This window comes from Paraburkholderia elongata, from assembly GCF_013177735.1.
GTDB classification, from domain to species: domain Bacteria; phylum Pseudomonadota; class Gammaproteobacteria; order Burkholderiales; family Burkholderiaceae; genus Paraburkholderia; species Paraburkholderia elongata.
Genome location: NZ_WOEZ01000276.1, coordinates 1 through 56,648 on the forward strand (window position 1 = coordinate 1; position 56,648 = coordinate 56,648).

A 56,648-nucleotide genomic window follows, 5' to 3' on the forward strand; every position below is an offset into this window, starting at 1 on the left:
CACAACGCCACGTTCCTGATTCCATTACCACGTTGCGTATCCTGCTTGGACTACGGCTCATGCAACGATGGCACTCTTCCTGTACGGCAATAGAGCGCGCAACTAATTATGTGACACAGTAAGACTATGGTGTCGTCGACTATTTGCTTTCGAAACGCACCGATCTGTATGTGGAAGCAGACTACACACGTCTGACTGGTGCGGAAGTAGGTGATCCTGATACACCGTCCGGAGCGTTGGGACCGCACCACTCAAGCGTAACCGACATTGGAGTGGGCCTACGCACCAAATTCTGACTCGATCGTGAGCAGCGCTGCGCCCGACCCCATATGTATGCGTTTCGTGACATTGTCCGTGACGGCCGGACGCGTAAGGCGACGCCGCATGTGGCGAGAAACGCGCGCGGGATATCTCCGCGCGCGTACTAAATATCATCTCCGATCCACATGGTGCCATTGACGACACGCATGCGTTGCGTGTCAAGCAGGCGAAAGCTCTCGAAAAAGACTTCCGCCATCAGCGGAAGCCTCCCGGGACCTCGTTGATTGATCAGAGTGAGTGTCGAATGCCCACCATTACACCAGTCTGATCTACACCCGCCACTGGTAAAGAAGAGGTTCCCTCAGGACGGCGCCAACGCGCGCGCCACTCAAACCAGCTAACCTGGAGCTTGCCATTATGCCGACCATCGCGAGTTCGGAACCCGCGTCGAAGAGCCTTTTCGGTCGCGTTCGCTTGGGCTATCTGCTCGCCGAATCCTCGAGGCTGGACGAATGGAGGAAATTCGCCGCAGAGGGTCTCGGACTGCATGTAGATATCCCCCAACCGCGCGTCCTCGCATGCCGCATAGATGCGCATCAACGGCGTCTGATCGTTCGTGAAGGCGCCGCAGAGGATGTGATCGCAATCGGCTGGCAACTGGACGATGAGGCCGCCCTACGGCTTGCGCTCGCGCGGCTGGCCACCCGCGGCATCAGCGTGCAGGAAGGCAGCACGGAAGAGGCGGCCTTGCGCGGAGTGAGCAGATTCTGGTTCTTCGCCGGTCCCAAGAAGCTGCGCACCGAACTTTTCACGGATGCGGTGCTCTGCGATTTGCCGTTGCAGATGAAAGCAAGCGGGTTCGTGACCGGCGCGCATGTCGCCATTACGACTCGCCAGCCGGGAGTCTTGCAGGCATTCTGGAAAAAGGTGTTCGACGCGCGGCTCTCTGACGAAATCGAGGACAAGAACGACCGCCTGAATCTCGACTTCGCGTTCCTACGCTTGAACGAGCGTCACCATTCGCTCGCGACCGCATCGACACGTGGCGTCCGCTGGAACCCGTTGCGCACCCAGATCCACCACATGAATCTTCAGTGCGCCTCGCCGGACGACGTGACCCAGGCCTATTTCCGGTGTCGCGCGATGGGTTATCCGATCGCCAACGCCATCGGCCAGCAGCACCCTAACGACCGCGAGCTTTCCTTCTACGTCGAAACACCGTCCGGGTTCGAATTCAAATTGGGCTGGAACCCGACCGTGGTGGACGAGCACACGTGGCGCACCGCGAAATAAGAGACCGGCGACGCCGGTCTCGTGGTGCATACGCGCCCAACGCAATCGCGTGGAAATCTCTCATGCCATAGGCGCGCAAGCTAGCTGAAGCGATGTGTGCAAGTCGCACATGCAATGAAAAAGCGTGACGGTCGACCTGCGCACCTCAAAAGCTTGCGGAAGTATCAGGGATGCACATAGTGGGTCGTTCTGGAGTCGGCGGGTATATGCGCCAACTGCCGTCTTCGTGACGAAAGAAAAACATCGCAACCTGCACTCCAGCCCTGAATGTATCGATGCATACATAGCATTCGCGTCTGGATCGCCTGTTTCTGAACTTTGTGACCCGAACCGGCTTCGCCGGGTCCGGCACGAGCCAGTGCGCGACCATCGCGCGCAGTGACTTGTCTTCACTAGTCGTCGACTTCTCCGCCTTACTATTTGGCGCCGTAGCCCAATTGCGGCAGGGAGTAAAGCACCTTCCTGCACTTCGAGCCAAGCTCCCTAACCCTCCACCGGCATTACCCGGCTTCAGCGGTACTACGAGCCTCTCCGTCATCCCAAGGCGCCCGGCCTAGAGACATTCTCGAAGAATCTCCAACATCTCCTGGCCGGATGCAATCGGTCGGCAATTGGTCGCCGCATTACGATCCTCGAACGCATATGCTGCAATGACCGGCAGTTGTGCCTCCGTCACGCCGAGCTCCGAAAGTCGGGTAGGTAGAGCGAGCTTGCCAACCAACCGTGCAACGGAAGTTTCAGCTCTCTCGTCGGCGTGGCCATCGAGCGCCTCGGAGATTTCGCGCTTGGCCGAGATGCACCAGTCGTGATTCCAACGGAGGACCGGTGCAAGCGTCACGCAGGATGTCAGGCCGTGTGCCACACCGCATATTGCGCCAAGCGCATGGCCTAAGGCGTGGCTGGCGCCCACTGGCGCGCCGTGTGCTGGGCCGGCCATCGACATCCAGCAGCCCAGTTGCGCCTCCGCCAAATCGGATCGCGCAGGCTGCCTTCCCGCCTCATAAGCAGAAGCTATTGCCGGCAGGGCGCGAGCGAATAACCTCAGGGCTTGACGGGCAAGCGGAGCAGCATAGCCGGATGCCGAACCCGCACAAAGCGTTTCGGCCGCATGGTCTATCGCCTTGACGCCCGATCCCAGTAGTATCGAGCGCGGCGCGTCGAGCAACGCCCGCGGATCGTAAATAATGCTTCGCGGTATCGCGTATTCGTGGCCGATTACGTCCTTGTGCAAGGTGACATCGTTCGTCATCCCGCCAATTGGAGATAGTTCGGCGGCGGACAGAGTAGTCGGAATCGCGATGATGCGTGGTCCCGGCTCGCCTTCACCAGAATTGACGCGCGTAGGCTGGGAGCGCAGTTCGGATAAGCGGTCAGGCGATTTGATGTCGCGCCATAGAGCCATCGAGACCGCTTTTGCGGTATCGATTACCGAGCCTCCGCCAATGGCCACAATGGCGTCGGGTTGAAGGTCGCCCAGTGTTGCAATCGCGTCAATGACACAATGAGCCGGCGAATGCGGCTGGCATTCGCCGAATATCACGAACGGTACGGGTACTGCAGCCAGCAGCGAGACCAGATAACTCGAAGTTTTGAACGATGCGCTCGTCAGTACGAGCACCGGAGCCAGCCGCTCCTCCTCGAGGATCGCGGGAAGGACTTCTCGTGCATCGACGTTTTGGATGACGCGCGCGATTCGATTCGCATAGTGCTTCAATTCACCCGCCCCGTCTCGCTGAGCCATCACGACACTGGAAGCATGAGGCCTGCATCGAAGCGATAGCTTCGTCCGTTGTGCATGGCGTTACGCACAATCTCTTCCGCGAATAAAGCGAATTCCGACGCCTTGCCCATGCGCTTGGGAAAGAGCGAAGCCGAAACGATGCCTTCCTTCACCTCCGGCGGCGCCTGTTCGTACATCGGTGTGTCGAAAGCGCCAGGCGCCACGGTTACTACCCGAATGCCATGCTCGGCGAGTTCGCGCATCAGCGGTAGCGTCATGCCTACTATCGCCGCCTTCGACGCGCTGTAGGCGACTTGGCCCACCTGCCCCTCATATGCAGCGCCGGAGGCGAGATTAATAATCACGCCACGCTCTCCGTCTGCATTTGGTTCGTTGCGCGTCATGGCTAGTGCAGCCGAACGCGAGAGATGGACGGTGCCGTACAGATTGACCTTCACCACCTGATCGAAGCGATCCATTGGAATCGGCCCCTTCCGGCTAATCAGTTTAGCCGGTCCACCGATGGCGGCGGCTGCGACCGCGACATCAATGCGGCCGAAGCGCTCGATACCGGCGTCGATACTTGCCTGCACCGCATCTGCGTCGGCGACATCACATTCGACGGCGAGGTAGCCCTCGCCGAGTTCCTCGGCTATCGCCGCACCGCGTGCCGCGTCGCGATCAAGCGCGACAACGCCGCGCACCCCGATTGAAAGGAAGTGGCGCGCGGTCGCCTCCCCCAATCCAGAAGCGCCCCCACTGATTACCACGACTTTACCTTTGATATCCAATTCTCTTCTCCTTACGTGATAGAAACCAGAACGTTGCGCACCGCGTTCGGTCCATATTTGCGACTACGAATTGTCTCAACTAGCGTTAAGCATTTGGCGTAAAGCCGGTTTTCGAATCTTACCGGTAGCGGTCTTTGGCAGCTCCTGGACGATATGCCATCTGCGCGGAACTTTATAGCGGGCAAGGCGCGCCTCACACCATCTCTCGAGATCGGCTGTCACGAAGCTGCTCGACGCGGAAAGCACCACGAATCCGACCGGCACTTCGCCCCATTTCGGATCCCGCCCACCTACGACCGCCGCCTCGACTACGTCCTCGCAAGCGCAAAGGACATCTTCGATTTCCTTGGAATAGATGTTTTCGCCTCCGCTGACAATCATGTCCTTCTTCCGATCGACGAGAGTCAGAAAGCGGTCTTCGTCAAAATAACCGAGATCGCCGGTATAGATCCAACCGTCGCGGATTGTCTCCGCGGTCTGCTCGGGATTATTGAAATAGCCGGTCATGCCAGCCTCTTTGTCGACAATCACCTCCCCAACAACTCCCGATGGACATTCGATGCCAGTCTCGTCGACCACGCGAACCTCCATGTGCGGCAATTCTCGCCCGACCGTTCCCAGCTTGCTGTTGTGTTCGTCGGCGGGAAGTACGGTATTGAGTGTAGTTTCGGTCTGACCGTAGCACTGCAGGAAGCCGACGTTCGGCCAGAGCGTCTGCGACGCCTTCACCAATTCGACAGGCATAGGCGCTGCTCCGTACCACGCGCTTTTCAAGCTCGATGGCGTGCCGGAGGTCGGTGTCCGATCCAGCAGCATCGCGTACTGCGCAGGCACCCCGAAAAAAGTAGTCGCATGGTAACGCTCGATCAGTTCGAACACTTGATCCGGCTCGAAGCGGGCAGTGAGTACAATCGATGCTCCAACATAGAGGTGCGGATGGGAAACGACATAAAGTCCGCCGCCATGAAATAGCGGCACGGTGACTACGACCCTGTCGCTATGACGCACCCCAGTGGCCAGCGCCGTCGAGGCAGCACATTCGATGAGGGCGCGATGAGGAAGCATCGCACCTTTTGGCGTCCCTGTAGTGCCGCTCGTGTACAAAATGGCCGCCGTGGCCCGTTCGTCAAATGATGCCGGCAACGGCCGAAGTGGCTCGGCACCACCACGAAGCAAATCAGAATTGATCCGCGCGAGCAGAACACCGCCGATCCGCTCCGCGACCTCGCTCGCCTGCGCTTCAAATGCGGGCGTATAGAACAGGATGCGGGGAGAACTGTCCCGCATCATTTGCTCAATCTCAGCGACAACACAACGATAGTTGAGCGGAACAATCACCGCGCCAATTTTTAGGATCCCAAAATACAGCGGGAAAAATTCCAGGCAGTTTTCGGCTAGCACAGCAACCCGGTCACCCGGGGCAACGCTAGCTTCAAGCAACTGCCAACCGATGCCGTTCGAATAAACGTCGAGTTCGGCAAAGCTTATCGCCTGCCCTTCGAAAATCAGGGCCGTCTCCGATCCGAACCGGCGCGCGTTGAGACGCGCAATGTCGCCAAGAAAACGCATTTTATAGCTGGCTCCCAAAGTCCTGGAAGCGGTAGCCGTCGAGAAAAGTCCGCGCGATGACGGTCTTCTGAATTGACGGTGTACCCTCCTCGATCATGTTGATCCGACAGTCGCGATAATGCCTTTCGATGTCGCGCTGTGTCGTGTAGCCAATCCCACCGTGGACTAGCAACGCACGGTCAGTTACCCGATTCACGGCTTCCGCGCCAAACTGCTTGCACATCGCCGCTTCCGCTGGAATGCGCTCACCCCGGTCAAGCTTGGCAATCGCGTCGGCGAGCATTGAGCGCAACGCGAAAATATCCGTCGCCATCTCGGCGAGATAGGACCGCACTGTTTCCCGCGTTGATATAGATTTGCCGAAGGTAACCCTTTCCGTGGCGTAGTCAAGTGACAGTTCAAGTACGCGTTCAGCAGTACCGAGCGAGGTCGATGCAATGAAGACTCGGCTCTCTTCGAGTGCCTCAAGCGCGTGGGCGAGCCCTTTTCCCTCGACACCGCCAAGAAGGTTCTCCGCCGGCACCTGCGCATCATCGAGGTTGAGCCTGCCATGTTCAGCACCCTTGCAGCCCATCAGCCCGCCTACCGGATCCCAAGTGAAGCCAGGGGCCTCCTTCGGCAACATCAACACGCTAATCCCGTCTGCGCCTCGGCTCCGGTCGGTGTAGCAGACCAACATTAGATAGTCCGCGATGTCGCAGTTACTGATCAAGTGTTTCCGTCCACTGACGAAATAGACGTCACCCTCGCGACGCGCCGTAGTCGTGATGTCGACGCCGGTACCATTGTCCGGCTCGGTTAATGCGAACGCTAGCTGGATTTCCCCCTTGGCAACGCCTGGATAAATGCGTGCTTTCTGTTCGTCGGTTGCGAACTCGAGTAGCTTGCTGGCGGAAACATGCGCGTGAAGATAGCCGCGCAGCCCCGCATACATTTTTGATAGCTCTATCAGAACTGGAACGTATTGCCCGACCGAGAGCCCGAGCCCCCCGTAGCTTTCTGGCACCAAACAACCGTACAGGCCCAGCGCGGCTAGCTTGGGGATCACTTCGTCATGAGGAATATGCCCTTCGCGCTCGATCTGATCAACGTACTGGCTAAGGTCGTTCCAAATCAGATCTTTTACCTTAGGAAACCACTCGCGGTAGGTCGCGTCATCCATAAATTACTCCGTTCATGCGGCTATTCCGCGATAAGGATATGAATATTGCAAGCCCGGGCGTCGGCTTCCTTGCTGCCGCCCATCATTTGCGCCAGCGCGACGCGCGCACCCTCGACCTGTCGACCGGTAGCTTCCCCTCGAAGCTGCCAAGTAAGCTCTGCTATCTGACCTAGCCCTGACGCGCCGATTGGATGTCCCTTGGCCAGCAAGCCACCGCTGGCATTCACCGGGATCCGCCCACCGATTGCGGTCGCCCCCTCATCTATCAAGCGTCCACCCTCGCCACGCGCACAAAGACCAAGACCTTCGTAGTGGACGATTTCGCAAATTGAGAAAGCGTCGTGCACCTCGACGAGCGACAAATCACCGGGACCGACACCAGCCTGCTCATACGCTTTCGCGACGGCTTTCTCCTCGATCTCCCAATGGGAAAAGTCACGCTGATTGTCATAGAGGCCGGTTGCTAGCACCGAACCAGCAACACGAACCCGCGGCTTGCCAAGACGGCGAACTACGGCCTCCGAGCACAGAATCGCCGCAGCGGCGCCATCGCTGTTCGGGCAACAAGAGAACAAGGTGATAGGGTCCGCGATCATAGGCGATGCAAGGACCTCTTCGACTGTCAGCGGTTTCTTGAATTCCGCGTAGGGGTTGAGGCAGCCGTTGTCATGGTTCTTCACCGAGACCTTGGCCTGCTGCTCGAGTGTCGTGCCATACGCCTCCATGTGCTTTTGCGCGACCATGGCAAAGTAGCCGGGGAAAAGATCGCCAAGCCGGACCTCCATTTCTGCCGCACCAACCTTGAGGGGCGTGCCCTTCGGCATAACCGCCTTGTCAACTCCGAAGACAACGACTGCATCATATTGGCCACTTGCCACACCTTGCCAGCCGAGATGAAGCGCTGTCGACCCAGACGCACACGCGTTCTCTACGTTGACGATGGGCAGCCCCCCCATGCCCACTTCCCATAGAACGTGCTGACCGACGCCAGTCTCCTCCTGTAGCATCGCGCCGAGCGCATTGCCGCAGTAGCCTGCCTCGATCTCACGCCGGTCGATCCCTGCGTCGACTAGAGCCTTCGCAACAGCCTCGCCCCCGAGGCTGCGCAAATTTCGGTCAAGATGCTTACCAAAGGTCGTCGAACCAACGCCCGCTACATAGACCGGCCTCATGCTGTTGCTCCCTTCAAGCTGGCAAACTTGTAAGCGACAAGCTCCCGTCCGGCAGCGTCACGACAGAGGTTTTCGGCCACCAATCGCACCGGCGTTCCGGGAGTCAGCCCTCCGGCGTCTGCCTGGGCGAAGAGGCCGAACACGCGTAGCGGCACATCGTTGAGATCGACGTAGCCATAGGCATATGGCGCTTTCAGCCCGACCGGAGAGGGAACTCGAACCACTGTACTTGCGTAAACTGTGCCACCGCCCTCGATCACCGTCACCTCGATCTCATGTCCCGGGCCACAATGAACACATACCGTGCGCCGAGGAAACGAAAGTGCACCGCACGACGTGCAGCGACCTGCGCGGAGGCGCGCTCCTCCTTCCGCAGTAGATTCGAATATGTCTGGCATGAATGGCACGGTTTCCACCGGTTCCGTCTGGACGCCGCTATGATTGGATGCAGTCAAGTCCACCTCCTTTCCTCGACCTTGTCGGTCGAGGCAAACCATGGGACGGCTTCTGCCGTCATGAATGAGGACGCGAGATGGCGGCGAATTGAGACTGACCGCGCAGTCACCGACTCCGCGACCTAGGCCGCCGGAACGCCGCTAGAGAATGGACAACCGCCGTCACGCCGGCCCTGCAAGTTTCTCCAATCGCATCTCCACCTCTCCCGACATCCTGTTCCTCGTCACTGATGTCTTGTTGTCAAGATTACTAACCGACCGTTAAGTTGTCAAGACCGACCACCGCCTCCAGTCACGTTAATATTTGGATCCTGGTAGTGTCGGTACGACGGATCGTCGCGATCAAGCTTGCGCATCAATGCGGGCGAATTCAGCGGTCCAAATCGAGGCCGGACTGGCTCGGATAGGCCTCTGCAACGCTTGCGATCGCGTCGTTGCGGGCCTGCAGCAATGGTTCGGCCCGTCGGACCCGGCAATGGAAGAAGCGCCGCACGACGTGCCGCTGTTCCGGGAGTTCGCCGGACTGGACAACTGGACGGTGCGGCTGCCCGACGAGAGCACCATCCTGCGGTGCCGTCTCTATTGGAGAGGCACAAGCCGGCCGCGCAGATCCTCGCGCTGGTCAACGATATCCTGCGCGACAAAGGGTTGATGCTGCGCGCCGGCACGGTGGTGGATGCGACGCTGATCAGCACCCCGAATTCAATCAAGAATGCCTCGGGCGAACTCGGAGATGCATCAGAACAAGAAAGGCAACCAGTGGTACTTCGGCATGAAAGCGCACGTCGGCGTGGATGCCCAATCCGGGCGGGTGCACACGGTGCGGGGCATGTCGGCCAACGTCAGCACCGTGGTCGAAGCCAACAGCCTACTGCATGGAGAGGAAACCGACGCGTTTGGCGATTCGGGCTAACGCTGCTGGGCGTCCGCCGGCCAGCTTCGCTCTGGGCTGATAGATTGGGATCGTGGCGCATTCAACCCCCTATCTGCCGAGTCTGATCCCACGCCGAAGCCTGGCGTCGCATTATCGGCGCTTCGCTCCGCGCCGCGATCGTGCTCGACCTCTTGATACGTTCATCTTCGCATACCTGAACATATCGTCGCATCTTCAGCATGCCGTGCCCGACATCGATTTTCGCATCGGGTTTGTTCGGCCGCTCTGTACAAACATGCTTCGAAACTAGCAACCAGTTGGATGTCAGTCGGCGTAACAAAATCGGTCGTCGCGCCGAGGCCGTCGCCAACAACCATCGAGCCACCGCTCTCGGCTATGCCTCGGCCAAATGGCGACGACACCGCGTCATGCGATGCCCGACGCCTTTAACGTTTCACTCATTTGTACTCGACGAGCACTTCACGATATGGTGTCGTTCCGACGTTTCTCGCCCTATGGGTCGCAGGGACGCGCGCGCCTTTTCCGTTTTCGGAAAGCACTTCAATATAACCATTATCTAGCTTGAACGAATAGAATGCCCCCGTCGGCACGTCGAAAGTCCCCAGATCATTCCCATCTTCATCAAAAACCTGCAGAAGAGCGCCTTCGATCGCATACCACATGTATTCGTGCTCGTGCGTGTGAAGCGACGAATATTCGCCCGGGGCCAAACTGCAGTTCCAGACAACGACCTTGTCGTTCTCGAAAACCTTCTCGGTTCCAATACCAGCCATGAGACTCTCCTAGAAAAGTAGTGTGATAATCAAGCACCCCGCAACAAGCTGCGGGGTATGAACGGCGCTTCTCCAAGCAGCCGGTCCCCGACCGGCCTACGCCGCAAGCGGCGGGGAATGCGACCCGTAGAGATTTAAAAATGATCGAGGTCAATCGACGGGCCACCCGGGTGCCAGGAAGCGCCTCCAGTTCGCCACGTTGTACCCGTATGATGAATATCCGCCATCGAGCGGGCTTTGTAGACATAGTTGTCGCGTCACTTCATTCGCACTCTCCTTTGACCCTTGGGTCTTTCACTATTGAGGCTGCTTTAATTCGGCCGGGGATGTGCGCTCCGGATTGAGCCAGACTTCATCCTTCAATTCCCAATTGCGAGTCGAGCGGGACCAACGCCGCGGGTTGCGCGCCCTGGCCTGCGCGAACTGATCTCACGCCCAAGCCTTGCGTAACATCGGCGCTCTGCCCAGCGTTGCGATCGTCCTCGACCTCCCGACACCTTCACCTTCGCAAACGAAACATACATCGCATCTTCAGCATGCCACGCCCGACATCGATTTGCGCATCGGGTTTGTTCGACCGCTCTGTACAAAACCTGCTTCGAAACTAGCAACCAGTTGTCTGTTTGATGGCGCGCACGCCTTGCTGCAGCCCAAAAACACACCGGTGAGATTGACCGCGATCTCCCGGTTCCATTGATCCAACGTAAGTTCCTGAAAGTCGATGGGCGCGCCGATGCCGGCGATATTGCAGGCGATGTCGAACTTGCCGAAGGCCACCAGGGTATGCGGTATCGCTGATTCCCAGCCTGTTTCGTCGGCAACATCGAGTGCTCCCGCGATTGCGCGCCCCTTGAACCTCAATCTTGGCGACGGTCTCCTCGGCGCCTGCACGATCAATGTCAAGCGCAATGACAGTCGCACCTTCTGCCGCGAAAAGTTGCACCGTTGCTCTGCCGATGGCTGATGCAGCGCCCATAATCAGCGCCACCTTGTTGTTCAGCGTGTTTATTTGTCATCCGAGTATTCCGAGTGCGGTCCCCGGCGTTCACCTTCTCGGGATACACCGGGGAATTGCTTTGAAGTTCATTCAGTCGCTGTCACGCGAGGAAGGATGGCGAACATACGTCACAGAATAAGGGCCGACTGCACGAGATCCGCATACCGCTGGTGGCGCTCCCAGCTATAGGAGTCTTCCATCAACCCGGCCGACAGGAACACGTAGGTCAGCTCGCGTTCCGGATCGACCCAGAAGCAGTTCGAGCCGGAACCGATCCCGCCGAAAGTACCCGGCGAGGCGAGCTGCCCGAAGGCGTGCGGGAAGACACCCTCTCCGCGCAAGAAGAAACCGAGCCCGAGGTTGGCCGGAATTTCCGGCCAACCTCGCATGCCGCGCGCATAATCCCACAGACCGTTCGGCAGCGTACCCGTTGCGTTGGTGGTCGCGAAGCGGAGAATGGCCGGACTCAAGACCCGCGCACCGCCGAGTTCGCCGCCACGTCGGCATGCCTCGGCAAAACGATAGTAGTCCATCGCCGTGGAGAGTCCGCCACCTGCAGGCAGCTCGAAGGTTTCCGTCATCACGGCACCGAGCCCTTCGAGCTGCTCGGGTTGAAAGGCGCCGAGCCTCCGATCGACCATCACGACTGGCACGCGCCGCACCGCAAGATCGGCGCGAGCGCCAAGGTTCGTGTCGGTCATGTCCAGGGGTTTCAGAAGATCGTCAACCATGATCTGCGTGTAAGACCGCTTGCCGCCATCTAGCCTGCGCACGATTTCGGCGAGCACGCTGTGCCCGACGACCGCCGAATAGCTGACGGCAGTGCCAGGCACTGCCTGTGGCACCAAGCTGCATGCGAAGGTGGTAACAGCGCGGATGTCACCGAGCTGCTCGGGCGACAGTGGCGGCACGTCAAACGGCAGACCCGCCTTGTGCAAGAGCAGGTCGGCAATCGTCGTGTGTTCCTTGCCCTTGACGCCGTATTCCGGAATCACCTCGCGCACCTGCGTGGTGAAGGCAATATCGCCGCGGTCGATACGTTGCAAGACGAGCGCATTGGTGAGCTGTTTCAGGATCGAAAAGGTGAAGAAGACGGAGTCGAGCCGCATCGGCTTGTCCGCGCTTCGATCGGCATAGCCCAACGCTTCGTGCAGCACGATCTCACCGCGCCGCGCTACCAGCACCACGGCGCCGTCGAATTTTTTAGCCGCGATGTCGGTCTTGATGGCGTCCGGCAGGCGGGAAAGGTGTTCAGCGTCAAAGCCAAGAGAAGTGGCGGCCATGGTCATGATCTTGTCCTATGACTGGGTATCAAAAGCGGCAGAAGAAGCTATGCAACGACCAAAGGCGGCGACTGTTGCAACTTTCAAACCATTATGCGACGATTCCTTCACATTTGACTATTCGCATTTGGAGAAGCCGGATGGGCGTCCGCCGAATCGACACAACCCCACGTAAAATGCCGCGTCAAGAGCGCGCGAAGATGACGGTCGAGGCGATCATCGCCGCGACTGCTCAGGTTTTGATCGAGCATGGATATGAAAGGGCTACCACCGCTCGTGTGGCGGAGCGTGCTGGCATCAGCGTCGGTTCGCTTTACCAGTATTTCCCGAGCAAGGAAGCGCTCGTTGCGACGCTGATCGAGCATCATGCGGACCAAATGATCGGAACTATGCGGCGAGCGCTCGAAGATCCCGGTCACGCCACGCTAGCGGATGGACTCGGAGCGATCATCAAAGCAGCCACGGCGGCGCACCGCATCAAACCCGCGCTGCAAAAGGTTCTGCATGAAGAGATCCCTAGAATTGGCGGGCTCGCAGAGGCAACGAACGTTCACCGTAAAATCACGGCAGCAATAGAGCGCTTTCTGCATGCCCACGTCAATGAGATTGCCGTGGATTGCAAACTGAGCGTGCTGGCCATCATCATTGAAACAGTTCTCGAGTCGCTCATTCACAAAGCGGTGATCGACCAGAATGAGCTCCTTGCCGATGGCCTGATCGAGCGGGAGACGTTTCGGCTGATCATGAGCTATCTAACGGCAGCGACATCGTCAAAGTAAATAGAGAACGCAATACTCCCCGTTTGGCGTAGAAAAAAATCGATCGTCGGGGGATCTGTGGGTGAATTGAGGCGCGGTTAGGAGAGCGATACAAAGTGGGCGCTGGAAGGTATGGCCCTGAATTTTGATAAGCTTGCTCGATCATGGACGAAGAACCGGGCGTCGGGATTTATCGGCTCCACGTATGGCTTCGCCAGATCAGTCCGATGATCTGGCGACGGCTTCTGGTGCGCAGCGACAGCACGATCACCGATCTGCACTACATCCTGCGGATCGCCTTTGGCTGGAGCGATGAGCATCTGAACCGTTTTCATATCCATGGCCAGGACTACGGCGTCTACCATGACGGTGGAATCGGCTTCTCAACCGATCCAGTACACGTCCAGTTGCGCGATTTCCGCTTTCGTGTCAACGAACGGTTTCTCTACGAATACGATTTGAACGATGGATCGGAACACCAGGTGCGCGTTGAGGCGCGGCTGGGGCTGGAGGAGAAACGCATCTTTCGGTGCTGCATTGGTGGCAAGCGCCGAGCGCCGCCAGAGGACTGCGGCGGCCCGCATGCCTTCATGACGCGCCGTGAGGAAGTCCCGCTGGCAGTCGATGACTGGCGAACTGTGGCTAACCCGGCACTATGCCTAAACGCTTTATGTCCTGCAGAGCACAAGCGCTTACCTTGCTCCACCCCCTTGAGCAGATAACCTTGAACGCCTAGGGATGGTGTTCAAAACTCAGTCAACGTGGAATGTTCAGGACTGAGGTTGCCTGGCACAATGAGCGCATGAAACAGACCGACCTGAATCTTGACCTGACGAACCAGCGCACGCGCAAGCGCGCGCTCCTGGATGAGATGGAGCGCGTGGTGCCATGGAACGAATTCGTGGCGCTGATAGAACCGCACGCGCCGACCAAGGCGACGGGTCGCCGGCCATTTCCGATTGAAGCAATGTTGCGCATCCACTTCCTGCAACAATGGTTTGGCCTGAGCGATGTCGCGATGGAAGAGACGCTGTACGACGTACCGCTGTATCGCGAATTTGCCGAGCTGGGTGGCATGAGCCGATTGCCGGATCGGGTCAGTATCCTGCGCTTTCGGCATCTGCTGGAACAACACCGGTTGGCCGAGCAATTTCTGGTGACCGTCAACGCCCAGTTCAGTGCGAAGGGCTACATGCTCAAGGAAGGGACGGCGGTTGATGCCACACTGATTGCCGCGCCGAGTTCAACCAAGAACAAGGGCGGTGAGCGCGATCCCGAAATGCATCAGACCAAGATGGGAAATGAATGGCACTTTGGCATGAAGTGTCATATCGGCGTGGACGCCGACTCGGGTCTCGTGCACACGGTAGTGGGGACGGCTGCCAACGTCAACGATGTGACGCAAGCGCATGCGCTCGTGCATGGTGACGAACGCGAGGTGTTTGGCGATGCGGGTTACCAAGGCGTGCAAAAGCGCGAGGAAATGCAAGACGTCAAGGTCAACTGGCACATCGCCATGCGTCCAGGTAAGTGTCGTGCCTTGAACAAGGACACACCGCTGGGCCAACTGCCTGACGAACGCGAAAGGCTGAAGGCACGTATTCGCGCCAAGGTGGAGCATCCGTTTCGCGTTATCAAGCGCCAGTTCGGCCATCTCAAGGTGCGTTATCGTGGATTGGCGAAGAACATGCAGCAATTGCAAACGCTGTTCGCCTTGAGCAATCTTTGGATGGTACGCCGCCGAATTCTGCAGGAATTCGTGGTATGAGTGCGTCCGGATTCGGCTCAGACGAGCCGAAGCACAGACCGCGCGACTCCATCTATGCTGAATAGAACACGGAATTCGCACGTTTCGTCTCATTGATTTCACTTGGCGATACTTACGTTGTCAGGTCGGTGTCGCCGAGCGTGTTTTGAACACTATCCCTAAGGGTGAACGATGTTTTCGATGAACTGTGCAAGGACACGAGTGGAATGTGGCGATTTGCGCACCGCCAGATCCGTTGCGAACTGGCCGTAAGCTTAAAAAATTGATCCAGTCGGCAAGAGCTCTAACCAACGTCTGCCATCAGGCAAGCCCCTTCGATGCCGAATACCGCGCAGGCTTCGTCCTTTTCGGGGTGATCACCGCTCACTCCGACTGCACCCATCACGCGGCCTTCGCTATCGCGAATCAGCACGCCCCCCGCGACGGGCACGATACGTCCTTGCGAGATACCGCGCCAAGTAAGTGGCCCTGTTCGTCATGGACCAGGACACCGCCACGAACCGGGACGATCCGCCCGCCGGGGATGCAATTCAATGCTGCGTAGAATGCTGGTGCTGCTGCAGCGCGCTCCGCCAATGTGCGGCCACCCGCTCCCATGCCCGGTGCGCCCCATGCTTTTGCCTCGGCAATTTGCGGACGAAGAATGCTGCTATGGTCCTCACGTTTAAGTGCGACGAGATGGCCGCCCGCGTCAAGCACCGCGAGCGCAAGGGGCTTACAGCCAACGACCATGCCTTCTCGAGTACGGCGTCCACAATTCCGGAAGCTTGAGCCAATGATAAGGTTTGCATAGGCGTGTCTCGTAACGAAGAGTCATGAAGCAGGCGCATATATCGTTATGCGCCTGAACGCAATTGCTCAAGCTGGTCTTCCGGCCTCATTTCCTCCTCGGCGAACTGATCCGACTCAACAACCGGCGGTTCGATGGGCGGCAATCCGACCAGAAACAGTTCCATTGTCGACGTCGTCTCGATTTCGAGTTTTTCCCCCGGATATACCTGCAACGCGGTCAAGGGAGTCAGCGGATTAGCGTCTACGGTCCCTTCACCAGACAGGACAACAAACAAACGCTGTGAAGACTCGTCCACCGAAGACCAACTGGCCTCACCGCGCAGGCGTATCATCTCAATCCACACACCGCGTTCCGCAAAGCTCCCCATGAATTTGTGATCGACACCAGGCAATCCTTTCAACGTCAGCCAGTTGAAATGCTTGGGATCCGCCACAATCACTTTCCTGTAGCGCGGATGAGGATACTTCAGCTTGACCCCGAAAGCTTGCTGCCATATGGCATTGAGCCCCCACTCGCGTTTGCCGTCAGAGCGGACGTAAAAGGGGCCGTCAAATCGCCCGCTCTTTTCGAGTTCCTTCCATGCTTGACGCCGCTGCTCGATACTCATGAACCCGTACGTCGACGATCCGCCGAACTGCAACGTGAGCAAGAGACGACCCGCCGGGGTCTGCTCGGTAATCGGGTCCTCCTGCGGCCCATACGCCAAGCCTTCGGGAAAGTAGCCGATCTGCCCTTCCTCAAGAGTCAGGCCCGGCTGGACGTGATACGCCCCCTTCAATGGAAGACGAATCTGTTCGAAATTGTGGCGATGTCGAGGCATATGAAAGTCGGCATCCTGCCTCGCGAGGATATACATGAAATTTTCGGGTGAGGTCGGGTCATCCCCCTTTAGCATGTGTTGAAAGGCAATGGCGCCGGTCGGATGGTCTTTCTTCCAGTTGCTAGGGTCGAATGGAACGATTTTCATCTTGAGCTCCTCTCAGGGTGTATGTTGTCTCGCGTTTAGATTGCCTGTCCCTGATCAGACTCGAGCGAACAGCCAAAATGGTCCACTGCGAGCATCGCGAGCGCGCTGCCGCGTGAAATAAATCCGGCGATAGTGAACAGGGGGCCGGCACTGCTGCCCACCACCAGATCCGCTGCGAACTGGCCGTGAGCTTCCAGGATTGATCTCGCCGGCAAGATCTTTAGCCAACATCTGCCCTCAGGCATGCCCCTTCGATGCCGTATACCGCGCAGGCTTCGTCCTTTTCGGGGTGATCGCCGCTCACTCCGACTGCACCTATTACGCGGCCTTCGCTATCACGAATCAGCACGCCCCCCGCGACGGGCGCGATACGTCCTTGCGAGATGTCCGTCAGCGCGGCGAAGAAGGCAGGCGCTGCACTCGCGCGCTGCGCAAGCGCGCGTCCGCCCGCGCCCATGCCGAGTACACCCCAGGCCTTTGCCTGCGCAATCTGCGGCCGCAGGATACCGCTGTCGTCCTCCCGCTTGAACGCGACGAGATGGCCACCGGCGTCGAGCACCGCGACAGTCATGGGTGCGCAATCCGTTTGCCGCGCCTTGTGAAGTGCCGCGTCGACAATTGCCGCGGCTTGTTCGAGTGACAGTGTGTGCATGTTGCGTTTTCCTTGAGTCGAATGATTGATCAGTGAGGGGGAGTCGTACGTGTAAGCGAACCGGGATCCCCGGGCGACGGACCTCGGGCGCGACTCGCCACGCGACCGCCTTCGTTGTGACCGGCCTCCCTGCTGACGAACCTGCCCAGTATCAGCACGGCAACCGCCGCGCCGGCGGATGTCGCGCCCGCCACCAGAAACAGCGTTCCCGCCGTAACACCCGTGCCGAGCAGAACGCCGCCCAGCACAGGTCCGACGATCGCGCCGATCCAGCCTATACCCATCGCCCAGCCGATGCCCGTTGCCCGAAGAAACGTGTCGTAGTACACCGCGCAGAGTGCGACGGTACACATCTGCGCGCCAAGGCTGAATGCACCCGCGACGAAAGTCATGACGTAGAGCAGTTCCGGCGACCAGCCGACGAAGCCGATAGCCATGATCGCCAATGCGCCTGCGAGATATGCTGCGCTGATCACGCTCGGTGCGCCGAAACGATCGGAAAGACGACCCAGCGCGACACAGCCTGTCACAGCGCCGAGATTGAGCATGGATACGGCAAGCACGGCCTGTTCGATATTGAGGCCATTGCCGCGAGCCACGACGGGAATCCAGTTGATCAGGAAATAGGTCAGAAGCAGACTAAGAAAGAATGCGATCCAGAGGAGCAATGTGGTCGCCGCGCGTCCGTTCCTGAACAGGCTCGACACTTGCGAATGCAACGCGTGAGAGTGCGAGCCGATCTGGCCGTTCCATTGCGCATGCGCATTGAGACGACGCAAGATGCGTGCGATCGCTTCTTGATTGTCACGCAGTGCGAGATACCTCACCGATTCGGGCGCCACGGCGAGGAAGAGCGGCAGAATGAGTAGGGGCAGCGCTCCACCAGCGTAGAACACGGATTTCCAACCGAACGCTGGAATCAGCGCGGCGGATGCGACGCCCCCAACTACTGCCCCCAGAGGAAAGCCGCAGAACATCATGCCGACCAGCGTGCTCCTCAGACGCCTTGGCGCATATTCCGACGTGAGCGAGACGAACGCCGGCAACGCGCCGCCGAGTCCAACGCCCGTAACGAGCCTTAGCGCGGTGAGTTCCCCGATCGATTGCGCAAACGGTGTCGACAACGATGCGATCGCAAACAATAGCACCGAGCCTGACATGGTTGTCTTTCTGCCGAAGCGATCCCCCGCGGCGCCGAGTACGAGCGCCCCGACAAGGCCACCTAGAAGGCCGGCGCCGAACACGCGCCCGAATGTTGCTGGCGCCACGTGCCACGTTCCGATAATCTGCGGTGCGACGAAAGCAATCGCCTGGGTGTCGAATCCATCGATCATCGCGATCAGCCCGCAGAGCAGAAATATGACGATCTGCAGGCCTTTGACGCCACCCTGATCGATGATGGCTTCGAGATCGAGTTCGTGCGTTGCATCCATAGGAGTCTCCGTCATTGCATTGATCCGTTTGCTAGAAGCGGCAGCAAAGATTGGCAAAAACCTTGTACCCCTTCAGGATCGTTGCCTTATTGGGTCCGGTTGGTCCACCTGACGCGCTGGCGGTGATGTCCTTGGTTGCCCACAGGTTGACGGTAGCGCGCCCAAAGTCGTAGCCGACCAGGCCGCCAATCGCGAAAAGGTTGTATCGATTCACGTTTATGGCGTTGTGGTAGAACGCGCTCGACTTATCATTGCTGACCTGCCCAATGCGGTGCATGCTCGGATGGCGCGCCAGATCTTCGGCCGTTGGCGCGTGCTTTTGCTGCACCTCGACATTCAGCTTCTTTAACTGATCGACGTGGAGTCAAGCACAGCACGGTACGCCTCCTGAACGCGTGGACTCTTCATCATCAGAGTCCCTTCACCCATCGCGTAGGCCAGATCGCCTGCGCCGAAGACGATGATCTTCACCTCTTCGAGAGCGCAAATTTCATCGATGTCCCTGACCGCATCGGGGTGTTCGATCATCGGCACGAGCGCGATTTCCGCGTTGTTCCAGGCGGTGTATTGGTCGAAGTTCCTGAATGCGTAGCGTGCGGCACGCGTCGCGGGGCAGATTCCGCGCTCGCCCATCGGCGGGAAAAAAGCGCACTTCGCGGCCAGCCGGACGTCGGCGGCCGAGCGGATCATCGGCAGAAAGATACCTTCCGCACCTGCCTCCAACGCACGCCTGATCGCAGTTTCGTCCGCGTGATCGGGCACCCGGATGTAAGGCGCAAGACCGGCCTGCTGTGCGGCCCGTACGCTGCTTTCCATCGCGCAGACGTCGTTGCCCGAGTGTTCGCAGTCGATCATCACAAAATCGAATCCCGTCATCCCCATGACCTCGATCAATGCCGGATGACCGGTAAAGCACTGCATCCCCAGTGGAATTTCGTCCCGCTCCAGCATTTCCAGCAGTCGATTTCTCTTGAACATCAAGCCTCCTTTTCTGGGCGTAGTCTCAGCCGCTCACATTTCGCAACTTTGACGACAACAAGTCACCAGGTGACTATAGCACCAGAAACAGAGAAAAGTTTGGGACGGTCGGGTTAACGATAGGAAGCGCGTGCGCCAGAAGGGCAGCCGACGAGCGGGTACCGGGAAGTAAAAACCGCTCTGCCGTCGGAGCCGTCACATGCCCCGTGCAAGGGGGTCCCGTGAATTTGATGCCAAGCGGGAGTGCGCAGCGACACGTATGCAATTGAGCATCGATCGCGCACGAAACTCGCTTACGCCGTGCCCCGGTCGTCATGGCGGGGCGCTTTTCAACAGCCTGCCAGGCTAGGCCAGCCCGGCCGCCACCATGGCGAACAGGGCGCTCGTGCTGAATGCGCTTTCAATGGCGCGAACATCGTGACCGAGGATCGCGCGCGCCAGCGCCATGGATCCTCCTCGTCTTTTTCGCTCGCGGCGAGGATGATTCGCTCGGCCTGCAGGTCCCGCGCCGAGATGCGCCGTTTCGAAGCGAGCGGATGGTCGTCTGCCAGCGCGAGGACGAGCGGCCAGCGCCCCACACGATCTGCGCGGAATCGCGAATCAGAAGGCAGGAAATCGCTCGGACCATAGGTGACGTCGCTGCCGCCACCGATGTTCATGTACGTGTAGCCAATGCCCGTAGTCAACGCAGGCGTGAACGCGTTACTTGCCACCCACGTGATATGCGTCGATCTGCGTGGAGTTCAGCGCTCTGCGCGCCAGCCATAAGGCCTCAACCATCCCATATGATCATGCGCGCCATGCCGATGTGTGCCTCCCTCGGGATGAAGCCTTCGGAAGAGATTGGCAAGATGATCCGCTGCGTTCACGACCATCCCGAAGCGCTACAGTGGTGCATGTTCTCGCACGGCACCCACGAGCCCCATGTCAGTGAATCACCGAGCCAGCACCTTCTGGGCAAACTGGACCAGCTACGCATGCTTCTGGTCGGCAGTACGTATCCGCTTGCAGCGAGACCTAACATTCTGGGCTACCGGGGAGCGAATGTCAGGAAAGCAACCTGTAGCAGCCTCACTAACGGGGACACCTAAATGTCAGCAAAGGCCGACGACCTGCCGATCACTGTGCGAAGTGACAGACGGTTTATCGAGAAGATCGAAAGGCCGCTCCGGGTCGAAGCCGCCGTCCATCGATTGAATCCAGTTTCAGCGGTCTCATTGATCCCGTCGGCCCGGGTTCGCGCTACGACACTGGGCCAGGATGCTTACGGCATTTACCGCACCACGCAATCCACGGCAGTGCCCTTCGCACCGGCACCCGTCGTCGGCACGTTCTTACTGATCGAGAGCGGCATCGTTACCGGCACGCCCTGTGCCGGCGGCACCACTACCGGCGGGCTCGACGGGTTGGCTACAAAGCCGAACTGGCCAGTCTGAAATACCTGTTGGCCGCCCGGATTGCTGACCACTACGGCGCCCTGCGCCACGTCGACATGCAGACCGTTCTGCGGCGCGCTCCCGCTCAGCGTCGGTACACTGCCGCAATCGCACTGGCAGAACAGCGCACCGAAGTTGGTGCCATTTACGCCGATGGTGCCCGTCGGCGTCTCAAAGCTGACGGCATCATGGTTGCGCTTTCCGATCAGGCCGGTTACCGAGCGCAGGCCGCCGTTGACCAGACGGATGGCGACATTGTCCTTCTCCGGGTGATCCACGTCGTACACGTAGCTTTTGACGACGACCTGCGAAGACGGGCGCACTACCATCTCGCCGTGTGCCGCCGATCGCCGTCAGGCAGTGACCGGCCAGTTGCGGGCATTCGATTAGGTCTGGTCCCTTCGGGGGCGGGTCCGATCAGCATTCTTGCCTTAGTTGTGCGGTCTTACTAGAGTGAATCAGGTTCCCGATCCCGCAGGGAGAAGACCATGCAATTGAGAACGTCTGCGGCGCTATGCGGCGTGCTTCTCGCTTCGACGATCGCACTTGCGCAAGAGAAGCATGTCGTTGCGTTCGAAGCGCCAGCGAGCGGCAACAAGTACACGCAGCAGTACATCCTCGAGGTCGGCGACGTGCCTGAACACAAGCTGCGGCTGTTCGAGTTAGTGCGCAGTTACGGCGGCAAAGACCAGACAATTGAGGGCATCGTCCTCAAGGAGGCTGTTATCCGTGGCACCAGCGACCAGACTGACTCGAATGGGCTCGGCCGCAGCTATGTGGAATACAGGATGGAGAACGGCGACAAGATTTTTGCACGCGGATTCTTCCTCACGCACAAGTTGCCAGGCAGCGACCGCTCGAAGAACCTCACGGAGTTGGATATCACGGGTGGCACTGGTAAATTCCGCAGCATTCGCGGCATCGTACGCGCCGAAACAGTTTCCGACAACAAGGCCTTCAACCAGAACCGGACCGAGTTCGAATACTGGTTCGAGAAGTAGCGGCATGGTTTGCTCCAAGACCGCGAGCGCCTTGGCGAATCCGATGTCCGCTTCGGGTCCAGGCTGTGTCAAAACGGAAAAGTACTCGGTTTACGGGTGTCGTTTTACCCTTCCCAAGGTGCCGCCAAGCCGATATGGCACGATCTGAAGGGTCGATTTATTCGACTGTTACTTTTAGCTGCGTTCTCACACGGCCTGAGTCGCGTGCTGCCGGTCGACAGCTGGTCGTTGCTGCGTCGTCAGTGGTGCCTCCCGGCTGGTTCCCGTTTGGCGTCAGCGGCGGCAAGGTGGATTCGGACGCCGCAATTGCATGGCTAGGAGGCTGGCCGGATAGCGAGCAGCACATCCGGTGCCGGACGCATTGCCTGATCGTTGACGTATGCGACCGAGACACTGACTAGGCTTAAACGTCTTTGGTGTCGAATACAAGAAGCTCGACACCGGCCTGTGCAAAATTGGCTAGATCGCTCGCGGTCGTTCGGCCTTCGGGTGAATTGAGTGCCTGTTGCAGAGCATCCATCGAATCAAAGCTCAGGATCGCTGCGAGGTGATACGGAGAGTCGCCTCGCGGGGTCGCTACCGGCCCGGCACTAACTTCATAGCGCTGAAGCCCAGGTATCGTTTTGGCAAGAGGCACATGATTCGAGAAGTAGTGTGCGTCAAATGCGTCCGGGTTTGACGGCGTCTTGTAAAGTGCGATGAGCTTTGCCATGGTCATGTCTCCTTGAGCACCCGGTCGAAATCTGTGCACGACAGAATGAGCGCGTCGCGCTCCAAACCGCCGACGGCCCGGATCATGCCGGCCTGATATGGGTTCGGGCGGACAACCGTCTTACCTTGTTGATGTTTCCGCTTGAATTCTATGCTGGCTGTGAACTCGCATCGAAACCTGTCACGAGTCTTCGCATGTTTGCCAGACGGACATTCAAACGGCGGCTCCGCACTGGACAGCAGACCTTCGTGTGCTCGACACGTACACCCTCCACTTCATCTGGAACCTGAACACTATCGCGTGGGTGACTCGGGCGTAGGGCGCGGCGAAGGCGCGAGCAGTCGATACGAAGACGGTTGATACGTTTGCAGACGTGCCCGTTCAGTCGTGAGCCCCTTCTTCAATTATCTTCGGGTCAATGAATCCCATGGTTTGATTGGCATCCTGGATGTGGACTGCTGCCACGACGGCGTCTTGTGGCACGTAGCATCTGGTGTCTCCGCGGGTGATCTCGATCATCGCCCCGTCAGTGTCAACAGCGTCGCAAAGCGTCATGCACCAATCCTTGTTCCGGTGGTGCTCGTGGAAGATGACCGGTGAGACATCACCCCAATGCTTTCCATTCAAGATGACGAGCCAACGCATTTTTGATCCCCTTTGTGATTTTCAGGAAATCTTGGCATGACGCAGTATCCCACCCATTTCGGCGAGTGCCTGCGCCGCTTATCCGGGCCTGCTGCCGTGATTGTCGACGGTATCACGAAGGCGTTCAACGTCCGAAACCTGGATGTGGCCGACGACGCGCGAATTGTGTTCGGCGTACGGTTGCATCGTCGATGATGACACGCCGCCGCGGCGATGCCCCTTCGGCGTATCACGTGACGGGCTGTGGATGCGCGAGATGGATGTCAGAGGTCACCCTCGTCAATCTCGACAACGAATGGTTCGGCGCGCTTCCTTCAAGAAATTCAACGTCAGACGGGAATTCGTCGTGGAGCACGAATTTGACCCATTCGGACTCGCGAGACATGGCGATCTCCTCAAGAACATTTCGGAAATCCTGGGGCCGCGGCAAGGGCCTGGGATGACGGTCAATCCCGCATATCACCGAGCGTGCGGGCTCACACGGTCCGACGTGTCAGTGAATTCGCGCGAGGGTACGAAGCAGGGAATCTCCGTCCTGCGTAACCCGAGGAAGCACGGCACCACCCGCAAGTTGCTCCATGTCAAGCAGTTGACGTTCGAGCAACGTGTCAAGTTCGTCCCGGTCGGCAATCTGTTCGACGCAGTCCTTGACGAGCATCAATGTCGCAAATTCATGGGGGCTGAGCATACCTGTCTCCTGAGAGTTCGAGTAGGTGCTGTACATGGAATGCGCCGGCTACCGGCTTGCGTGCCGTGCCCGCCAGGCTATAGGGCTCGCTTGCGGCGACGCATTACCCGTGGCGCGTTTGGCTGCGATATGCAGCGGGGAGTTGATGGTAGAAGGAGGTTCAGGAGTACGGCAATTCGGGGTGTCCCGCATATTAGACATATTGGCCGTAGCGCACTTCCAAAGATGCGGCACCGATTAAGCGCTTGCTTCATCGTCGCGTCTCCCTTGTGAAGGGAACCGGTGAGCGAGTGGACGCTTGCCGTTTAGGGTTGTTCGACGCCTGCCATCGTCAACAGAAGTGTGAGTGCGCCACTGCGCGTTGCTGGCAGGCGTCGAACAACCCTAAACGACTACGAAAATTCGTCATCGGACCGGGATCGGCCAGAGACCGCGGTTTGCGAGTGGCAGCTTTCAGGTTGCCGAACTATTGATGGACGCTGTCTTATTCCTATGATAAATACCGGTACGAGGCGATACCGCGCTTCGCATATTCTTCAAAGGATAAAGTCATGACCAAGATGATTTTTGTGAATTTGCCTGTCGCAAACCTCGCTGCATCGAGGCGCTTCTACGAGGCACTGGGCTTCACGAACAACGCACTATTCAGCGACGACACGTCTGCCTGCATGGTGTGGAGCGAGTCGATAAACGTCATGCTGATGACCCATGCCAAGTGGGGCACGTTCACGACTCGCTCCATTCCGCCCAGCACCTCAAGCGAGGTGATGCTCGCTGTCTCCTGCGACAGTCGCGAGACGGTCGACGCGATGAATACGGCCGCAGCGGCTAACGGCGGGACAGCCGACATCAACCCGATGCAAGACCTTGGCTTTATGTACAACCGAAACCTGGCCGATCCCGACGGCCACATCTGGGAAGCGATCTGGATGAATCCGACGGCCATGGGTGCCGCCGAAGCAAATTAGCTCTGCTCAGCAAGATGAACCGAATACAAATCCACTAACCAGTCGATAAAAATATCGACCCGCTTCGGCTTGGTTCGATTAGGCATATACACAACTGACACAGGCCGTGGATTCAACGGATAGTCCCTCAAAACCTTGCACAGTCTCCCGGCTCGCACTTGAGCGTCGAGTATAAAGGTGCCCCCCTGTATCAATCCGAGGCCCGCAAGCCCACATGCTACGTAGGTATCCGCGTCGTTCACCAGGACCGTGCTCTTCAGCGAAACGGAACGGACCTCGTTTCCCTCGAGAAACTCCCAACTTCTGATACGGCCTGACTTCGTGACGTAACTCACGCCGATGTGATCGCTGAGGTCATCCAGGGTGAAGGGCTCGCCATAGGCCCGGATATAGTCGGGCGACGCAAAGGTTAGCGTTTTGTACGTACCCACTTTTTTAGCGACTAGTCCAGGTTCGCTCACCGTTCCCACGCGCAGGGCGCAGTCCAGCCCCTCTTCGATCAGATCGGGGTGCTGATCAGCAATGCTGATATCCAGTCGAATGTCAGGATTACTGGCGAAAAATTTCGGTAGCTCCGGGATAACGGTCGACTTCGCGACTAGCGCAGGCATGCTGACACGGACCGTTCCGCTTTTGCTTCCCTTGGAAGCCTGAGCGTCGGCGTCCATGTCGTCTATATCCCGAAGAAGCGCGACGCAACGTTCGTAGTAACGAAGGCCCGCATCTGTCGGCTTGCTTCGACGGGTTGTCCGGTTAAGCAGCTTCACGCCCAGATCCGACTCAAGGGCCTGAACCATACGGGTAACATAGACTGGCGACGTATGCAGAACTTCGGCGGCTCTCGTGAAGTTAGTCGATTCGACCACCTTCACATACACCTTCATTGCGGTAATCTTATCCATCGTTTGTGGTTACGTCTTTCTTGCCATGTCGAGCATCGTTACACGAAGTAGGGTTAGAACATATCCGCAGCCGCTTGACGCTCTGCACCCTTCCCTCCGGGTTCCCGCTCAGACCGGGACGGGATAAACGGTCCGGTGATCATACTCGAGTAGCTTCGCCCTGGCCCCGCTTGTCGCTTGTCTACCGTGACGGGATGGCTCAAACTGCCGCGCTTGCGGGAGCCCCCTCCCAATAAAGGCTTATCCCATCCGTGACCCACTCCGATTCACTTCAAAGTCTTCCTGATATCCTCGAACCGGGTTTATCGGTGGTGTTTTGCGGAATAAATCCCGGCGTCCTTGCGGCATCGACCGGCCACCATTTTGCCGGCAGAGGCAATCGGTTCTGGCGGGTCGTTCATCTGGCGGGTTTTACTCCTGAACAGACTTGTCCCGAGGACGATCGCACTCTCCTGCAGTATGGTTGTGGCCTGACAACCGTGGTCTCGCGTCCAACCGCACGAGCGGACGAACTGTCGCAATGGGAGTTCAAAGCGGCCGCGACGGAATTCGAGCAGAAGATTGAACGATATGCGCCGCAATGTGTTGCCTTCCTCGGGAAGATGGCACTCTGCGCCATGTCGGGCACACGCGACATCCACTGGGGCCCGCAACCAACAGCGTTCGGCGGCGCCCGCGCATGGGTGTTGCCAAATCCCAGCGGCCTGAACCGGACATTCAGCCTCGACGCGCTGGTGACTGCGTACCGGGAACTTCGTCTTGCAGTCGCGCCGGCTGGCTAGGCCCTTCGCGATATTCCATGTCAGTGAGATTTGCCGGATCTGCGCGTTGCCAAGAACAGTTGTTCGACGCGCAGAGCAAGCTTGGGCAAAGGAAGGCCGACGCCGATGCCAACCTGATCCGCTGCTTGATCCTTCGAGAAAGGGCTTTACGTGTCGTTGCGCACACGATCGGCCGGAGCGACCGCGACAACGCTCCCGCAGGAACCCACGCGTGCTTATAACGCCTTCAAACCCGCCCTGACGAACAGGAACAGTTCGTCAAACTGAGTGACCAGTTCAAAAGACAAAACGAACGCCAGCATATAGGCAGGCCCTGGATAATCGTTCATCCATCGCAGGATCGGTCCTGCAAGACGCGTTCTGACAAAATCCCGCGTCGCGATCCACGTGATGGTTACACCGATGGCCGCTCCCGCGAGAACATCAGTCGGATAGTGCAGCCCAAGATACACCCGCGGCAAACATATGAAGATAGCTGTGTACAACAGCGCGAGCGCGCCGACGCGTCGCGAGACAAGAAAGATGCCCGTCGCAATCGACATCCATAACATCGCATGATCGCTAGGAAAGGAACTCCACGTGCGCAAAACTGCGTCATGCAGGCCGGCAGAGGCAAAGTCGAGGCGCAATTCCGGGTTGTAGAGCGGCCGCTGCCGGAACGGCAAGAACAATGCGAGAAGCCTGCCGCTCGCAAGTGATAGGAGACCACTTGCGACCGTCGCGATGATCATCTCGCGCTTCCATTCACCACGCGCATCCGGTTTGAACCACATCCACCACAACACGGGTATAAGGACGAGGCCTTTGAATATGACCTGGCCCGCTATCACCCTTATCGCGTGATTCATTGCCGCAGAGCGGAAAGCGTTGTGCGTCAGGAAGATCTGGATTGCTGTATCGAAACTGTTCATTGCGGCGCCAAGGCTATCTTCGCCAGCCGTGCCCGTAACCGCCGAAGCCGATGCCGACATCGACGGACGGCGCTGCGTAGTACCCTGGCGCATAACCATATCCATAGGCCGGCGCAGGCGCATAGCCGTACGGCGGAGCGACAATGCAGCCTGACAGGCCAGCCGCAAGCGCAACAACACACAAAAGTCTGATCATGTTTTTTCTCCCTGCGCGGATTGTAGATGGCGGACGTATTCTGATTCGCAACGAAGTGTGTCCGAACGTAACCGGTCGGGCACGGAGATTTGATCAGACTATTGGCGTTTGCGTGTTCGCCGCAGAAAGGCGCACCTTCCATCGTCCGCTATGGCCGAACATTGTGTAGCGCGGCTATCGGCCAGGAAGAGTCTTTCGAGGATTCGACGCGAATGACCGCAGGCCTGCATATTTCGGACCGCCAGGCTTACTACGATGCGCGGCTTACGGCTGACGGCTTACGGCTTACGGCCCGCTCTCTTTTTTTGATCGTAAATCAAAGCTCCAGTTTCGACCGGGATGAACGGCGCTTGAAAATGGTCGATCAGAAAGTCGATGAATGCTCGGGCGCGTGCTGTCTGGTTTCGCTGGCTGGGGTAGTAGACAAACAGGTCGGCTGACGGCAGTAGCGTGTCCGGCAACACCAGTCTTAACCGGCCGCTCTGAACGTACTTCGCCAGATCCCATTCGGAACGAATCAATATCCCATGGCCATCGAGTGCCCACCGCAGCACGATATCGCCATCATTGCTTGAAAGCGCGCCTATGACTTTCAGCGCTTCGGTGTGGTCGCCCTGTATGTACTTCCAGACGCCGTAAGCATCATCGTTCTGGCGATGAATGATGCAGCGGTGTCGAACAAGGTCCTCTATGCGCTCCGGCGTCCCAAAACGCTCAAGGTACTTTGGAGACGCGCAAAGGAAACGACGATTGCTCATGATGCGCCGGGCGCTAAGCCGGCTGTCGGGAAGCGTTCCAAAACGGATCGCCATATCGAACGCTTCCCCAACCAGATCGATGGGCCGGTCGGTCACCTCAAACTGGATCTCCACATTGGGAAAGCGCTTCGCGAATTCAGATACAAGCGGCGCGATGGTCGTGCGCCCGAAGCCGAGCGTCGCATTGACGCGTAACAGACCGTGGGGATCGGACCTGGCCCCGGATATCTCGTCTTCCATCTGCCGGACTTGCCCCACGATCTGCGTCGCGTAGCGCAGGTAGGTCTCGCCTTCCGGCGTCAGGCTGACACTCCGTGTTGTCCGGTTGACTAACCGCGCCCCTAGCCTTTGCTCGATTAGCCCCAGGCGCTTGGTTGCGGCCGGCGGGGTGAGATCGAGCGCCCGCGCCGCTCCCGACAAGCTCTTCAGTTTGGCGAGGAGGATGAAAAATTCGAAATCGGACGCCGAATCGCTTGTCACTTCAGTTGTTCACCTAAAGTAAAAAATGAAATGAATCAAAGTGAATTTTAACGCCTCTTTTCGCCGATAAGCTAGTTTCCATTGCTAGCCAACGCACGCAATACGTGCCCAAAACTCAGGAGACACCGTCGTGAGAATCGTTGAAATCCGCGAAAAGACCGTTCCGATCAGCTCCCCCATCCGGAATGCCTACATTGACTTCAGCAAGATGACGCTGAGTCTCGTCGCCGTGGTGACGGATGTCATCCGGGACGGAAAGCCGGTTGTGGGTTACGGCTTCAATTCCAACGGCCGTTACGGCCAGGGCAAGCTGATGCGCGAGCGTTTCATTCCGCGCCTCCTCGAAGCTGATCCCGCCACGCTAGTCAACGATGCCGGCGACAACCTCGATCCGCACAAGATCTGGGCGACCATGTTCACGAACGAAAAGCCGGGTGGCCACGGCGAGCGCTCGGTCGCGATCGGCACGATCGACATGGCGATCTGGGATGCGGTGGCGAAGATCGAAGGCAAGCCGCTGTTCCAGTTGCTGGCCGACCGCTACGGTAATGGCCGGCCCAACCGCAAGATTTTCGTGTACGCCGCGGGCGGTTACTACTACCCAGGCCAGGATCACGAGAAGCTGAAAGACGAAATGCGCAGCTATATCGACCGTGGCTATACGGTCGTGAAGAAGAAGATCGGCGGCGCTTCGCTCGACGAAGATCTGCGCCGCATCGACTCGATCCTGAGCGTACTCGGTGACGGGCAAAAACTTGCCGTCGATGCCAACGGCCGCTTCGATCTCGACACGGCGATCCAGTACGCTAAGGCGCTGTCGCAATACGACCTGTTCTGGTACGAAGAACCGGGAGACCCGCTCGACTACGAATTGCAGGCAACGCTTCGCAACTACTACGACAAGCCGATGGCGACCGGCGAAGACCTGTTCTCGATGCAGGACGCCCGCAACCTGATCCGTTACGGCGGCATGCGTCCGGATCGCGACTGGTTGCAGTTCGACTGCGCATTGAGCTACGGCCTCGTCGAGTATCTGCGCACGCTCGATATGCTGCATCAGCATGGCTGGTCGCCGAGCCGCTGCATTCCGCACGGCGGGCATCAGATGTCGTTGAACATCGCGGCCGGCCTTGGCCTGGGTGGCAACGAATCCTATCCGGACCTGTTCCAGCCTTATGGCGGCTTCCCCGACGGCGTGAAGGTGGAAAACGGCTTCATCACGATGCCCGATCTACCCGGCATCGGCTTCGAAGGAAAAGCTGATCTCTTCGCCGAGATGAAAAAACTGTCCGCATAAGCCACTAACCGGCAAAACGCGCCGGCAAAACCGTCGGCGTAGCGTTCATAAAATTAGACAAAGGGAACGCAGGCGAAATCGGTCCGTACTCACTGCAGCGGCAAATCCCGCCGCGGTGGTTCGATCTGACTTTCATTAAAAGATGCCACGCATAGGAGACAGTCATGCGGGTTTCAAAGATCGGAAAATCTCTTTCCAAGCTCTATGTACAGGTTCTGATTGGCATTGTTGCCGGTGTCCTCGTCGGCCATTTCTACCCTGACGTCGGTTCTCAACTTAAACCACTCGGCGACCTGTTCATCAAACTGATCCGGATGCTGCTTGCCCCGATCATTTTCGCATCCGTTGTGGTCGGTATTGCCCGCATGAACGACCTTCATGAGGCCGGTCGCGTCGGCGTCAAAGCGGTCGTTTACTTCGAAATTGCTTCAACGATTGCTCTCGCTGTTGGCCTTGTAGTCGTGAATGTCATCAAGCCGGGCAGCGGGATGAACATTGACCCCGCGCATATCGACAGTTCGGCCATTTCCACCTACACCCATGCAGCACAACAGCACGGGATGCTTGAGTTCTTCATGAGCATCGTGCCGAACAGCATTGTCGGCGCATTCGCGAATGGAGATATCCTGCCAATCATCTTCTTTTCCGTTCTGCTCGCAATTTCCCTGGCAAAGCTTGGCCCCCGCACTGCGCCGCTCGTCGACATGCTCGACATGTTCCTTCAGGGCATGTTTGGCGTCGTGCGAATCGTAATGTATGTCGCGCCCGTCGGTGCCTTTGGCGGCATGGCATTTACCATCGCGAAGTACGGAATTGGTACGCTGGCATCGTTCGGAGAACTGATGCTGTGCCTTTACCTGACGTCGATTTTTTTCGTGGTCGTTGTGCTTGGTCTGGTGATGCGAATGAGCGGGCTGTCGCTGTGGAAGTATCTCCGTTACATCAAGGACGAAATCTTCATTACCCTCGGCACGGCTTCGACCGAAGCCGTGCTCCCGCAGATGCTCATCAAAATGGAAAAGCTGGGATGCTCACGACCCGTCGTCGGGATGGTATTGCCTACGGGCTATACCTTCAATGCCGATGGAACCGCGATCTACCTGACGATGGCTGCCTTGTTCATCGCGCAGGCGATGAAGATCCATGTGTCGATCTGGGACCAGTTGCTGCTGCTCGGCGTGATGTTGCTGACGTCCAAGGGGTCTGCAGGTGTGGCCGGAGCCGGGTTTGTGGCGCTGGCTGCCACGCTGGCCACCATGCACAAAGTCCCGGTGTCCGGACTGGTGCTGCTGCTGGGCGTTGACCGCTTCCTCAACGAGGCCCGCGCGGTCACGAACCTGATCGGCAACGGGGTTGCGACCATTGTGGTGGCTCGATGGGAGGGGGCGCTCGATATGAACAAGGCCCGCGCGATGCTCAACCGTACCGACTCGACGATCACCAACCCTTTGCACCGAAGCCTCCCGACGGAAGGCGTCCCGCACCATTTTGTGGATTAATGGTCTGCACCGGCCGACCGGGCGCTGCGGTAACAGCATTGGCGGGCGTGCTGCGCAGCCCCGGGGCAAGATAGATGAATTTCCACCCGCCGTAAGTCTGCTCGGTCTCGAAGTCTGCATATCGCCGCGGAAACTCCGCGCGCTTGATCGTCGACGCCTCCGAGCTGCTATACACACCATAAAAGCGATCGCCCTGCAGCAAGAAGAGCCAATCGGTCTTGCCGGTGACCGGATCCGGGTATGCCTGACGCAGATGATGCATCGGAACCGGAAAGCGCGTGTCGTCCAGCAGATCGTCGACCGACGCCGGATAGACGCGGCCGACGCGGTAATACCGCACGATCGCCTGCCGGTACTGGTCACCGGCGAACAACAGCTGCTTCTCCTGCTCGCGCCGCCGTTCCAACGACCAGACGTCGAGCGCGCCCGCCAAGGCGATCGACATCAGCGTCAGCGCGATCAATAGCGCCAGCAGCACGAGGCCACGCTGGCGCGCGGCGCGAGGCCAGGTTCGGTGCCGCGCAGCCCGCTTCGATGCCGACGAAATGCGCACGCCGCCTCGCGCCGAGAAAGCGCCGCGCCTCACTTGCCCGCTCCTGCTGGATCGGCAGGTGTGCCCTGCGGACTACTCGCCGGCACGACGTCGTACACGCCCGTCTTGGTTTCGTCGGGAGAAGCGATCACCGCCCACTTGTCGTCGCCGTTGACCGGATCGACCGGAACCGCCCGCAGATAGTGCTTCGCCACCAGTTCATCGAGCGTTTCCGGGTACTGGCCGTTGTCGCCGTAGTATTTATCGATCGCATCGCGCATCACGGCGACGTTCTGTTGCCGGACCTGCTCCTTGCCACGTTCGATGCTGTGCATATAACGCGGCAGCGCGATCGTCAGCAGCAGGCCAATGATCGCCATCACGACCACCAGTTCGATCAGCGTAAAACCGCCGGATCTACGCGTATGAGCGGGTTTCATGTTGCACCGTCACCATTGTTTGTACGGAACGCCGTTGATGCCGGCGCGATCGGATTTCGACGACACATCGAACACATCCGTGCCGGCCCGATCACTCACGGACGACCCATCGGCACCGGCCTGATCCGGCGGCACCCCATAGGCCCGCACGTTCCAGGTGTCCTCCGCGGCCGTGTCCGGCTCGCCGGTAAAGAACGGATCGCGCGGCACGTGGCGAAGGAACATCAACAGACTGCCTTTCGGATCCTTCGCATTGGGCACGCCTGTCACGAGCACGGTCAGCGACGGCGGATAGCCGGACGCCTCCGCCTCCTTGTCGATCAAACCCGCGTCGCTCGAATCCTTGTATGCGTCGAGTGCCGTGCGAATCTCGCGCAACGCGGCGCTCAACTGCTGTTCCTTCTGACGCTGCACGATCAGTTCGGAGAACGGCATGATCGCGAGCGCCAGGATGGACACGAGCGCGAGCGTGATCACCAGCTCGATCAACGTGAACCCACGCTGATCGGGCCGGCTTGCGCCAAGCGAGCGGACCGCGTTCGTCGGCATGGCCACGGCTCAATACCCGTTTTGAATCGGGCGAAGCGGGTTGTCGGTCGGCATGTCACCCGGCGGCATCTGCAGGATCGACGGAGCGGGCGTGGGCGCCGGTGCGGGCGCCGCCGGGGGAGGCGCGGCCGGCTGGGCGGCCGCTGGCGCCACGTTTGCCCCGCCGCCCGGCTCCGCTTCGCCTCCCGCCTGCTCCGCTGCCGGCGGTGCACCGGGAACCGGCACCGGCGCCGGCGCGGTCGACTGCGGCGCGAAGCGTCCGCCGTAGGGTAAGGGTGGCGGCGTCGTGCGCGGCGCCGGAGGCGGTTGCCCAAACGCCCCGGTCGAGGGTACCGCCATCGAACCGTTCGCTGCCGCACCCGCTTGAGCGGACTTGCCGCCTACCGTGCCACCGCCTACGCTGCCGGGCAGCGCCTTCACGGCAGCCGCTCCGGGCACCGGCGCGGCGGCGATGACGGGATCGAGCCGAAGCTGGTCGGCGTGCACATTGACGTCGGTGCCGGACCAGACCTCCTGCGTATCCACATCCGCCGAGAGCTGCGGCCGGACAATGTGCGGCGTGATCTGCAACACGATCTCCGTCTTCACATGGTCGCCGTTGTGGTCCGAGAACAGGCGCCCAAGTATGGGCAACTGCCCGAGGCCGGGCACCTTGTCGGCCGACCTGCGGTCCTGATCCGAGATCAGGCCGCCGAGAATCTGGCTTTCACCGTCTCTGAGGCGCAGGCTTGTCGACGCGCTACGCGTTCCTATCTGATAAGCGAGCGAGCTCAGACCTGTTTGCGAATTGCCGCTCTGGATCGTATTGGTGATATTGCTGACTTCGAGATTCAGTTTGATGCCGACATCGCCATCCCGATAGACCTGCGGCTCCACTTCGAGCTTGATGCCGACATCGATGTACTGAATCATTTGCGTGTATGACGGCCCGCTCGTGCTGGGCGTGCTGGAACTCGAAATCACCGGCAACTTGTCGCCGATCAATATCCTGGCCTTCTCCTTGTTGCGCGTCCGGATACGTGGACTCGCCAGCAAATTCGCGTCGGTATCCGTGAGCTTGAAGTTCGCCGTCGCGGACAGACCGCTGACATTCAGCGCATTGATGGGAAGATGGTGCAACGCGCCCCATGTGTCCACGGTGGACGGCGTCGACACCGAGAACGAATTCGGCCATTCGATCCCGAGATTGGACAGGCGTTCGTGCGACACCTCCAGCACCTCGACTTCTAGCATTACCTCCGGTTCCGGCAAATCCTGCGCGGCGATCATCTCTTCGGCAACCTTGATGGTGTCCGGGGTACCGCGGATCGTCACCGTATTCGCGCGCTCGTCGATCACGACTTCCTTGATCTTCAGCAGGCTCTTCAGCAGCGACTGGATCTGTTTGGCATCGACGTTCGACAACTGGAACGTGCGTACCTTCAATTCCTGATATTCGAGCTGCTTGGCCGGAGTCGCCGGGTAGATGAAAAGCGTATTTGCGTTGAGTTGCTTCTTGTCGAGCTGATTCTGCATCAGGATCATATCGACCGTATCCTGCAGCGACGCGTTCGTCACGAAGATTGTCGTCTTCAGGTCAGCACGGACGTCGCGGTCGAAGATGACGTTCAATCCCGAAGTGCGCGACAGCGCTTCGAAGACCATGCGCACGTTGGCATCGCGAAACTGCAGCGTGACTGGCGTACGCATGATCGACGAAGTGGCAAGCCGATCTTCCTTGTCCGCGCGTTGCTGCCGGATCTTCTCGTCGATTTCCTTTTGCATCTGCAATGCCAGCGCACTGGTCGGATTCGCCAACAATACGCGGTGCACACGATCGGCCGCCGGCCCAAACGAGCCGCGCTGCATCATGCGGTCCGCTTCCTGCAGGGTCGCGAGATCCCGGCGGTCCTGGTCGATCAGCGCGCCGATCTTGCGGCCGCGTTCGCTGGTCGGATCGATCTGGCTTGCCGCATAAAGCTTCTGGATCGCGGCATCGAACTGGTAGCTCAGACGAAACTGGTCGGCCTGATCGAGCAGTGCGTTGACCTGATTATTGCGGTCGTGCAGATAGTTGATTTTCACCTCGGCGTTGGTCGGATCGTCCTGCCGGTTCGGAATGTGCATGCAACTGCTGAGGGCAAGCGTGGAGATAGCAATCGCGAGCACACGCTTTCTCGCGCCCCCCCCGATTGGCATGCGCTGGGCACGGAACGGGACGGGTGGCGAGAGAGGGTTCGATGGGCCGCTGTCCCCATTGCGGCTCGCACCCCGTGTGCGTGAGGTTTTCATCTACTTCGCCTCTCTTGGAATGGATACGGCCTGCGTCTGGTTAAGCGGTAGATAGGTCAGCACTACGTCGGATTCCGAAACCGACTCGACGCGGTACTGGTCATCGACGACTTCGCCCGGTGAAACGATCAGCAACCGATCGCCGTTGCTAAGAAATACCTGCGGTTTGGCCGCTTTCGCATCCAGCTCGCCCAGGTAAGTGAAAGGCACGGGCGGCGCAGTCGGCGCCGGTGCGCGCACCTCGGGTACGACCGCCACCTCGACCGGAGGCGGCGGCGGAAGCCACGAAGAGGCGGCGAACGGGTTGTTGGCCGATTCGACGGACAGAGGCGCACGCAGGGAGATCAGTTTTGCACGTGGCGTCGCCGCTATCGCCGGTCCAGCACTGGCGGCGACGGCGTGCGACGCAGGAACCGGAGCAGCCGCGGCTCCCCGCGAAGTTACGGGCACGGCAGATGCGGATGACTGGTGATGAACGGAAGCAGGCCGCGCCCGCGTGCCGTCATGCCCTTGGCCGTGGAGCGCGGCAAGCACCACCGGCGTCTGGGTCGCCGTCACCTGCGCGCGATACCCGAACCCCACGGCGGCGATCCCGCAGAACGTCAGCAACACGCGTTTGACCAGAGCGGGCTTTATGGCTGCGCTGTCCGGTAGACGAGCTCGAACGCGTTTGAGCAGCGCGAGGTTCATGGCTGCGCTGTCCGAAAGATGAGCTCGAACGCGATTGACCAGAGCGGGTTTCATGGCTGTGCTGTCCGATAGATGAGCTCGAAGCGGACCCGTGCATCGAGAATATTGCCGTCGACCGCAGGACGTTCGACGTGGATCGCCTGTAGCGCCGCATTGGGTACGTTGTTCAGGACTGCCGCGAGAAAACGCCGGATCGCACTGTACTGATCCTTGACAGGCAATAGCACCTGATACCGCGTAAAGGGCGCACCGGCTTCGGTCGTCACCTGATATTCGGCGGAACCGAGCGTCAAATTGCTGTCGCGAGCCTGCGCCAATATCACCGCGATATCGTTCGCGCTTTGCGTGAAACCCGGGAACAGTCCCGGCAAGGTATCGAGTGCGATCGCATCCACCGCCGCGCTGCGCTCGCCGGCAACGTGATGCGCGTTCGCCGTACGCGCGACTCGCGCAGGATCCTGCATCTCATGCATTCCGTGCGTCCCGGAGTCCACACTGGGAGTCGAGACGGCCACGATGGCGGCAACGCCGATCGCCAGCGCGCCGAGCAGTCCCGGCAGGCCGAACGAGCGCTGCATCTCGAAGCGCAGCGTCAACAGCGTGTCCTGCAGCTGGTCCGTTTTCATGACTTCCTCCAGACGGCAGTGATCTGGAAGCGCACGGGTTTGCCCGGCACATTCGTCTCGATCAGGTGATCGTTGAGCACGGCTTCGCGCAGCAGAACGCTGCTCTGCAGATACTTCAGGTACGCAATCATCGCGTCGAAGTTCTTCGCCTCGGCGGTGATACGGATCTGGCTTTGCGCGGGGTTCTGATCGATGCCGATCAGCGCGACATCGTGATCCGGATAGTCTTCGACGATCGAGAAGAGGTCCTGCCACGGCACGGTCAGTTCCCGCAGAACCGACTGGCTCTGCTTTTCCGCGAGCCTGGCGGCCGGCGTCAGCGGCGCCTTCACCACGTGCCGGCTTGCCATTGTCTGCTGCCGGACGGCCTCCAGTTGCGCCTGCGCGCGATCGTTTTCCGCGTGCGCATGCCAGAGCCGCGCGCCGCTTGCGAGCAACAGCACGGCAGCGACGCACAGCAGGATGATGCCGCCAGCCGGGGGGGTGGCACGGCGCCCGCTGAAGTCGAGGTCAAGGCGCGGGATCATTGTGCACACTCCATCAGCCGATGCGCGGGCGAGCGGTCCGTCGCCGGCGCCTGCCGGATCGCTGCGGCGAAACGCGCTTCGAACGGCGCCAACTCGGTCTCGACCCCGAACAGATAGATCTTGCAGTCTTCGTGCTTCAGGTTTGCCCGGGTCGCGGAGCGTTCGAACAACTGCTCGGCCAGTTCGGCCAGCCGGGACGCGTCGCCAGCATCACCGGGAAACAGGCGCTGTGCGTCGTAGGCGACCCAGCGATTCTGTTCGATCATGACCGCCTGCATCTGCTCGTCCGCGACGAACAGCAGCAGCGCCTCACCGCCCTCGACCGCGTCGCCGATGCAATTGAGCATCTCCGGAAGACATAGCGTCAAACGGCTAATCCCGACCTGTTCGGCCGTGCTCACGTCGTGGATACCGTCAAGCAGTTCGCGCGACATCGCGCTGGCAAACAGAGCCCGACCGCCGCGCTGCACGCTGAAACGCACCACCAGCGACGCGCCGTCCATCCCGTACGTATCGGTGAAATGAGCTAACGCGATCTCTTCGAGTTCGCGCGCGCGCAGCGCGCGGAAATCGCCACGCAAGATCGCGTGATTGCCCCAGAAATCATCCAGCACCATGTATGCGCTGCGCTTCTGCACAAACTCCTGCGGCACTGGCGCGGTATCGGCGGCGGGCGTCGCGATGAGCGTCTCGGCAAGCGCTGCGCGCAGCGCATCGAGTGCGCCCGGTTCAGTGCAGCACTGCTCCTCGGGAATCGCAACGCTGGCAGGCTCGGCAGCAGATGCCGGTTTGCGCAGGCGCAACAGCCGGGGCACGCGCGCACCGACGACAATCTCACGTGTGCCGACTCCGATTGCAACCGGACTATTCAACCATCGTGACACGGTTAATCTCCTCGAGAGTCGTTTCGCCGCGCTTCACGAGTTCGACCGCAGCGGTACGCAGCGACTGCATGCCGTAGCGCATCGCTGCCGCCTTGATAGCCCCAAGCGGCGCGCGCTCCGACAGCAGTTGCCGCAACTCGTCGTTCATGCGCAACGCTTCTGCGATTGCGCGGCGTCCGCGGTACCCGCTGCCGCGGCACGCCGCGCAGCCCGTGCCGCGATGAAACAAATAGCTGCCGGCGGTATCCGGATCGATGCCCGAACGAACCAGCGTGTCCGCGTCGATCACCTCATCGGTCGTGCAATCCGGGCAACACTGCCGCAAGAGACGCTGGGCGACGACGCCGTTGAGCGCGGACACGAAGCTGTACGGATCGACCTCCATGTTCGTGAAGCGGCCGATCACATCGAACACGTTGTTCGCGTGCACGGTGGTGAACACCTGGTGACCGGTCAACGCTGCCTGCACGGCGATTTGTGCGGTTTCCGAATCGCGGATTTCGCCGACCATTATCTTGTCCGGGTCATGCCGCAAAATCGACCGCAGTCCGCGCGCGAACGTCAGCCCCTTCGCTTCGTTGACCGGAATCTGCAGGATGTCGCCCAGCTGATATTCGACCGGGTCCTCGATCGTCACGATCTTCTCAAGGCCATTGTTGATCTCGGTAAGAATCGCGTAGAGCGTCGTCGTCTTGCCGCTGCCGGTCGGCCCAGTCACGAGCAGCATCCCGTACGGCATCGACGCAACCGAGCGCATGAAGCGTGTATCAGCCTGCTGGAAACCCAGCGCCTCGAGCGTCAGACCGCCGGAGGCCTGCGAAAGCTGATAGCGGTCAAGGATCCGCAGCACCGCATCCTCGCCGAACTGATTCGGCATGATCGACACGCGGAAATCGATGTCACGTCCCGCGTACTGCGCCTTGAAACGCCCGTCCTGCGGAACGCGGCGCTCGGCAATATCGAGTTCGGAAATCACTTTCACGCGCGACAGGACCTGGTCCGCGACATCGCGGCCTTCGACCCGGCGCACCACAGTTAGCACGCCGTCCACACGGCACTTGATCATCAAACCGCTGGCGCGGCATTCGAGGTGGATGTCGCTTGCCATCATCTTCAGCGCGTCATAGATCGTCGAGTTGAGCAGCCTCACCACCGGGCTGTCGTCACTGCTGATGCCCTGCAGCGTCAACGCGAGCGAAGACGGATCGACTGCACTCTGGATCGGGTCGTCGAACGCGAGCGAGTCCATCGCCCGCACGTCTTTTTCGCGCACAGCCAGATACGCGCTGATGTCTCCCGCACTCGCGAGCGCCCAGCCGTACGGCACGGTCGGCCGCGAGCGCATGCGGTGCTCGACGACGCCTCGCGTGCGCGCGTCGAGCGGATCGGCGATGACGAACAGAAGACCCTTGCCGCTGTTTGTGCCGTTTGTACCATTTGTGCCGTTTATCTCGCGAAAGCACACGCACAGGCGGGTCGTCGCTTCGACAAACGAAATCACGTCGAAATCGGGCTCGTACTGATTCAACTCGCGCATGCTGATCGGCTTCATGCGGAATTGCGCGGCCAGCCGGGTGCACATCTCGTCCGCGCTCAGCGCCGTCTGCGTCATCAACTCCTCCAGCGCACGAATGCCGGAACCATGCCGCTCGCTGAGCGTTCGCAGTGCGTCGCGCAGCTCGACACGCGGTTCGACATTGAGGCTTGCCAGAGGTGTGCTGACGGAATCCACGTCTTTTCTCCAGGGAGGTCTATTGAATGCTCGATGCAATTTCGAAAATCGGCATGTACATCAGCACGACAATTCCACCGATAACCACACCGATAAAAATCATCATCGCGGGTTCGATCAGACGCGAGATCAGATCAATCGTGCGGGACACCTGCGCCTCCTGAAACGCAGCGATTCTGTCGAGAACAGGTCCAAGACCGCCGGTCTTCTCCGCCACCGTCAGGAGCCGATAGGAAATCGGGTTGGCGAGTCCACCCTGCTGAAACGCGTCGGAAATCTTTGTGCCGTTGCGCACCTGCTGGAGGGCCTCTGCGAGTGCGGCCTGGTCCGCGCGGCCGACCAGCCCACGCGCAAGTTCGAACGCGCGCACGGCGGGAATACCGCCGTCGACCAGCATCGCGGTCGTGCGATAAAACTGCGACTGGCGAAAGACACGGAAGTGTTGCCCGATGCCTGGTAGGGCAAGCATGCGATCGGTGATCCAGGTCCGGACCGCCGGCCTGCGCAGCGCGAAACCGGCCACCACCGCCAGCACAGCAAGGCTAACGCTCAACTCCGCCCCGTGGGCGTGCACCATGCTGCCCCAGGCGATCAGCAAGCGCGAGAGCAGCGGCAGCTCGCGCCCGCTGTGTTCAAGCAAGGTCGCGAACCTCGGCACAACGAAACCCAGCAGAAACAGCACGACCGCCGCGCCCACCAGTAACAGGACGGTTGGATAGATCGCTGCCGACACCACCCGGCCGCGCAGTTCGTGAAGCATCGCGCTATTGCGCGAATAGCGGGTCAGGCTATCCGCGAGGCCGCCGGTTTGCTCGCTGGCTTTCACGCACGCGACAAGCACCGGCGGAAAGATGTGGCTCGCGTGCTCGAGCGCCGCGGAGAGTGACTGCCCCTCTTCCAGTAGTCGCAACAGCTCGCGGTACACCTGTGCCGAAGCCTCGCGGCGCTCATTGCCGCCGAGCGTGCGCAGTGCGTCGACGACGCCGACGCCTGCGTCGAGCAATGCCGCGAGTTCGCGCGCGAACAGTTCGACGTTGAACCGGGCGCCGGGCAGCGCCGCCCAGTTCTTCCGGTAGCGCCGCCGTCCGGCGTCGGCGCGAACCGATACGACGCGAAGACCGCGGGCGCGTGCAAGCGACGCAGCAGTCGACGACGAATCGCTATCGATGCGAAGCGTCTGGACCGCACCACTGGTATCGAAAACACGCAGCACGTACTTCACGTCGACTCTCCTTGCAAACCACCCACTACCGGCCCGGCGTCGCGGCAACCGCGCGGCGCACCGTTACCACGAAGAAACGGTCGTGTTCTCGCCGACGCCGCCGCCTCGTCCATCCTTGCCAAGCGAAAACAGATCGTAGTCGCCGTGCTCACCCGGCGAACGATACTGGTACGGGCGATCCCACGGATCGACCGGCACCGCCTTCGCCAGATACGGCCCGCTCCAATGTGCCGCATCCTGCGGTTTGGCCATGAGCGCCTGCAGCCCTTCTTCGGTCGACGGATAGGACCCGACATCCAGCCGGTATTGATCGAGCGCCTGCCCCAGCGAGACGATCTGCGCGCGCGCGATCTTCGTATTCGACTTGCCGACCTGTTCGAAATATCGAGGAGCAACGAGACCCGCCAGCAAGCCGATGATGACCATCACCACGAGCAGCTCGAGCAGCGTGAAGCCGCGGCTGCGTCGCCCGCCCCTTTCGAGGCGGACGCACTGCCACGGACGCCCGGGCAGCCCGGGCTTGATAGAGGACAATTCAGTGTGCACAGCTCCCCCCTGTATCGACCCACCGCTTCGGCAATGCCGAAGCCGTTGAATGCATTCTTGTTCAGGTCGATACGGGCAAGAAGTAGGGAGAGCCGTCCAAAGACATGGGTAAAGACCCTCCAGTTGCGCCGCGCTTATACGGAGGGGTGATGCACGCGTTCTTCGTCCGGCAGCGTCAGCACGCCCATGTCGATTGCGATGCGCACAAGACCTGTCACGTTCGTGATGCCCAGCTTGCGCATCAGACTCGCGCGATGCTTTTCGATCGTTTTCGGGCTGAGATTCAGGTGCTCGCCGACCTGCCGATTGGTGTGCCCCTCGACAACGAGTCGCAGCACTGACCGCTCACGGCCGGTCAACGCATCCCAGCCGTGTGCTTTTTGCGGGGTACCCGGAGCGAGGTCAAGCGAACCGGCACAGCGACCGCGAGCGTCGAGACTCGTGTTGCGCTTGCCCTGCATGACAAGCCGCATCTCACCGACCAGGTCTTCGAATGACGCGTCCTTGATCACATAGCCGTCGGCGCCCGCGGCAAACGACTCTCGCACGTGTTCTTCGCTGCGATGAACGGTAAGGACAATGATGCGGATCTGCGGGGCGCGGCGCTTGATTGCGGCGATCGCCTCGAAACCGCTCCCGCCCGGCATCGAAAGGTCCATCAAGATGAGATCGGGCATCGTCGCGATCGCTAGCCGGTATGCTTCGACTCCGTCGCTCGCCTCACCAACGATCCGGTAGTCGTATAGTTCGGACACCATGCGGCAAAGGCCGCTGCGCAAAAGATGCTGATCCTCCGCAATCAGCACGCGATGCTGGGTCTCCAATTTCGTCGCTCCTTGCCGCACCGTGCGAGACTAGTTGGACGCAACGGCGTCATGGTAGGCGCTCAGCAGTTCCGCCGGCGTCGCGAAGCCGTCGATACGCAGCCATGGTTTTCCGGGCGCCGCACGCAGGAATGCAACCGGCGTGTGATTCATCTTGTCGCCCCGATAGACGTTGAAGGCGCGTTGCGTCGCAATGCTCGCCTCGACGGTGCCGGTGTAGTGCTGCCACTCCGGGCCGGCGTCGAATCGGGCAGCGTACGTTCTAAGGCGTGCCGGGGTGTCCTGCTCAGGATCGATCGAGATCGACACGATGTGCACCTTGTTCCGGTCGCCGCCTAACTCGCTTTGCAACTTCTCGAGCGTCTGGCTGACCATTGGGCAAATGGTGGTGCACGTGGTGTAGATGAAAGTCAGGATCACCGGCCGGCCGTCGTTCAATTCATCGATCAACGAGACCGTCTTGCCGTCGTCCCTGACCAGCTTCACCGGCGGCAGCGTGTAGTCGACGGTCGAGCGCATGGTGCCCGACATCATGTGATGATGCATATGCGCGTCGGCGCCATCGGCGGCATCTGCGGCAGACGCGCACCATGCCGCGGGACCTGCCAGTCCGGCGCCGGCTAGCAGGACCGCGCCGAACAGGACTACATTGGTCGTTCTCATTGCTGGCTCCAGAAGTATCATGAACACGGCGTCGATACCCGCGTGACCGCATGAAAGGCGCGCCACCGTGCATGTTCAGTCTCATGAATTTGCGCGCGAGCGTCATTGGATGAGAGCCCCCAAAGCAAGGTAGGGCATGTCCGCCTGCGGGAAAACCCGCCGTGTTTAATCGGGGACTCCCCACATCGCGACTCAGTACATGTCCGGTTGCAGCGAGCGCGAGTCGAGGCCTACAATTTGTATAGGCTTAAGATTCCCTTAAGGAAACGCATCGGGAGCTCCAATGGATGCAAACGAGCCTGCCGGACACCAGGTGAAGCTGGTCGACCTGATCGAGGCCATGCGCAAGCTTTGCATTGCGGCACGGCCTCACGAACCGGGCACCGGCAGCGTCACTGATGCGCGCGGTGCGGCACTTGCCGTTCTCACGCCGGATGGAACATTCCTGTCGGCGAATCGTACCGCGGCGGCCCTGTTGGGCTACTCGAGCGCCGAGCTGGCCGGCAAGCGGCTCGTCGACCTGGCGCCGGACGACCTGTGCGTAGCGCTCGCGGGAGAATTGTCCGTGAGCGCGCATCGCGAATTTCATTCCTTTCCTGCGGTACTCTGCGGCCGCATCGGCCACCCGACCCGGCTCATGTTGCACCAGCAGTCGGTCCCCAGCGGCCAGACCGGGCGCAGTGCGTTGCTGACGCTTTTTGAGGAGTCTCTGATTCCCGGGCCCGAACTTGCGGATGCCACGCGTTTGCCCGATGCGAGTGCGCGGGACCGTCTAACGTACCTGACGATGGGTCAACAGAAAGAGCGTCAACGCCTTGCGGCGGAACTGCACGACGGCCTTGGGCAAGCATTGACGCTCGTCAAGCTGATGGCCGAGGACGCACTGATGCGGATACGCCGCGGGCAGGTCGACGACGCTGCCCAGCTGCTGGATGCAACCGTGCTCAGAATCCGTGAGACGATCGGCGACGTGAGGCAGATATGCGGGGAACTGCGCCCGGTCATGCTCGATCAGCTCGGCCTGCCCGCCGCGTTGGGTTCACTATGCCGGCGCATCGAGCGCAGCGCCGAACACATCTCGGTCGTGTTCAACTGCGACGTCGGCGACGAGGACGTGCCGGAGCATCTAAAGGCCGACATATTCAGGCTCGCTCAGGAAGCGCTGAACAACACCGTCAAGCATGCAGCAGCCACGGAAGTCACGCTCGGGTTCCGACGTATTGCGGGCGGCCTTTTGATGACGATTCTGGACAACGGCGTCGGCTACGAAAACCGTCCTCTGTCGACAGAGGACGCCTGTGCAACCGGTCTTGGCCTGATCGGCATGCAACACCGGGTCGAGTCGCACGGCGGCACGTTTTCAATCCAGTCGTTCGGTACGAGCGGAACGCTGGTCTCGGCGGCATGGACCGCCTAGTGTACTTTCCATTCGCGCTCAGCGCGCCGCCCCGCCCAGCTGGTAGTTGGGCAACTCCGGGGCCGGAGGGAATTCCGGCGGTGGATCCGGGTCGGCCGGCGCTCGGACGAGCGTGTCGTTAGCGTTCGGCTCGGAGCACTTCTCGGCCAGAGAAGTCAGCAGGCCCATGCTGATAGCGACCAGGACTAATTCCGTCAGATTGGCGATATGGAGCTTGTGCATCATGCTGGCCCGATACTTCTCGATCGTCTTCGGGCTGAGATTCAAGTACTGCCCGACCTGCCGGTTAGTGCGCCCTTCTGCGATCAGTTTCAGAACACTGCGCTCCCGCCCCGTCAGAACGTCCCACGCCTTCTTTGGCGCGGGCGCTTCGCGACCTGTTACGAATGAGTCGACCATGTACCCGTACACGTCGGCGCTCAGATGTTTCTTCCCCTGCATCACCATGCGCATGGCGACCAGGAGCTCATCGAACGAGACATCTTTCAGCACGTAACCCTCGACGCCGGCGCGCAGCGCCTCACGCACATACTCTTCGCTCTGGTGAACCGTGAGCACTACGATTCGTATGTTCGGCGATCGGCGTTTGATTGCCGCGCTGGCATCGATTCCGTTCATGCCTCGCATCGACAGATCCATCAGCATCAGATCGGGATTCAGCGTCATCGCCATTTGACAGGCTTCCTTGCCGTCTCTCGCTTCACCGATGACGTCATAGCCCCCTTGCGCCGAAAGCATCGAGCGCAGACCGTTTCGTAGCAGATCGTGGTCTTCGGCGATCACGACGCGGCAGTTGGTACTCATGTTTTTCCCCCGGCAGCCAGGAACCGGTCGCGACAAGGCTGTGCGGCCGTTAAACGGCGCCCACCGCATGTCTCGGCTTTTTTACATCCCCTACCTTCGAATTCCTAACTTTCACTTGCTATGCAGCCACGCCGCATACGTCTTCCCACCGCAAGGTTCGCGCCATGTCTCTGCGAGCCAGCATTGATCAGTAGCGAAATTCATACGACGTTTGAAATGGCCGAAGATAGCGACGTGTATGTTTCAAATTTGAACAAATTTCCCCCGGACGGGAGATTAGTAGCAATACCGATAGAGTAGATATCACGCGCTGAATTGATCAACGGGACAGTACTTACCGATTACCAGTTCGAATCGGAAATATTCCCCCTCGACGTCTATGCCAGGTCATACCGCATCTGATTTCCCACGGTTACCCGGCGTTACGAATGTAACGATTTTGTACAGCCCTCCGACCCGTCCGTTTTGCGTCTCAAAGTGTAGGGAGGTGCCCCATTGCAGCTGCGCTTTCCTCCACACCACAATTGAGATGCGGGGGAACACGACCATGCGCTATAGCCTTTCATCCGGACCAGGACATGCGATCCTCATCGCATGCGCGATGCTTGGCATGGCATCACCGGGGGTTGCACGCGCAGAGATTTTTGGAGCGGTTGCGAGTAATGGTGCAATCGTCCTGACCAACGAACCTGGCAAAGCAGGGTTGGCCGTCATCGTTGCCGGCGATCCGCCATCCGAACGCGATGCGAAGCGCGCGGAAGCCTCAACGTCCGGGAGCGGCGACGCGTCGCGGTTCGCCGATGTGATCGAGGAAGCAAGCCGCACCTTTCGCGTTAAGCCCGAACTCTTGCGCGCTGTGATCGACGTCGAATCCCGATACAACCCGAAGGCGGTTTCAGACAAAGGTGCGCAAGGACTGATGCAGGTCATGCCGGAGACAGCACGGCGCTTTGCCGGTGGAGACATGCTCAATCCCCGAGACAACGTACTGACAGGAGCACGCTATCTGCGCTTCCTTCTCGATCTCTTCAACGACGATGTCGAACTCACCGTGGCCGCGTACAACGCTGGGGAAAATGCCGTGATTCGGGCCGGCTATCGCGTGCCCTCTCTGCGGGAAACGCGCGCTTACGTGCCACGGGTTCTGGAGCGCTATCGGCGCATGCTCGCAGCCGGTTGACGTTGCGTGCTCCGGCGGCAAGCCGGCGCCCGTATCGATGACATCCGGGCGTGACCAGCCACCGGCCTCGTCGTGCTGTTGCCGAGTCCGGGAACGGATTACGGAAATGCTGGAATGGTCGGCTCCGTTCCCCGGATCTCGGCCTCCGCGTGGTGAAGCTTGATCATCTCTTCGATTTCCTCGACGCGATCCTTTGGGACGTCGATCATCATCAGCAGTTCACCCCGCTCGATCGCCTCTTCGAAACGTTTCAGCCGCGTATTCGGGACATCGACACCGATCATCGTCGCCGTCCATGCGCCAAACCCGGCGCCCGCAAGCGTGAGCGCAACGACAACGCCGCCCGCAATGGTCAGGCCCGCAGGCGGATAAGCCATTGCAACCAGGCCCGTCAACATTCCGGTCGCGCAACCCGCCGCCGTACCTCGCGTCAGTGCGTGAAGCAAGTCGCTGCTCTGTGCAAGCGTGGCCTCCGGCAAATCGTCGAGCCGTACACTATGGTTGGCAATCACGTGGATATGCCGCCAGTCGACCCGCCTTAACAGAAGCTCGTCAACAATCATCCGCGCACATTGCGTGCTCGGAAGCAAAAAGTATATGCGTCTCATGGCGACCTCGCTGACCGTAGATCGGGATCTATCCGGACCCCTAACTTCATTCTTGCGCGGATTGGCAGCGCGAAAAAGTAGGAATGCTCGCCGAAATGAATGGGGCGAGACCCGCAGCGTGTGTCGCCCGTCGAACGATGCGCACGGCAAGCCGGAGCTTCGGACGAAAGGTGCGGGCGCTCCGGTATTCTTTTACAGCTTGCCGTAGCTATGCAGCCCCGACAGGAACATATTAACGCCGAGGAATGCGAAGGTCGTCACCAGCAGGCCGGTCAGCGCCCACCATGCCGCCACCGCGCCGCGCAGGCCCTTCATCAAGCGCATATGAAGCCAGGCTGCGTAGTTCAGCCAGACGATCAGCGCCCACGTTTCCTTCGGGTCCCAGCTCCAGTAACCGCCCCATGCTTCAGCGGCCCACAGCGCGCCGAGGATCGTCGCGATCGTGAAGAACGCGAAGCCGACGGCGATCGACTTGTACATCAGGTCGTCGAGCACATCGAGCGGCGGCAGGCGGTCTGCCAGCACGCCGCGCTCCTTCGCCAGATACGCGACGCCGACCATTGCCGACAACGCGAAGCTGCCATAACCGATGAAGTTAGCCGGCACGTGGATCTTCATCCACCAGCTCTGCAGCGCCGGCACGAGCGGCTGGATCTGCTGTGCGTCACGAGCGACCGAGTACCACATCAGGAAGCCGACCGCCGCGCTGATCACCAGCAGCACGAACGCGCCGAGCGCACGCGTGTTGTAGTGCTGCTCGTAGTACAGATAGAACAACGCCGTGATCAGGCTGAACAGCACGAACACTTCGTACAGGTTCGAGATTGGAATATGACCGACGTCCGCGCCGATCAGGTACGACTCGTACCAGCGCACCATCAGACCGACAAAGCCCATCACCACTGCGGCCCACGTCATTTTCGAACCGATCGCAGCGCCGGTCGGGGAACGCGACAGCAGGCCGATCCAGTAGAAGACGGTGGCGAACACGAAGAGCGCGCTCATCCACAGGATTGCGGACTGACTCGACAGGAAATACTTGAGGAAGAAGGCGCTATCCGCGCGCGACAGATCGCCCTGATAGATCTGGATCGCCAGCAACGACAGCGCTGCAATACCGACCATCAGCGGACGCACGGGCTTCCAGCGCCAGCCGAGTACGACGAATACCGGCACCGCCAGACACAGCACCAGTTTGTCGTAGTAGTTCATGAACGGGTAATAGCGCGACAGCGCGAACCCCGCGCCCGCGACCATCACGACGGCGAACAGCCAGTCGACGATGCCGAGGCGCTTCAGGAAGGGGCGCTCGTCATACTGCGCGACGTTGAGCGCCTCGCTCGCGAACGCCTTGTGCGGCCGCGAGGGTGAAGAGGAGGATGAGGAAACCTGAGTCAAGTCCATGATCTTACCGGGTCGAATCTTGTGAGCGTGCGGACGGCGCGCCGGCTTGGCCGGGTTTGTCGGAGGCGCCGGCGGCGTCGGATGCTTCTATGAGCCTGGTGCCCAACGCGGCGCCGACGGCGTCGCGCGTTTGGACGAACTCCTTTTCGAAATCGAGCGTTTTGCGCGCGCTCGACATCGCCATCACGACATTCGTGCCGTGATCGGTATCTTTGAGCCAGAACCAGAGGCGCCGTTCGCGGACGTAGAACATCGAAAAGATGCCCAACACGAGGAGCAGGCTGCCAAGATACACGACTTTTTTGCCCGGCGCGCGCGTCAACTGAAATACCGAAGCTTGCACCTGCTTGAATGAGTCAAGCTGCAAGTAGACCGGCGAACCATACAAAAAGCTGTCGGATATCGCATTGATCGCGCTTTGGATGAAACGGCTGGCGTCCGCATTGGCCTGCGCATCCGGCTCGCCCAGCTGCTCACGCGACAGTTGCCACAGGTCCCACGTAGCACCTTCCAGCATGCGCAGCAGCAGGCCCGCGGCCTTTTCCTGCTCGCCCTTCGGCACCGAATGATCGATGAACCCGGCGATCGCCTGGAAGCCGCCGACCGCCTGGCCGTTCGGCATCTTGATACCGTTGTCCGCACCGGCAAACAGGGTCAGGACACGCAGTGCGCTTTCCTCCAGGTGCTGCTGCAGTTCGGTATTCGAACCCGGCACCGAGCGCAGCGCAAAACGGTGAGCGGCGGCTGCCCGCATGGCCGGATTTTCAAGCGTGGCGCGCAGGTTCATCCATTCCTTGACGGTACCGCCGGTGTCGGCGGGAATACGCAGGTAGCGGAATGGGTCGTCCGGATTCAGGCGCATGCCGGCGAGGAACATCTTTTCGCCCGCGACGTCCACCGGCAGCATGTAGTTGTTGTACTCGCGCGCCTGGCCGTCCTTGTCACGCACCTTGTACTGCACCGACGGGCCGACGTTATGCAGATCCAGCGGCTTGGAGCTCTTGGCGCCGGAGCCGAGGCGCTCGTCGAACGCCTCTTTCAGCGTGCGATGCGCGGCGACGCCACGGGCGTCGGTCTGGCCGCTGCCGTTCGAGACGTTTTCGACGTTGATCGCGCGGAAATCGGTGAATTCGACGGTCTGGCCGTCAGCCAGCGGCGTAGCCGTGCTCAACGGTGCATTGCCGCCGATCGTGCCGCCGAACGGCGCGTTTTTTGCACTCGCGCCGGACATCGGGTACGCGGTCATCTGCATCTGCGAGCCGCCATCCTGGAAGCTCGACTGGTAGATCGACACGCCGTCGTAGGTGAAGGGCTTGTTCACTTCGACGCGTGCCGGCACGCGCGCGCCCGTCTTATGGTCGACCACGACGATGTCGCTCGCGAACAGCTTCGGCATGCCCGTGGAGTAATAGTCGACGATGAACTTGTTCAGTTCGATCGAGAACGGCAGGTCCTGGATCAGCGAGCCGTCCGGTTGATTCAGGATCGCCGTCGACACATGCTGCCCTTCCGGCACCCATGCGTAACCGCGGAAAGTCGGGTTCGATTGCGAGAGGCGATGTTCCGGCGGAATGTCGTTGATCACCGTGTTGGCGCGAATCGGCGACTTGTCGAACAGCCACATTTGCAACTTGATCGGCAAATTGCTGTCGAGCAGACCGCCCAGACAGATCACCACAATCGCAATGTGCGCGGAGATGTAGCCGAACTTGGTCAGCGCACCGCGCTTGGCGGCGATCAGCGTTGCGCCGTCCGACTCACGCGTGACGAACTTGTAGCCGAGCTGCGCCGAGAGTTTGGCAAGCACCGCCGCGGTCTGCGCGCGCGCGCCGTGCACCGCGAACTCGCCCTTGTGATGGAACGCGCGCAGGCTGCCTTCGCGGACCTTGTCCTTCCAGCTCTTGGCGTCCGCGACCATTTTCGGTGCATTGCGGATCACGCACAGCGACACCGACACCATCAGAAAGCCGAGAATCAGCATGAACCACCACGAGCTGTACACCGTGTACAGGCTCAGCGAGCGGAAGATGTCCGCCCAGAACGGGCCGAACTGATTGACGTAGTTGGGATAGGGATCGTCCTGCGTGAGGACGGTGCCGATGATACTGGCGATCGACAGAATCACGAGCAGCGCAATCGCGAAACGCATCGAACTCAATACTTCGATGATGCTGCGCGTATTGCGATTGCCCGACTTCAACTGCAAACCCGACGTGGTGACGCTCATTCATGCTCCGACTGAACAGCAAAAAAGGGTGAAGGGCTGTCGTAGGCACGACGCCCTCACCCTTTTCTTATTTTGTACCGGCCTCACCGGGCCGGTTGCACTTGCGTGCGGACTTCTTAGTGCAAGCCCGCGATGTAATCGGCTACAGCCTTGATCTCGCTGTCCGACAGACGCGATGCAATGGCGTGCATCGCCTCATTGTTGTTACGTGCGCCCGGACCTTGCGTGAATGCGGTCAACTGCGCCACCGTGTATTCGGCCCACTGCCCCGACAGACGCGGATACTGCGACGGAATCCCTTGACCGGTCGGCCCGTGGCAGCTTGCGCATGCCGGCACGCCCTTATCGGCAATCCCACCGCGATAAATCTTCTGACCGAGCGGGACGGTATCTTTGTTATGCGCGTAGCCTGGCTTCGGAGTCTGCGTCGAAAAATAAGCAGCCACGTTGGTCATGTCCTGGTCGGACAGCGCCGCAGCCATGCCCGCCATGATCGCATTATTGCGCGCGGGCTGCTTGGCGCCCGGCTGCGTCTTGAAATCCACCAACTGCTTGACGAGATACTCAGGATGCTGGTCCGCCAACTTCGGATACGCACCGCCAGCACTGTTGCCGTCTGCACCGTGACATGCCGCGCAAACCTGCACCGCGATTGCCTGCCCCCGATTGACGTCCGGCTTTGCCGGATCTGCTGCTCGTGCCTGAATTGCCAAACCTGAAAGACCTGCCGCTACTTGAAGCACCATCAGAGTCTTGCACAGTCGATTCATTCGCACACCCTGTCTCGTCTTGTGGGATTTTAGAGGTTTTGCAAGATACGACAGCGACTGAGTGACCGCAAAGGGCCGCCAAGGCACGCGGGCTGGCCCCCTCAGGTTTTCAGTAAACCATCGTATTGTACAATAACTCGCTAATCGCTAAGACGCCAGTCGGGCTTGACCCGTCCCCACTCCGGGTTCCCCGGCGTCTCGAATCTTGGCCTGATCATGTCCTTCCTGCTCCATCAATCCCGCTTTTTCACGACCGTCAATCACTTGCGTGATCTGCCGGCCACCGCGCAACCCGAGATCTGCTTTGCGGGACGCTCGAATGCGGGCAAATCCACGGCCATCAATATTCTGTGCAACCAGAAGCGCCTCGCGTTCGCCAGTAAAACACCTGGCCGCACGCAGCACATCAATTATTTCTCGGTAGGCAAGGAGGACGAGCCGACTGCGCACCTGGTCGACCTGCCGGGCTACGGTTATGCGGAAGTGCCGGGCGCAGCCAAGGCTCACTGGGAAGCGCTGCTCTCCACCTACCTGCAATCGCGCTCGCAACTGCGCGGCATGATCCTGATGATGGACTCGCGCCGCCCGCTGACGGATCTGGACCGGCGCATGATCGAGTGGTTCGCGCCGACCGGCAAGCCGATCCACACGCTGCTGACGAAGTGCGACAAATTGACGCGCCAGGAAAGCATCAACGCCTTGCGTACGACGCAGAAAGGCTTGGCTGAATATCGTACCGCCGGCTACCAGGGCGAATTGACCGCGCAGTTGTTCTCGGCGCTCAAACGCGTCGGCATCGACGAAGCGCACGAGCTGATCGAAAGCTGGCTGATCCCCGATGCGAAGGGCGAAGCAGACGCGCCGCAGTAACCACGCGGCTTGTACGAGCCGGGCAAAAGCGCCTTTTCGGCCGCCCATAAAAAAACCCGCCGCTTTAACGGCGGGTCAAACAGCCTAATCGAAAAAACGACAGGCACCCGCTCAGGGAGGAGAAGCGGGGAGGTCAGCGCAGGGCGCCTTGCTCGATCGGTATGATATACCATTGTCTCGAAAAGTTTCCGGGAGCGGAGGCAGGCGCTACTTGTCCACTCCACACATCCACGTTTCTTCGATTCGTTTATGAGCTTCTTTCCGCACTACCGTCCGCGCCGCATGCGCCGTGACGACTTCTCGCGCCGTCTGATGCGAGAAAACATCCTCACCACCAACGATCTGATCTATCCCGTGTTTATCGTCGAAGGCACCAACGTGCGGCAAGCCGTACCGTCGATGCCGGGCGTCGAGCGCGTGTCGGTGGACCTGCTGATGGGCGTGGCCGAGCAATGCGTCGAGTTGGGTGTGCCGGTGCTATCGCTCTTCCCGGCAATCGAGCCTTCGTTGAAGACGCCTGATGGCCGCGAAGCGACTAATCCCGCCGGTTTGATCCCGCGCGCGGTTCGCGAACTGAAAAAGAACTTCCCCGACCTCGGCGTGCTTACCGATGTCGCGCTCGATCCGTATACGAGCCACGGCCAGGACGGCATGCTCGACGAAGCCGGCTATGTGATCAACGACGAGACCGTCGAGATCCTCGTGGAACAGGCGCGTGCGCAAGCTGAAGCGGGCGTCGATATCGTCGCGCCCTCGGACATGATGGACGGCCGCATCGGCGCGATCCGCGAAATGCTCGAAAGCGAGGACTATATCCACACGCGGATCATGGCTTACTCGGCCAAGTTCGCGTCGGCGTTTTACGGCCCGTTCCGCGATGCCGTCGGTTCCGCGACGAACCTTGGCAAGGGCAACAAGATGACCTACCAGATGGACCCCGCCAATTCGAATGAAGCGCTGCGCGAAGTGCAAGCGGACATCGAGGAAGGCGCTGACATGGTGATGGTCAAGCCGGGCATGCCGTATCTGGACATCGTGCGTCGTGTGAAGGACGAGTTCAAGTTTCCGACTTACGTGTATCAGGTCAGCGGCGAATACGCGATGCTGAAGGCGGCCGCGCAGAACGGCTGGCTCGATCACGACAAGGCGATGATGGAATCGCTGCTGGCGTTCAAGCGGGCTGGCGCGGATGGCGTGCTGACCTACTTCGCGCTGGATGCCGCGCGGATTTTGCGCTCACAGAAGTGATTTGACGCGTCGCCCTGGCTGGCGGCGTTAGTCTGAACGCTTGAAAAAAACGGAGGCGGACTTTTCAGTCACGCCTCCGTTTTTTTATGCACGCCCACGCGGGCGAACCGCTTCGGCTAGGCGCCGGGCGCACTCGCGCGATCGAGGCTGCGCAAAAACTTGTCCGCGGACTCGTATCCGACAACGCGCAACACTTCCTTGCCGCCTCGATCGAACAAGATAATGCCAGGCGGCCCGAACAGGCCGAAACGCTTGAGCAGCATCTGATCGTCGGCGTTATTCGCGGTGACGTCGGCGCGCAGCAGGTTCATCTGCTTCAATTTCGCCTGGACACGCGGATCGCTGAACGTGAACTTCTCCATCTCCTTGCAACTCACGCACCAGTCTGCGTAAAAATCGAGCATAGCGGGCTGCGCAGCCGTTTTGACGGCCTCGTCGAGCTCCGTCGAGGACCGAACCGGAGCGAATGCCAGATCGCCCTGTGACGCCGTATTCGGCGTATTGGAGACATTTGCCACGCTTGCCTCCGCGCCGCCGCGCGCAGCCACGACAGCTAGCGGACGCAGCGGATCGGTGGAGCCTGCCGCGAGGCCAACCAGCAGCACCGCTGCCCAGATTGCCAGCGCCGCGCCGATACCACGGCCGAGCCGGCGCCAAACGGAAGCGCCCGCCGCCGCGGCCGAGAAAAGACCGAGTCCGGCGGCGGCGATCAGCAACCACAGCGCACTCAACAGCATTGTCGCGGTCGCACCGAGCACCGGCCAGACGATCCACAGGGCCGCCGCAAGCAGCACCACGCCGAAGAACACCTTGACGCCGTTCATCCATGCACCGGCGCGCGGCAGCAAAGTACCTGCGCCAAGCCCGATGATCAGCAGGGGCACGCCGAGCCCGAGTCCCATCGAGAACAACGCCGCGCCACCGAGCAACGCGTCGCCTGTATGCGCGATGAATGCCAGCACGGCAAATAGCGGCGCGGTCATGCAGGCGCCAACCACTAACGCGGACAGCGCACCCATGACGGCCACTGCGGCAAACTTGCCACCGGAGCGCCCGGTCGACGCACGCGACACGCCGTCCTGCCAGCGCTGCGGCAAGGCGATGTCGAAGCCCGCGATCAGCGTCAACGCGAAAACTGTCAGCAGTACGCCGAACGTACCAAGCACCCACGGATTCTGCAGCCACGCACCAAGGCTCTGTCCAACGAGCGCTGCCGCAATGCCAAGCGCCGTGTAAACAAGCGCCATGCCGATCACATACGCCAGCGACAACGCAAAGCCACGGGCACGCGTCACCCGCGCGCCTTCGCCGATGATGATCGCGGACAGGATTGGAATCATCGGATACGAGCACGGCAGCAGACTGAGCACAGCGCCGGCCACGAAATAGAGCCCGATGATCGCGAAGAAGCCTCCGCCTTGCAGTAGCGACTGCGCATAGTCGGCGCTGGTGGCGCGCTCATACCACGACGCGCCGGCCGCCGCGGATTGCTGCGTGGCGGCAGCACCCGCTGTGCTGCCGGCAGGCCGCAATGCGTCACCACTCACGTGATACACGCGCTCCATCGGCGGATAGCAGATGCCGGCATCGGCGCAGCCTTGAGACGTAACAGCGAGATCGAACGGCCCCTGGGCCTGTTTCACCGGGATGCGAATCGTCAGTTCATTGCGATAGGTTTCGACGTTCTTGTTGAAGGTCTGATCGAACTTGACGTGACCGGCCGGCAATTGCGGCTCACCGATCGTCGTCGTGCCGTTACGGGTCGCAAACGCGAAGCGCTCGCGGTACATGTAGTAACCGTCCGCGATCTTGTAAGTGACGTCGACTTCGCCGGGTTTTTCGGTCGCGCTGAATTTGAAGGCGACGGCGGGATCGAGGAAGTCGTCCGCAGCGTGCGCAGGCGTGCCCAACTGAGCGAAGATCAGGCAACCGAACAGGAAGAAGACGGCGCGCAACGCATGACGTGCACGTCGATTGAGACCGTTAAACATGGAGAGGACGTTGGGTTTCAGCAGTGATCCACTGGCCGTACGCGGCCGATGCCGTCGCTTGCCATGAAAGGATTTCCGGCGTGTCGTAGGGATGGTGCGCCTGAATGTACTGCTCGAGCTCGAGCGCGCGTGCCGCGCTCGTCTTGAACAGCAACTGGATCTCCTGCGCCGTTTCGATCGCGCCCTGCCAGTGATAGCTCGACTGCACGGCGCCTACCTGCGTGACGCAGGCGCACAGCCGCGCGGCCAGTGCGTCCGCCGCGAGCTTCTGAGCAACGCCGGCATCGGGTACCGTCGTCAGAATTAAGGTCACATTCACGCTCACAAAGGCTCCGGCCAGGCACGATTCAGGTGCCGATATCGTATCACCTAGCCTCGTGGTGCCGCTGAGGCCTCTGCTGCAGGCGTGCGGCATTTGGCCGCCGCGATCGACATGCCGCCACGAAATTTGCCGCCATAAACAAAAAAGCCAGGCTTGGCGCCTGGCTTTTCTTCTATGCTAAAAAGCTTACTCAGCTTCTTGCACTTCAACTTCTTCGACTTCCGGACGGTCCAGCAATTCGACCAGTGCCATCGGTGCGTTGTCGCCGACGCGGAAGCCGAACTTCAAGACGCGCAGGTAGCCGCC

59 protein-coding genes and 2 pseudogenes (1 of these 61 running past the window's edge) are annotated in these 56,648 nt (G+C 60.0%); 15 read left to right on the top strand and 46 right to left on the bottom strand.

Annotated elements, in window-relative coordinates; translation table 11 throughout:
• Positions 1-678 precede the first annotated feature (678 nt).
• On the top strand, positions 679-1,554 hold the full coding sequence (locus GNZ13_RS45265) for a VOC family protein (RefSeq protein WP_172177298.1): 876 nt from the start codon (positions 679-681) through the stop codon (positions 1,552-1,554).
• A gap of 553 nt (positions 1,555-2,107) precedes the next feature.
• Here GNZ13_RS45265 and GNZ13_RS45270 read toward each other — a convergent pair.
• From GNZ13_RS45270 to GNZ13_RS45295, 6 genes are all read right to left on the bottom strand, one after another.
• Entirely contained in the window at positions 2,108-3,295 is a 1,188-nt protein-coding gene (locus GNZ13_RS45270; protein ID WP_172177300.1) for an iron-containing alcohol dehydrogenase, read from the bottom strand.
• A complete protein-coding gene (locus GNZ13_RS45275; protein ID WP_172177302.1) occupies positions 3,295-4,065 on the bottom strand; it encodes an SDR family NAD(P)-dependent oxidoreductase in 771 nt (256 codons plus the stop codon). The genes GNZ13_RS45270 and GNZ13_RS45275 overlap by 1 nt, the downstream gene beginning before the upstream one ends.
• A gap of 75 nt (positions 4,066-4,140) precedes the next feature.
• Complete coding sequence (locus tag GNZ13_RS45280) at positions 4,141-5,634, bottom strand: class I adenylate-forming enzyme family protein (protein WP_172177304.1); 1,494 nt, start codon at positions 5,632-5,634, stop codon at positions 4,141-4,143.
• 1 nt (position 5,635) lies between these two features.
• Positions 5,636-6,796, bottom strand: a complete 1,161-nt coding sequence (locus tag GNZ13_RS45285; protein WP_172177306.1) for an acyl-CoA dehydrogenase family protein — start codon at positions 6,794-6,796, stop codon at positions 5,636-5,638.
• A gap of 20 nt (positions 6,797-6,816) precedes the next feature.
• Entirely contained in the window at positions 6,817-7,968 is a 1,152-nt protein-coding gene (locus GNZ13_RS45290; protein ID WP_172177308.1) for a thiolase family protein, read from the bottom strand.
• On the bottom strand, positions 7,965-8,423 hold the full coding sequence (locus GNZ13_RS45295) for a Zn-ribbon domain-containing OB-fold protein (protein ID WP_172177310.1): 459 nt from the start codon (positions 8,421-8,423) through the stop codon (positions 7,965-7,967). Before GNZ13_RS45295 ends, GNZ13_RS45290 begins: the two co-directional genes overlap by 4 nt.
• 442 nt (positions 8,424-8,865) lie before the next feature.
• On the opposite strand from GNZ13_RS45295, the pseudogene GNZ13_RS45300 reads away from it, so the two are divergent.
• Positions 8,866-9,333, top strand: a pseudogene (locus GNZ13_RS45300) (IS5 family transposase); the annotation flags it as partial.
• Between the two features lie 422 nt (positions 9,334-9,755).
• Here GNZ13_RS45300 and GNZ13_RS45305 read toward each other — a convergent pair.
• The 3 genes and pseudogenes from GNZ13_RS45305 to GNZ13_RS45320 form a co-directional block, all read right to left on the bottom strand.
• A complete protein-coding gene (locus GNZ13_RS45305) occupies positions 9,756-10,091 on the bottom strand; it encodes a cupin domain-containing protein (protein ID WP_172177312.1) in 336 nt (111 codons plus the stop codon).
• A 531-nt stretch (positions 10,092-10,622) separates the two neighbouring features.
• Positions 10,623-11,067: pseudogene (locus tag GNZ13_RS45310) on the bottom strand (SDR family NAD(P)-dependent oxidoreductase).
• A 149-nt stretch (positions 11,068-11,216) separates the two neighbouring features.
• Positions 11,217-12,377: a serine hydrolase domain-containing protein gene (locus GNZ13_RS45320; protein WP_172177316.1), complete on the bottom strand. Its 1,161-nt coding sequence runs from the start codon at positions 12,375-12,377 to the stop codon at positions 11,217-11,219.
• 68 nt (positions 12,378-12,445) lie between these two features.
• Here GNZ13_RS45320 and GNZ13_RS45325 point away from each other — a divergent pair, with 68 nt between their 5' ends.
• From GNZ13_RS45325 to GNZ13_RS45335, 3 genes are all read left to right on the top strand, one after another.
• The gene (locus GNZ13_RS45325) at positions 12,446-13,150 is read left to right on the top strand and encodes a TetR/AcrR family transcriptional regulator (RefSeq protein WP_216675273.1); all 705 of its coding nucleotides are present in this window, start codon (positions 12,446-12,448) and stop codon (positions 13,148-13,150) included.
• A gap of 143 nt (positions 13,151-13,293) precedes the next feature.
• Positions 13,294-13,851 carry a plasmid pRiA4b ORF-3 family protein gene (locus GNZ13_RS45330; RefSeq protein ID WP_172177318.1) on the top strand — a complete coding sequence of 186 codons (558 nt, stop codon included), beginning with the start codon at positions 13,294-13,296 and terminating at the stop codon, positions 13,849-13,851.
• 80 nt (positions 13,852-13,931) lie between these two features.
• Positions 13,932-14,897: an IS5 family transposase gene (locus tag GNZ13_RS45335; RefSeq protein WP_172177320.1), complete on the top strand. Its 966-nt coding sequence runs from the start codon at positions 13,932-13,934 to the stop codon at positions 14,895-14,897.
• A 283-nt stretch (positions 14,898-15,180) separates the two neighbouring features.
• Here GNZ13_RS45335 and GNZ13_RS51815 read toward each other — a convergent pair whose 3' ends face one another.
• The 9 genes from GNZ13_RS51815 to GNZ13_RS45375 all read right to left on the bottom strand — a co-directional run bounded on the left by GNZ13_RS51815 (position 15,181) and on the right by GNZ13_RS45375 (position 21,479).
• Positions 15,181-15,327 carry a heme-binding protein gene (locus GNZ13_RS51815; protein ID WP_216675274.1) on the bottom strand — a complete coding sequence of 49 codons (147 nt, stop codon included), beginning with the start codon at positions 15,325-15,327 and terminating at the stop codon, positions 15,181-15,183.
• Entirely contained in the window at positions 15,303-15,629 is a 327-nt protein-coding gene (locus tag GNZ13_RS54520) for a GlcG/HbpS family heme-binding protein (protein ID WP_216675275.1), read from the bottom strand. The genes GNZ13_RS51815 and GNZ13_RS54520 overlap by 25 nt, the downstream gene beginning before the upstream one ends.
• Positions 15,630-15,733: 104 nt before the next feature.
• The gene (locus GNZ13_RS45345) at positions 15,734-16,657 is read right to left on the bottom strand and encodes a hypothetical protein (protein ID WP_172177322.1); all 924 of its coding nucleotides are present in this window, start codon (positions 16,655-16,657) and stop codon (positions 15,734-15,736) included.
• Positions 16,658-16,877: 220 nt separating this feature from the next.
• Positions 16,878-17,309, bottom strand: coding sequence for a GlcG/HbpS family heme-binding protein (locus tag GNZ13_RS45350; protein ID WP_172177324.1), 432 nt, complete (start codon positions 17,307-17,309; stop codon positions 16,878-16,880).
• Between the two features lie 29 nt (positions 17,310-17,338).
• Positions 17,339-18,742, bottom strand: a complete 1,404-nt coding sequence (locus tag GNZ13_RS45355; RefSeq protein WP_172177326.1) for an MFS transporter — start codon at positions 18,740-18,742, stop codon at positions 17,339-17,341.
• A 31-nt stretch (positions 18,743-18,773) separates the two neighbouring features.
• A complete protein-coding gene (locus tag GNZ13_RS45360) occupies positions 18,774-19,070 on the bottom strand; it encodes a hypothetical protein (RefSeq protein ID WP_172177328.1) in 297 nt (98 codons plus the stop codon).
• Positions 19,071-19,087: 17 nt separating this feature from the next.
• Positions 19,088-19,720, bottom strand: coding sequence for an HpcH/HpaI aldolase family protein (locus tag GNZ13_RS45365; protein WP_172177330.1), 633 nt, complete (start codon positions 19,718-19,720; stop codon positions 19,088-19,090).
• A gap of 329 nt (positions 19,721-20,049) precedes the next feature.
• A complete protein-coding gene (locus tag GNZ13_RS45370) occupies positions 20,050-20,379 on the bottom strand; it encodes a LysR substrate-binding domain-containing protein (protein ID WP_172177332.1) in 330 nt (109 codons plus the stop codon).
• Between the two features lie 614 nt (positions 20,380-20,993).
• Positions 20,994-21,479 carry a hypothetical protein gene (locus GNZ13_RS45375; protein WP_216675276.1) on the bottom strand — a complete coding sequence of 162 codons (486 nt, stop codon included), beginning with the start codon at positions 21,477-21,479 and terminating at the stop codon, positions 20,994-20,996.
• A 165-nt stretch (positions 21,480-21,644) separates the two neighbouring features.
• On the opposite strand from GNZ13_RS45375, the gene GNZ13_RS45380 reads away from it, so the two are divergent.
• Positions 21,645-22,157 carry a hypothetical protein gene (locus tag GNZ13_RS45380; RefSeq protein WP_172177334.1) on the top strand — a complete coding sequence of 171 codons (513 nt, stop codon included), beginning with the start codon at positions 21,645-21,647 and terminating at the stop codon, positions 22,155-22,157.
• A 403-nt stretch (positions 22,158-22,560) separates the two neighbouring features.
• Here GNZ13_RS45380 and GNZ13_RS45385 read toward each other — a convergent pair whose 3' ends face one another.
• Both GNZ13_RS45385 and GNZ13_RS45390 read right to left on the bottom strand, forming a co-directional pair.
• Positions 22,561-22,869, bottom strand: coding sequence for an EthD family reductase (locus tag GNZ13_RS45385; RefSeq protein WP_172177336.1), 309 nt, complete (start codon positions 22,867-22,869; stop codon positions 22,561-22,563).
• 381 nt (positions 22,870-23,250) lie between these two features.
• Positions 23,251-23,514, bottom strand: a complete 264-nt coding sequence (locus GNZ13_RS45390; protein ID WP_172177338.1) for a hypothetical protein — start codon at positions 23,512-23,514, stop codon at positions 23,251-23,253.
• A gap of 36 nt (positions 23,515-23,550) precedes the next feature.
• Between GNZ13_RS45390 and GNZ13_RS45395 the strand changes: the two genes are divergently transcribed.
• Positions 23,551-23,709: a hypothetical protein gene (locus GNZ13_RS45395; RefSeq protein WP_172177340.1), complete on the top strand. Its 159-nt coding sequence runs from the start codon at positions 23,551-23,553 to the stop codon at positions 23,707-23,709.
• Between the two features lie 298 nt (positions 23,710-24,007).
• Here GNZ13_RS45395 and GNZ13_RS45400 read toward each other — a convergent pair whose 3' ends face one another.
• Positions 24,008-24,202 carry a hypothetical protein gene (locus tag GNZ13_RS45400; RefSeq protein WP_172177342.1) on the bottom strand — a complete coding sequence of 65 codons (195 nt, stop codon included), beginning with the start codon at positions 24,200-24,202 and terminating at the stop codon, positions 24,008-24,010.
• Between the two features lie 551 nt (positions 24,203-24,753).
• On the opposite strand from GNZ13_RS45400, the gene GNZ13_RS45405 reads away from it, so the two are divergent.
• On the top strand, positions 24,754-25,170 hold the full coding sequence (locus tag GNZ13_RS45405; RefSeq protein WP_172177344.1) for a VOC family protein: 417 nt from the start codon (positions 24,754-24,756) through the stop codon (positions 25,168-25,170).
• Here GNZ13_RS45405 and GNZ13_RS45410 read toward each other — a convergent pair.
• Complete coding sequence (locus tag GNZ13_RS45410) at positions 25,167-26,072, bottom strand: LysR family transcriptional regulator (RefSeq protein ID WP_172177346.1); 906 nt, start codon at positions 26,070-26,072, stop codon at positions 25,167-25,169. The genes GNZ13_RS45405 and GNZ13_RS45410 overlap by 4 nt on opposite strands.
• 251 nt (positions 26,073-26,323) lie before the next feature.
• On the opposite strand from GNZ13_RS45410, the gene mug reads away from it, so the two are divergent.
• Positions 26,324-26,854 (top strand): G/U mismatch-specific DNA glycosylase, encoded by a 531-nt coding sequence (gene mug / locus GNZ13_RS45415; RefSeq protein WP_172177348.1) that lies wholly within the window; start codon positions 26,324-26,326, stop codon positions 26,852-26,854.
• 215 nt (positions 26,855-27,069) lie between these two features.
• Here mug and GNZ13_RS45420 read toward each other — a convergent pair whose 3' ends face one another.
• The 3 genes from GNZ13_RS45420 to GNZ13_RS45430 form a co-directional block, all read right to left on the bottom strand.
• Positions 27,070-27,765 carry a phosphatase PAP2 family protein gene (locus GNZ13_RS45420; protein WP_172177350.1) on the bottom strand — a complete coding sequence of 232 codons (696 nt, stop codon included), beginning with the start codon at positions 27,763-27,765 and terminating at the stop codon, positions 27,070-27,072.
• A gap of 13 nt (positions 27,766-27,778) precedes the next feature.
• The gene (locus tag GNZ13_RS45425; RefSeq protein ID WP_172177352.1) at positions 27,779-27,961 is read right to left on the bottom strand and encodes a hypothetical protein; all 183 of its coding nucleotides are present in this window, start codon (positions 27,959-27,961) and stop codon (positions 27,779-27,781) included.
• 278 nt (positions 27,962-28,239) lie between these two features.
• Positions 28,240-29,199, bottom strand: coding sequence for a LysR family transcriptional regulator (locus GNZ13_RS45430; protein ID WP_172177354.1), 960 nt, complete (start codon positions 29,197-29,199; stop codon positions 28,240-28,242).
• Between the two features lie 130 nt (positions 29,200-29,329).
• Here GNZ13_RS45430 and GNZ13_RS45435 point away from each other — a divergent pair, with 130 nt between their 5' ends.
• On the top strand, positions 29,330-30,496 hold the full coding sequence (locus tag GNZ13_RS45435; RefSeq protein WP_172177356.1) for a mandelate racemase/muconate lactonizing enzyme family protein: 1,167 nt from the start codon (positions 29,330-29,332) through the stop codon (positions 30,494-30,496).
• A 164-nt stretch (positions 30,497-30,660) separates the two neighbouring features.
• Complete coding sequence (gene dctA / locus GNZ13_RS45440; RefSeq protein ID WP_236002477.1) at positions 30,661-31,995, top strand: C4-dicarboxylate transporter DctA; 1,335 nt, start codon at positions 30,661-30,663, stop codon at positions 31,993-31,995.
• Here the strand turns inward: dctA and GNZ13_RS45445 are convergent.
• From GNZ13_RS45445 to GNZ13_RS45505, 13 genes are all read right to left on the bottom strand, one after another.
• Positions 31,934-32,581: a type II secretion system protein gene (locus tag GNZ13_RS45445; RefSeq protein WP_407945705.1), complete on the bottom strand. Its 648-nt coding sequence runs from the start codon at positions 32,579-32,581 to the stop codon at positions 31,934-31,936. The genes dctA and GNZ13_RS45445 overlap by 62 nt on opposite strands.
• Complete coding sequence (locus GNZ13_RS45450; protein ID WP_172177358.1) at positions 32,578-32,967, bottom strand: type IV pilin protein; 390 nt, start codon at positions 32,965-32,967, stop codon at positions 32,578-32,580. Before GNZ13_RS45450 ends, GNZ13_RS45445 begins: the two co-directional genes overlap by 4 nt.
• Positions 32,968-32,976: 9 nt before the next feature.
• Positions 32,977-33,516 (bottom strand): type II secretion system protein, encoded by a 540-nt coding sequence (locus GNZ13_RS45455; protein ID WP_172177360.1) that lies wholly within the window; start codon positions 33,514-33,516, stop codon positions 32,977-32,979.
• A 9-nt stretch (positions 33,517-33,525) separates the two neighbouring features.
• A complete protein-coding gene (locus tag GNZ13_RS45460; RefSeq protein ID WP_172177362.1) occupies positions 33,526-35,787 on the bottom strand; it encodes a secretin N-terminal domain-containing protein in 2,262 nt (753 codons plus the stop codon).
• A complete protein-coding gene (locus GNZ13_RS45465) occupies positions 35,788-36,531 on the bottom strand; it encodes a hypothetical protein (protein ID WP_236002478.1) in 744 nt (247 codons plus the stop codon). It lies immediately after the preceding gene.
• The gene (locus GNZ13_RS45470; protein WP_172177364.1) at positions 36,528-37,103 is read right to left on the bottom strand and encodes a hypothetical protein; all 576 of its coding nucleotides are present in this window, start codon (positions 37,101-37,103) and stop codon (positions 36,528-36,530) included. The genes GNZ13_RS45465 and GNZ13_RS45470 overlap by 4 nt, the downstream gene beginning before the upstream one ends.
• Positions 37,100-37,630 carry a hypothetical protein gene (locus GNZ13_RS45475; RefSeq protein ID WP_172177366.1) on the bottom strand — a complete coding sequence of 177 codons (531 nt, stop codon included), beginning with the start codon at positions 37,628-37,630 and terminating at the stop codon, positions 37,100-37,102. The genes GNZ13_RS45470 and GNZ13_RS45475 overlap by 4 nt, the downstream gene beginning before the upstream one ends.
• Complete coding sequence (locus GNZ13_RS45480; RefSeq protein ID WP_172177368.1) at positions 37,627-38,514, bottom strand: hypothetical protein; 888 nt, start codon at positions 38,512-38,514, stop codon at positions 37,627-37,629. The genes GNZ13_RS45475 and GNZ13_RS45480 overlap by 4 nt, the downstream gene beginning before the upstream one ends.
• Positions 38,495-40,126 (bottom strand): GspE/PulE family protein, encoded by a 1,632-nt coding sequence (locus GNZ13_RS45485; protein ID WP_236002483.1) that lies wholly within the window; start codon positions 40,124-40,126, stop codon positions 38,495-38,497. Before GNZ13_RS45485 ends, GNZ13_RS45480 begins: the two co-directional genes overlap by 20 nt.
• A 139-nt stretch (positions 40,127-40,265) precedes the next feature.
• A complete protein-coding gene (locus GNZ13_RS45490) occupies positions 40,266-41,468 on the bottom strand; it encodes a type II secretion system F family protein (RefSeq protein WP_172177370.1) in 1,203 nt (400 codons plus the stop codon).
• A 63-nt stretch (positions 41,469-41,531) separates the two neighbouring features.
• Positions 41,532-41,981 (bottom strand): type II secretion system major pseudopilin GspG, encoded by a 450-nt coding sequence (gene gspG / locus GNZ13_RS45495; RefSeq protein WP_172177418.1) that lies wholly within the window; start codon positions 41,979-41,981, stop codon positions 41,532-41,534.
• 167 nt (positions 41,982-42,148) lie between these two features.
• Positions 42,149-42,838 (bottom strand): response regulator, encoded by a 690-nt coding sequence (locus GNZ13_RS45500; RefSeq protein ID WP_172177372.1) that lies wholly within the window; start codon positions 42,836-42,838, stop codon positions 42,149-42,151.
• Positions 42,839-42,868: 30 nt separating this feature from the next.
• Positions 42,869-43,501 carry an SCO family protein gene (locus GNZ13_RS45505; RefSeq protein ID WP_172177374.1) on the bottom strand — a complete coding sequence of 211 codons (633 nt, stop codon included), beginning with the start codon at positions 43,499-43,501 and terminating at the stop codon, positions 42,869-42,871.
• Between the two features lie 283 nt (positions 43,502-43,784).
• Here GNZ13_RS45505 and GNZ13_RS45510 point away from each other — a divergent pair, with 283 nt between their 5' ends.
• A complete protein-coding gene (locus GNZ13_RS45510; RefSeq protein WP_172177376.1) occupies positions 43,785-44,918 on the top strand; it encodes a sensor histidine kinase in 1,134 nt (377 codons plus the stop codon).
• A gap of 18 nt (positions 44,919-44,936) precedes the next feature.
• On the opposite strand, the gene GNZ13_RS45515 is transcribed toward GNZ13_RS45510, so the two are convergent.
• A complete protein-coding gene (locus GNZ13_RS45515; protein ID WP_172177378.1) occupies positions 44,937-45,722 on the bottom strand; it encodes a response regulator in 786 nt (261 codons plus the stop codon).
• Positions 45,723-46,269: 547 nt separating this feature from the next.
• On the opposite strand from GNZ13_RS45515, the gene GNZ13_RS45520 reads away from it, so the two are divergent.
• Complete coding sequence (locus tag GNZ13_RS45520; RefSeq protein ID WP_236002479.1) at positions 46,270-46,902, top strand: lytic transglycosylase domain-containing protein; 633 nt, start codon at positions 46,270-46,272, stop codon at positions 46,900-46,902.
• 98 nt (positions 46,903-47,000) lie between these two features.
• Here the strand turns inward: GNZ13_RS45520 and GNZ13_RS45525 are convergent, their stop codons facing one another.
• The 4 genes from GNZ13_RS45525 to GNZ13_RS45540 form a co-directional block, all read right to left on the bottom strand.
• Complete coding sequence (locus GNZ13_RS45525) at positions 47,001-47,510, bottom strand: DUF1269 domain-containing protein (protein WP_172177382.1); 510 nt, start codon at positions 47,508-47,510, stop codon at positions 47,001-47,003.
• A gap of 192 nt (positions 47,511-47,702) precedes the next feature.
• Entirely contained in the window at positions 47,703-48,914 is a 1,212-nt protein-coding gene (gene ccsB, locus GNZ13_RS45530) for a c-type cytochrome biogenesis protein CcsB (RefSeq protein WP_172177384.1), read from the bottom strand.
• A 4-nt stretch (positions 48,915-48,918) separates the two neighbouring features.
• Positions 48,919-51,141: a cytochrome c biogenesis protein ResB gene (locus tag GNZ13_RS45535; protein ID WP_172177386.1), complete on the bottom strand. Its 2,223-nt coding sequence runs from the start codon at positions 51,139-51,141 to the stop codon at positions 48,919-48,921.
• Between the two features lie 116 nt (positions 51,142-51,257).
• Complete coding sequence (locus GNZ13_RS45540; RefSeq protein ID WP_172177388.1) at positions 51,258-51,911, bottom strand: c-type cytochrome; 654 nt, start codon at positions 51,909-51,911, stop codon at positions 51,258-51,260.
• Positions 51,912-52,127: 216 nt separating this feature from the next.
• Between GNZ13_RS45540 and yihA the strand changes: the two genes are divergently transcribed.
• Complete coding sequence (yihA, locus tag GNZ13_RS45545) at positions 52,128-52,781, top strand: ribosome biogenesis GTP-binding protein YihA/YsxC (RefSeq protein ID WP_172177390.1); 654 nt, start codon at positions 52,128-52,130, stop codon at positions 52,779-52,781.
• A gap of 249 nt (positions 52,782-53,030) precedes the next feature.
• Positions 53,031-54,029 carry a porphobilinogen synthase gene (gene hemB, locus GNZ13_RS45550; protein WP_172177392.1) on the top strand — a complete coding sequence of 333 codons (999 nt, stop codon included), beginning with the start codon at positions 53,031-53,033 and terminating at the stop codon, positions 54,027-54,029.
• 116 nt (positions 54,030-54,145) lie between these two features.
• Here the strand turns inward: hemB and dsbD are convergent, their stop codons facing one another.
• The 3 genes from dsbD to rplQ all read right to left on the bottom strand — a co-directional run.
• Entirely contained in the window at positions 54,146-56,020 is a 1,875-nt protein-coding gene (dsbD, locus tag GNZ13_RS45555; RefSeq protein WP_172177395.1) for a protein-disulfide reductase DsbD, read from the bottom strand.
• Positions 56,013-56,345, bottom strand: a complete 333-nt coding sequence (cutA, locus tag GNZ13_RS45560) for a divalent-cation tolerance protein CutA (protein WP_407945706.1) — start codon at positions 56,343-56,345, stop codon at positions 56,013-56,015. Before cutA ends, dsbD begins: the two co-directional genes overlap by 8 nt.
• Positions 56,346-56,528: 183 nt before the next feature.
• Positions 56,529-56,648, bottom strand: partial view of a 50S ribosomal protein L17 gene (gene rplQ / locus GNZ13_RS45565; RefSeq protein WP_006052227.1) — the 3' end only. The gene runs 273 nt beyond the window's last position; only the last 120 of its 393 coding nucleotides appear in the window; its start codon lies off the right edge, out of view; the stop codon is at positions 56,529-56,531.

Bases quoted from the DNA above. Each gene is read 5' to 3' on its own strand.
- GNZ13_RS45510 (WP_172177376.1), top strand. From the start codon at position 43,785: ATGGATGCAAACGAGCCTGCCGGACACCAGGTGAAGCTGGTCGACCTG.
- yihA (WP_172177390.1), top strand. From the start codon at position 52,128: ATGTCCTTCCTGCTCCATCAATCCCGCTTTTTCACGACCGTCAATCAC.
- GNZ13_RS45380 (WP_172177334.1), top strand. From the start codon at position 21,645: ATGCAATTGAGAACGTCTGCGGCGCTATGCGGCGTGCTTCTCGCTTCG.
- GNZ13_RS45400 (WP_172177342.1), bottom strand. From the start codon at position 24,202: ATGCTCAGCCCCCATGAATTTGCGACATTGATGCTCGTCAAGGACTGC.
- GNZ13_RS45270 (WP_172177300.1), bottom strand. From the start codon at position 3,295: ATGGCTCAGCGAGACGGGGCGGGTGAATTGAAGCACTATGCGAATCGA.
- GNZ13_RS54520 (WP_216675275.1), bottom strand. From the start codon at position 15,629: ATGGTCGTTGGCTGTAAGCCCCTTGCGCTCGCGGTGCTTGACGCGGGC.
- GNZ13_RS45485 (WP_236002483.1), bottom strand. From the start codon at position 40,126: ATGACGCAGACGGCGCTGAGCGCGGACGAGATGTGCACCCGGCTGGCC.
- GNZ13_RS45350 (WP_172177324.1), bottom strand. From the start codon at position 17,309: ATGCACACACTGTCACTCGAACAAGCCGCGGCAATTGTCGACGCGGCA.
- GNZ13_RS45320 (WP_172177316.1), bottom strand. From the start codon at position 12,377: ATGACCATGGCCGCCACTTCTCTTGGCTTTGACGCTGAACACCTTTCC.
- GNZ13_RS45505 (WP_172177374.1), bottom strand. From the start codon at position 43,501: ATGAGAACGACCAATGTAGTCCTGTTCGGCGCGGTCCTGCTAGCCGGC.
- GNZ13_RS45385 (WP_172177336.1), bottom strand. From the start codon at position 22,869: ATGGCAAAGCTCATCGCACTTTACAAGACGCCGTCAAACCCGGACGCA.
- GNZ13_RS45345 (WP_172177322.1), bottom strand. From the start codon at position 16,657: ATGAAAATCGTTCCATTCGACCCTAGCAACTGGAAGAAAGACCATCCG.
- GNZ13_RS45390 (WP_172177338.1), bottom strand. From the start codon at position 23,514: ATGCGTTGGCTCGTCATCTTGAATGGAAAGCATTGGGGTGATGTCTCA.
- GNZ13_RS45335 (WP_172177320.1), top strand. From the start codon at position 13,932: ATGAAACAGACCGACCTGAATCTTGACCTGACGAACCAGCGCACGCGC.
- GNZ13_RS45465 (WP_236002478.1), bottom strand. From the start codon at position 36,531: ATGAAACCCGCTCTGGTCAATCGCGTTCGAGCTCATCTTTCGGACAGC.
- GNZ13_RS45525 (WP_172177382.1), bottom strand. From the start codon at position 47,510: ATGAGACGCATATACTTTTTGCTTCCGAGCACGCAATGTGCGCGGATG.
- GNZ13_RS45290 (WP_172177308.1), bottom strand. From the start codon at position 7,968: ATGAGGCCGGTCTATGTAGCGGGCGTTGGTTCGACGACCTTTGGTAAG.
- GNZ13_RS45395 (WP_172177340.1), top strand. From the start codon at position 23,551: ATGACGCAGTATCCCACCCATTTCGGCGAGTGCCTGCGCCGCTTATCC.
- GNZ13_RS45425 (WP_172177352.1), bottom strand. From the start codon at position 27,961: ATGATCAGACTTTTGTGTGTTGTTGCGCTTGCGGCTGGCCTGTCAGGC.
- GNZ13_RS45405 (WP_172177344.1), top strand. From the start codon at position 24,754: ATGACCAAGATGATTTTTGTGAATTTGCCTGTCGCAAACCTCGCTGCA.
- hemB (WP_172177392.1), top strand. From the start codon at position 53,031: ATGAGCTTCTTTCCGCACTACCGTCCGCGCCGCATGCGCCGTGACGAC.
- dctA (WP_236002477.1), top strand. From the start codon at position 30,661: ATGCGGGTTTCAAAGATCGGAAAATCTCTTTCCAAGCTCTATGTACAG.
- GNZ13_RS45460 (WP_172177362.1), bottom strand. From the start codon at position 35,787: ATGAAAACCTCACGCACACGGGGTGCGAGCCGCAATGGGGACAGCGGC.
- GNZ13_RS45365 (WP_172177330.1), bottom strand. From the start codon at position 19,720: ATGTTCAAGAGAAATCGACTGCTGGAAATGCTGGAGCGGGACGAAATT.
- GNZ13_RS45515 (WP_172177378.1), bottom strand. From the start codon at position 45,722: ATGAGTACCAACTGCCGCGTCGTGATCGCCGAAGACCACGATCTGCTA.
- GNZ13_RS45410 (WP_172177346.1), bottom strand. From the start codon at position 26,072: ATGGATAAGATTACCGCAATGAAGGTGTATGTGAAGGTGGTCGAATCG.
- GNZ13_RS45265 (WP_172177298.1), top strand. From the start codon at position 679: ATGCCGACCATCGCGAGTTCGGAACCCGCGTCGAAGAGCCTTTTCGGT.
- GNZ13_RS45305 (WP_172177312.1), bottom strand. From the start codon at position 10,091: ATGGCTGGTATTGGAACCGAGAAGGTTTTCGAGAACGACAAGGTCGTT.
- ccsB (WP_172177384.1), bottom strand. From the start codon at position 48,914: ATGGACTTGACTCAGGTTTCCTCATCCTCCTCTTCACCCTCGCGGCCG.
- dsbD (WP_172177395.1), bottom strand. From the start codon at position 56,020: ATGTTTAACGGTCTCAATCGACGTGCACGTCATGCGTTGCGCGCCGTC.
- GNZ13_RS45475 (WP_172177366.1), bottom strand. From the start codon at position 37,630: ATGATCCCGCGCCTTGACCTCGACTTCAGCGGGCGCCGTGCCACCCCC.
- GNZ13_RS45370 (WP_172177332.1), bottom strand. From the start codon at position 20,379: ATGAACATCGGTGGCGGCAGCGACGTCACCTATGGTCCGAGCGATTTC.
- GNZ13_RS45285 (WP_172177306.1), bottom strand. From the start codon at position 6,796: ATGGATGACGCGACCTACCGCGAGTGGTTTCCTAAGGTAAAAGATCTG.
- GNZ13_RS45470 (WP_172177364.1), bottom strand. From the start codon at position 37,103: ATGAAAACGGACCAGCTGCAGGACACGCTGTTGACGCTGCGCTTCGAG.
- GNZ13_RS45280 (WP_172177304.1), bottom strand. From the start codon at position 5,634: ATGCGTTTTCTTGGCGACATTGCGCGTCTCAACGCGCGCCGGTTCGGA.
- GNZ13_RS45355 (WP_172177326.1), bottom strand. From the start codon at position 18,742: ATGGATGCAACGCACGAACTCGATCTCGAAGCCATCATCGATCAGGGT.
- GNZ13_RS45540 (WP_172177388.1), bottom strand. From the start codon at position 51,911: ATGAATCGACTGTGCAAGACTCTGATGGTGCTTCAAGTAGCGGCAGGT.
- GNZ13_RS45535 (WP_172177386.1), bottom strand. From the start codon at position 51,141: ATGAGCGTCACCACGTCGGGTTTGCAGTTGAAGTCGGGCAATCGCAAT.
- GNZ13_RS45520 (WP_236002479.1), top strand. From the start codon at position 46,270: ATGCGCTATAGCCTTTCATCCGGACCAGGACATGCGATCCTCATCGCA.
- GNZ13_RS45455 (WP_172177360.1), bottom strand. From the start codon at position 33,516: ATGCCGACGAACGCGGTCCGCTCGCTTGGCGCAAGCCGGCCCGATCAG.
- GNZ13_RS45420 (WP_172177350.1), bottom strand. From the start codon at position 27,765: ATGAACAGTTTCGATACAGCAATCCAGATCTTCCTGACGCACAACGCT.
- GNZ13_RS45450 (WP_172177358.1), bottom strand. From the start codon at position 32,967: ATGAAACCCGCTCATACGCGTAGATCCGGCGGTTTTACGCTGATCGAA.
- GNZ13_RS45330 (WP_172177318.1), top strand. From the start codon at position 13,294: ATGGACGAAGAACCGGGCGTCGGGATTTATCGGCTCCACGTATGGCTT.